The sequence below is a fragment of the Luteococcus sanguinis genome (assembly GCF_039527675.1).
Taxonomy (GTDB): domain Bacteria; phylum Actinomycetota; class Actinomycetes; order Propionibacteriales; family Propionibacteriaceae; genus Luteococcus; species Luteococcus sanguinis.
Map to the genome: position 1 here is coordinate 316878 of NZ_BAAAKI010000004.1, position 57241 is coordinate 374118.

Below are 57241 nucleotides of genomic sequence, written 5' to 3' on the forward strand. Positions count from 1 at the left end.
CGACCCACGCACCGCGGTGCGGTGGTCACACCCCCGGCGCCATCAGATGAAGGGTGGCGCCCACCCGAACGGCCCTCATATGACGGTGGGCCGAGAACAGGAATGAAACATGCTGATCGCACAGCGTCCGACCCTGTCGGAAGAGGTCGTGGGCGAGTACCGCTCCCGCTTCGTCATCGAGCCGCTGGAGCCCGGCTTCGGCTACACCCTCGGCAACTCCCTGCGCCGCACCCTGCTGTCGTCCATCCCGGGCGCGGCCGTGACGAGCATCAAGATCGAGGGCAACCAGCACGAGTTCTCGACCATCGAGGGCGTCGTGGAGGACGTCACCGAGGTCGTGTTGAACCTGAAGGGCCTGGTGCTGTCGTCCGAGGAGGACGAGCCCGTCACCATGTACCTGCGCAAGTCGGGTGCCGGCGCCGTGACCGCCGCTGACATTGCCCCGCCGGCCGGTGTGGAGATCCACAACCCGGAGCTGCACATCGCCACCCTGAACGACACCGGCAAGCTCGAGATGGAGCTCGTCGTGGAGCGTGGCCGTGGCTACGTGTCCAGCGTGCTGAACAAGAACCCGGACGCCGAGATCGGCCGCATCCCGGTCGACTCCATCTACAGCCCCGTGCTGAAGGTCACCTACAAGGTCGAGGCCACCCGTGTCGAGCAGCGCACCGACTTCGACAAGCTGATCATCGACGTCGAGACCAAGCCGGCCATCCGTCCCCGCGACGCCATCGCGTCGGCCGGACGCACCCTGGTCGAGCTCTTCGGCCTGGCCCGTGAACTGAACCTGGACGCCGAGGGCGTAGAGATCGGCCCGTCGCCGATCGACGAGCAGCTTGCTGCAGACCTGGCCCTTCCGGTGGAGGACCTCAACCTCACCGTCCGTTCGTACAACTGCCTCAAGCGCGAGGGCATCCACACGGTGGGCGAGCTCGTCTCGCGTTCCGAGCAGGACCTGCTCGACATCCGCAACTTCGGCTCCAAGTCCATCGACGAGGTCAAGCTGAAGCTGCACGAGATGGGCCTGGCGCTCAAGGACTCGGCTCCCGGTTTCGACCCGCTCAGCGCGGCCGAGCGCTACGACGAGGACGACGACGTTGAGGGCGACGAGGACTTCGCCGAGACCGAGCAGTACTGAGCCGCACCCGAACCTGAGAATCTGGAGAACTGAGAAATGCCTACACCTACCAAGGGTCCCCGTCTGGGCGGCACCCCCACCCACGAGCGGATCATCCTGGGCAACCTGGCCAGCCAGCTGTTCGAGCACGGCCGCATCACCACCACCGAGACGAAGGCCAAGCGCGTCCGTCCCCTGGCGGAGAAGCTCATCAGCAAGGCCAAGCGTGGCGACCTCCACGCCCGTCGCCTGGTGCTGAAGACGATCCACGACCAGTCGGTCGTCCACACCCTGTTCGCCGAGATCGCCCCGGCCATGGCCGAGCGCGAGGGCGGCTACACCCGCATCACCAAGCTGGCTCCCCGCAAGGGCGACAACGCCCCCATGGCCGTCATCGAGCTGGTGACCGAGGCCGTCGTCAAGAAGCCCGCGCGTTCCAAGGCAGGTGACGCCGCCGCGAGCGACGACATCAAGGCGCAGATCAACGAGGCCCCCGCGGCCGCGCCGGTCGACGCCGATGTTTCTGCGAATGATGCCCCCACGGCCGACGCTGCTGCCGAGGCCCCCACGGCCGACGCTGCTGCCGAGCCCGCTGGCTCCAGCGATGCCGCCAAGGCTGACGAGGCCTGAGTCTCCGCACGACCCGCGAAGGGCGTCCCACCGCTGGTGGGACGCCCTTCGCGCGTCCACGGGTAGGCTCGGGCCCATGACCCTGCGCATCGCCCAACTGGCCAACTTCGTCGGCCCGGTCTCAGGCGGTATGAGGGTCGCGATCGATGAGCTGGGCAAGGGCTACCTGGCGAGCGGCCACGAGCGGATCCTGGTGATCCCCGGGGAAAAGGACTCCACCGAGGAGACCGATGCCGGAATTGTCGTCCGGGTGAAGTCGCCCCGCATCACCCGCGACTACCGGATGGTCGCGCAGCCATGGCGGGCGCTGGACGTGCTGGACCGCTTCCGTCCCACCAGCATCGAGGTCTCCGACAAGTGGACGCTGTCCCCGGCGGCCAGTTGGGCACGTCGTCGCCAGATCGGTTCGGTGCTGTTCAGTCACGAGCGGCTGGACGACATGCTCTCGATGTGGCTGAAGCGCCAGTTCGGCGTCGAGACGGCTGTGGGCGCGTTGAACCGACGCCTGTCCAAGACCTTCGACGCCGTCGTCGTGACCAGCCAGTACGCCGCCGACGAGTTCGCCGGCACCGGTGCCGACCTGCGGCTGGTTCCCCTGGGCGTGGACCTGGCGACCTTCAACCCCGCCGTCGACACCCGTCCCGACGATGGTTTGCTACACATCTGCTACGTGGGACGCATGTCGCACGAGAAGAGCCCCCAACTGGGCGTTGCTGCGGCCGTCGAGCTGCACCGTCGAGGCGTCGACTTCCAGCTCGACATGTACGGCACCGGTCCAGACCTGGAGGCGATGAGGGAACAGGCGGGGGATGCCCCCGTGGTCTTCCACGGTTTCGTGAAGGGACGCGAGGAGGTGGCCCGGCGCTTCGCCCGCTCTGACATCTCGTTCTCCGTCTGCCCGGCCGAGACCTTCGGGTTGGCGGTGCTCGAGGCGCTGGCCTGCGGAACGCCTGTGGTCACCTCCAACCGGGGCGGCGCACACGAACTCGTCGACCCCAGCTGCGGCGAGTTCGGAACCCCCGACGCGGTGGGGATAGCGGACGCCACCCAACGCCTGATCGAGCGCCTCGGCCCGGATCTGCGCGTCGCCGCCAGAGCACGCGGCGAGCAGTACACGTGGCAGGCTTCGGTCGACAAGATGTTGGCCATTCACCATGAACTGGCAACCCAGGTCACATACCGTCCGAGCTGGCGTGACAGGATGCGCACCGTCCCCGGCGAACAGGAGCACACCAGATGAGCACATCCCGCAGCTGGAAGACGCGGGTCGCCACGACCGCGGCCGTTGCGGCCGGTGCGCTGCTCCCGGCGGCGTTGGCAGCGCCCCGCTCGAGCGGTGACGGACTCACCCTGGACGCGGCGGAACGGCTGTGCCGCGACAGCGGACTGGCTGGCTGGCAGCTGGTGGACTTCGCTGCCCAGCTGGTCAGCGAACAGTTCCAGGCGCACTCCCTGTGGCACCTGTGGGAGAACCCGGCGACCGCCATGCGCAACCGTCGCGGCTGGGCTGGGCAGTACAACCTTGCCCTTGACGCCCTCCTGCGCCGCCTTGGTTTCGACACCTTGCTGGTTCATGCATCACGGGTGCGGGGGCTGGGGGCCAATCCCTGGTGGCAGGCGGGGCACACGTGGGTGCGTGTCGCGATCGACGGCCGCATGCGTGATGTCACGGCGGCCCGCGGCAGAGACGGCGGCCTGGCCACCGTGACCGCGGTCACCGAGGTGCGCCCGGTCCACGTGTGGACGCTGCCCAGCGTCACTGCGATGCTGGCGCCGATCAGCGCCTACCAGGCGTGGAAGCACCTCGTCACGCGAGAACCCGTCCCGAACTGGATGTACCGCCGGCTGGACCTCACGGACGAGTGATCACCCTGGGGTCCCCCGGTCACGGGCGATCAGGCGGCGCCGGCGCAGCCCCACGGGCTCAACCCGCGGGAAGCGTAGAGCGCATTTGCAATGGTGATCTGTTGGGCGCGGCTCGCGAGGTCGGCACGTGCCGCGTACTTGCCGCCGCCGGCGGACAGCCAGGTGCCGCTGTCGAACTGCAGGCCGCCGTAGTAGCCGTTGCCCGTGTTGATCGACCAGTTGCCACCTGATTCGCACTGCGCGATCCGGTCCCACATCGCCGAGTTGGACAGGTTCAGGCCGCTGGCCGAGCCGGTGGAGCTGGAGCCGCTGGACGAGGTTGACGAGCTGGAGCTGCTCGATGAGCGGGACGACGAGGTGGAGGTGGTGGACTTCGACGAGTTGTCGGACGAGCTGTCGGACGAGCTGGAGGTCGACTCCTCGACCTTGGTGCCGACCGTGGTGACCTCGGTCACCGGCTGCGTGGTGACCTTGGTGGAGACCAGCTTCTTGCTGGTCTGCTTGCCGTCCACGAGGGTCACGGTGTAGGTCTTCGTCGTCGTCCCGTCGACGCCCTTGGTGGTCAGCTTCTCGGTGCCCTTGGCGAGGCTGGAGCTGGTGACCTCCTTCGACTCGTGCTCGATGGTGCTGGTCTCGGTGACCTTCTTGGTGGTGACGCGCTTGATGACGACCTTCAGCCCATCGGTCAGCTTGGTGCCCACCGCGGGGGTGATCGTGTCGGCGGCGCCGAGCTTGACCTGACGCTCGGCCAGCAACACCTTGACGGTGTCGCTGGTGGAGTCGCTGCTGGCGGTCTTGCCATCGGCAGTGATGGAGACGGTCTTGGGGGTGACGGCGCTGAAGGTCAGGCCCTCGCGGCCCAGGGCGGTCGAGCGGCTCACCGACAGACGGGTGCCGGCATCGCGGACGCCGATCTGCGCGAGCGCGTCGTCGACGGTGGTCGCGGTCGTCCAGAAGGTCTTCTTCGCACCGTCCACGGTCACCGTGAGCTGGCGGCCGTAACGGACGACGACCTGCTGGCCGTCGGAAAGGGTGGACTCGGTGGAGGGGACGACCTGGTCGTGCTCGCCAACCTCGATGCCGGCCTTGTCGAGCGCGTCCCCGACGGTGGAGCCGAAGGTGTGCACCGTCTGGTCCTGTCCCTCCACCTGGAGGTTCACGGACTTGTCGGCGTGCGCGACGCCGACTCCTCCGGCCATGACCAGCGCAAGGGCGCCGACGGCGGACGAGATGATGGCGGGCTTCTTCACGGGCTCTCCTCGGGTTCGAGCCCCAATTCTTGCGCGAACCCTGAGGAAAACCCAATCGAACATTGGGTCAACAAACTCATCCCCTCACGTCCCACCGGTGGCAAACCCAGCCCCACAAGCAAGAACGGGCCCCCGCGCGCGGGAGCCCGTTCCTTTGGTTGTTCTCAGGTTCAGATGAGGCCGTCGGTCTGGGCCTTGGCCTTGGTGAAGCGCTCGGCGACGTCGTTCCAGTTGACGACATTCCACCAGGCGTCCACGTAGTCGGCCTTGACGTTCTTGTACTGCAGGTAGAAGGCGTGCTCCCACATGTCGAGCTGCAGGACGGGCACCTGGCCCACCGGCAGGTTGCCCTGCTGGTCGAACAGCTGCATCACGTTGAGGCGCTTGCCCAAGATGTCCCAGACCAGCATCGACCAGCCGGAACCCTGGATGGCCTTGGCGTTCTCGTTGAAGTGCTTCTGGAAACCGTCGAATCCGCCGAAGAACTCGTCGATGGCGGCCGAGAGCTCGCCCTCGGGACGCTCGGGAGCGCTGCCCTTGGGTGCCATGTTCTTCCAGAAGACGGAGTGGTTGACGTGGCCGCCGAGGTTGAAGGCCAGGTCCTTCTCCAGCTTGTTGATGGCGGCGAAGTCACCCTTGTCGCGGGCCTCGGCCATCTTCTCCAGTGCGGTGTTCGCGCCGGCGACGTAGGCGGCATGGTGCTTGTCGTGGTGCAGCTGCATGATCTCGGCAGCCACGAAGGGCTCGAGCGCGCTGTAGTCGTAGGGCAGGTCGGGCAGGTTGTAGACAGCCATCTGTTCCTCTTTCGCTTGTCTGGCGGCGACCTCAGCGGTCGCCCGGACCGGCCGGGAAGGGCCGATCACCAACGCTTTTCATCCTAGGCAGCCGTTGTGGGTCAACCGAGGCGCGAACAGTCTTTCAGCCATCAGCCAAATGGCGCACCTGGAGCACGCGAAAACCCTTCGCCGAGGCGAGCCGCTCACAGGCCCAGCACTGCTCGCCCAGCCACCGCTGCAAGGAATCCGCGCCCAGGTTCTTGCTCACCACCATCACCGCGCGGCCCTCGGGCGCCAGCCGCGGGAGCCAGGTGAGCAAGAGCTCGTGCAGCGCCGATTTGCCGATGCGGATGGGAGGGTTGGACCAGATCTCGTCGTAGCGCACCGACTCGTCCACCTGCTCGGGCAGCAGGGCTCGCACCCTGTCTCCGACGCCGGCTGCGGCGGCGTTGTCGACGGTCAGCGCCAGGGCGCGCTCGTTCACGTCCACGGCGTCCACCACGGCGGACGGGCACTCGGTGGCCAACGCCGCGGCGATCGGACCGTAGCCGCAGCCAAGATCCAGCAGTCGTCCAGCCGTGACCGGCGGCCCCACCTCGCGCAGCAGGATCGCGGTCGCCGGGTCAAGTCGGGCGCCGGAGAACACGCCCGCCGCGGTGGTGAAGGTGTAGTCGCGTTCCCAGATGGACGCGGAGATGGTCCGGCGCTGCTCTGGGCCGGTCGGGGTCTCGAAGTAGTGGCTCATGTCTTCCTCGCATCATCCGAACTGGTCACATCACACCAGCTCTTCGGGGCTGCGCATGGTGCGTGCCAACTCAGCCCGGGCGGCCAGTTCGTCGTCGGCGGGGTAGCCGACCTCCTCGAGCGTGAGCCCGTGCGCGGGCAGCACGGTGACGCTGTTGGCGCGTCCAGGGCTCGCCATCACCTGCGCCAGCCACGCCAGGTCCCGCTGTCCGGTGCCCAGGGCGGTCATTGCGCCCGTCAGCGATCGCACCATCGAATGGCAGAAGGCGTCGGCCCGCACCTCCACCTCAACGGTGCCGGACGGGTCATCCAGCCGGACGGCGTGCAACCCGGTCAGCGTCCGGATGGTGGTGGCGCCGTCGCGGGCCTTGCAGAAGGGCGCGAAGTCGTGCAGGCCCAGCAACAGCTCCGCGCCCTGATTGATGCGGTCGAGGTCAACGACGCCGCGGATCCGGGTGACATGCCCACGCCGCAGCGGGTCGGGGGAGGAGCCGTCGTCCCACAGGCGGTAGCAGTAGCGCCGCCACAACGCAGAGAAGCGGGCGTCGAAGGCGTCCGGCACCGGTGTCACCGCACGAACCACGACGTCCTCGTCGAGTACTCGCGCCAAGCGGCGCAGCAGCAGCTGGGGATCGACATCTTCGGGCAGGTCGACGTGTGCCACCTGCCCACGGGCATGCACGCCGGCGTCCGTGCGGCCAGCAACCGTCAGCTGCGCATGACCGCCGAGGCGAAGCACCTGGCCGATCCACCCCTCCAGCAGCCCCTGCACCGTGCGCAGTCCCGGCTGGGTGGCCCAGCCGGAGAAACCGGAGCCGTCGTAGGAGATGTCCAGTCGGAACCTCATGGGAGGCGCCGATAGGTCAGGTCACGGATGGTGCGTCCGGCCCGCAGGCCCTTGGCCTCGAAGTTGGTGACCGGACGAGCATCCAGGCGCGGCGCCCAGCCACCGTCGGCGGCGTGCACGTTCTCCAGAGCGTCGGCGACGTCGAGCACCTCGCGCATCCATTCGGCGTAGTCGTCCCAATCGGTGGCCAGCCGCCACAGCCCGCCGGGGACCAGCCGCGAGGCCACCAGTTCGGCGAAGCCAGGGCTGACGAGCCGGCGCTTGTGGTGGCGGGTCTTGTGCCAGGGGTCAGGGAAGAAGGTGCACAGCTCGGTGATGGAGGAGGGCTCGAAGAGGTGGAGCAGCCCTTGGGCGGCGTCGGCCTGCACCAGCCGGACGTTGTCGACGCCCGCGCGGGCCAGCCGGGACAATGTCGAGGCCATCGCGGGTTCGAAGACCTCGAAGCCGATGATGTTGGCCTCGGGTCGTGCCACGGCCAGGGCGGCCAGCGTTTCGCCGGTTCCCGAGCCGATCTCCACGCACAGCTCCGCCTCGCGGCCGAAGACCGCCGTCCAGTCGACCGGGGGCTGGTCGGCAACCGAGGTGGTGGTCTCGCGACGCTCGACCTCCACGACCCTGCACCCCCGCCACGTGTCCCAGGCCTTGCGCTGGGAGGGGTTCATCCGGGCGCTGCGGCGCACGAAGCTGACGACCTCGCGATGGACGCGGGTCGCGTCCGGCCTGGCGGAGGCGACCTGCTCTGGTTCTGGCACCGGACAAGCGTAGTGGAGCCCCCCGTGCTGCCGAGGCGGAAGGGTGCCCCGCCCCCGAGCGGGGCGCGGGGCACTCGACGCATCGTGCTGGTCAGCCCTTGTGCGCGGCCAGCGTCGCCTCGGACAGCTGCTGGGGCATCAGCTGATAGCCGTGGAAGGTGCGGGTGAACGAGCCCGAGCCATGGGACAGACCGCGCAGGTCGATCGCGTAGCGGCTGAGCTCGGTGGCTGGAACCCTGGCGCGGACGATGGCGTGGTGCTCGCCGTCCGCATCGGTGCCGAGCAGCTGGCCGCGGCGGTTGGTCAGGTCGGTCATCACCGCGCCGAGGTACTCCTCGCCGATGGTCACCGTCACCTCGTCGACGGGCTCCAGCAGCGCGACATTGCCCGGTTGCGCCGCTGCTTCCTTCAAGGCGGCGGCGGCCGCCGACTGGAAGGCCATGTCGGAGGAGTCGACCGAGTGCGCCTTGCCGTCGTACAGCGTCACCCGGACGTCGACCATCGGGTGGCCGGACACGGCGCCGCGCTCCATCTGCGTCCGCACGCCCTTCTCAACCGAGGGGATGAACTGGCGGGGAACCGCGCCACCGACGACCTTGTCGACGAACTCGAAGCCCTGCCCGCGCTCCAGCGGGGTGATCTCCAGGTCGCAGACCGCGTACTGGCCATGGCCACCGGACTGCTTGACGTGGCGTCCGTGCACCGTGACGGGCTTCACGAAGGTCTCGCGCAGTGCTACCCGGACCGGCTCGGTCTGCACCTGCACGCCGTAGCGCTGGGTCAGGCGGGAGAGCAGCAGGTCGGAATGGGCCTGACCCATCGTCCACAGCACCAGTTGGTCGGAGTCGTGCGGGCGTTCCAGCCGGACGGTCGTGTCCTCGACCACGAGCCGCGCCAGGGCACCGGCCAGCTTGTCCTCGTCATTGCGGGTGGCGGCGCGCACCGCCACCGGCAGCAGCGGCTCGGGCATGTTCCAGGGCTCCACCAGCGCGGGGTGCTCCGTGGACGAGATGGTGTCGGAGGTCTCGGCACGACCCAGCTTGGCGACGAGCACGAGGTCGCCGGCGATGGCCTGCGGCTTCGGCTTGGGCTCGGTGCCGACCGGGAAGGTGAGCTGCCCGACCCGCTCCTCCTCGTCGTGGGAGGGATGGTGTTCGTCCTCGGCCCCGGTGAAGACCTCACGGTGGCCAGCGACGTGCACGGTGTCGTCGGTGCGCAGCGTGCCGGAGAAGACCTTCACCATCGACAGGCGTCCGGAATAGGGGTCGGAGGTGGTGCGGATGACCTCTGCCACCAGGGGCCCGGCCGGGTCGCACGACAGCTCGAGGAGGTCGCCGCCGTCCAGCGTGGTGACGGTTGGCATGGGGTGCAGCGCCGGGTGCGGCAGACCGTTCTCGATCAGGCTGAACAGTTCCTCGGCGCCGACGCCGGAGGAGGCCTGGACGGGGATGACGGGGAAGAAGTTTGCGTGGGCGGTGGCCTTCAGCAGGTCGCCGCGCACCTCCTGGACGGCGAGTTCCTCACCCTCGAGGTAGCGCTCCATCAGCGCCTCGTCGTCGGCCTCGGTCACGACGGCCTCGATGAAGGGGGCGCGGTACTCGTCCAGCGACAGCAGTTCCTCCTCGTCGGCCTCGCGCACGGTGGCGCTGCCGGACGAGTAGTCGTGCACGCTCTTGGTGATCAGGGAGATGTTCCCGGTGACGTCACCCTTGGCGTCGGTCAGCGGCAGGTAGGCAGGAACGACGCCCTCGCCGAAGACGCGGCGGCAGGTCTCGACGGCCGACTCGTAGTCGCCGCGCTCGGCGTCCAGCTTGGTGATGGCGATCGCACGGGGCATCCCGACGCGTCGGCACTCGTCCCACAAGGAGGCGGTGGCCGGGTCGATGCCGTCCGCGGCGCTCACCACGAAGATCGCTGCGTCGGCGGCGCGCAGGCCTGCGCGCAACTCTCCGACGAAGTCCGGGTGGCCCGGGGCATCCAGCAGGTTGATGACGACCTCACCGCTCGCGACCGACGCGAGGGCGAGGGAGGCGGCGCGCTCGGCGTCGTCCTTCTCACCGCGATAGCCCGCGAGACGGGCCTTCAGCAGGCTCTCGAACAAGGTGGTCTTTCCCGACCCGGCTGATCCGACCAGTACGACATTGCGGAGATCGGCCGGGTTGGAAACCTTGACGTTGGCATCGCTCATCTTTGAACTCATGGCCCAACATTGCTCCTGCCACAGGGGCGTGGCAAGGAGATCCGCGGTGGCTTTTGTCACTGTCCGTCCAGCTGGTCGACACCTTCAGTCGGCGTACACGCCCCGGGCCGGGTCGGCGAGTTGGAGGGCTGCTTCGGTGAGGACGTCGCGGTGGGTCGCGGCCAGTTCGTCGAAGGGCACCTCGTCGAGGTCGAACCAGCGCAGTTCGGACGACTCGTCCGAGGCAACCAGCACGTCACCGACGGGACGGGCGAAGAAGGCCGCGGCCGTGGAGCTGACCACCACGCCGTCGGGGTAGGCGAAGATTCGCCGTGGGCTCGAGAACAACCCGAACAGGCGCACGTCGGTGACCTCCAGGCCGGTCTCCTCACGGACCTCGCGCAGCAGACAGTCGCGCAGGGATTCCCCCTCGTCCAGACCGCCCCCCACCAGACCCCAGAGTCCGGAGTCGGAGCGCCGCTCCAGCAGTACCCGTCCGTCACCGTCCAGCAACACGGCCACGGCGCCGATCCGCCGCGGGCCGTTGGGGGTGGGTGCCGCGTCGTCGTCCACGTGGAAGGTCGTCACGGCGCAGAGATTATCGCGGGCCCCACTGGCAGGCGGCGGCCGTCGAGGGCCATCAGGAGTTCTGCCCACATGGCATTGGCCCAGGCGAAGTCGGCCCGGCTGAATCGGTGTGGGTGGTCGGCGTCGAAGGCCTCGTGGGCCAGGCCGGTGCCGGCGGTGGTGGCGGCCAACAGGTCCGCCATCTGCTGCGCCTCGGTGGGATCGGTCGCGGTGAGGCCCTGGACGGCCAACGCGATCGGCCAGACCCGACCGCGCGGCGTGTGCTCGGAGCCGATGCCAGCTGCGGCGCTCCCGGACGCGAACCAGGGGTTGGCCGGTGACAGGACGCGGGCCCGGGTCGCCAGGTAACCGGGGTCGTCGGCCCGGACGCCTGCCAGCAGCGGCAAGGACAACAAGGACGGCATGTTCGCGTCGTCGGCCAGTAGCTGGCGGCCCAGCCCGTCCACCTCATAGGCGCAGCTGCCGTCACGCAGCGTGCCGTGGCACAGCACGCCGTCGCGCAGTTCGGCGGCCAGCGCCCGGCAGTCCTGGGCCAGTGGGAGGTCCCGCCAGACCGCCTGGCACAGTTCTGCGGCCATCGCCAGCGAATGCGCCGCCATCAGGTTCCCCGGGATCGAGTAGCCGTGGCGGGCGCGATCGTCCGAGGGCCGAAAGCCCGACCAGGTCATGCCGGTCTGGCCCACCGATGAGCCCCGGCCACCGCGGGCCAGCGAACCGAAGGGACGACGGAAGCGGTACGCGGATCGGTCATGGCGTTGCTCGCTGCGCCACATGCCCAGCACCTCGGGGAGCCCCGCGTGCACCTCGTCCAGGGCAGCCGTCGAACCGGTGACCTTCCAGAGCTGCCAGGCAAGCTGGATCGGGAAGGCCAGCGAGTCCAGTTCGTACTTGCGCTCCCACACGCCCGGTGCTGGGCGGGGACGGTCCAGCCGGTGCCACCAGCGGCGCCCGGAGCCGAAGGCATTGGCTCGGGGATCGAGCGCGATCAATCGCCACTGCTGGCGCACCACACCCTCGATGGTGCGCCGGACCTCCTCGTCCTCGGCTGCCCACAGCACGAAGGGACGCATGGTCGCCGCCGAGTCGCGCAACCACATCGCGGGGATGTCGCCGGTGAGGAGCCAGGTCAGGTCACCGCGCCGTTCCACCGATCCCGTCCAGACGTGCTGCAGCAGGCGGTCGAGCCGTTCGCGGTCAGCAGGAGGTCTCATGGTCTGCGATCCAAGCACTGCGTGCCACCCATCGGGTACCGTCACCGGGTCACCCCGTACCCCACCGCAGGAGCATGTTGCGATGCCGCTGTCCTTCGACGTCTGGGCCCCATTGCCGGAGCGAGTCGACCTGATGGTCGACGGTGAACAGTTCGACATGGAGCGTTCCGAGGATGGCTGGTGGCGCCTTCCGGCCGAACGGGCCGCCGAGGTCGTCCGCCCCGGAGTGGACTACGGCTACCGGCTCGACGGCGAGCAGACCGTCCTGCCCGCGCCGCGTTCTCGCTGGCAGCCTTACGGCGTCCACGGCCCGTCTCGGTCCTATGACCCTGCGGCCTTCGAGTGGCACGACCAGGACTGGACCGGCCGCCAGCTCGCGGGCTCCATCATCTACGAGCTGCACCTTGGCACCTTCACCCCCGAGGGCACCCTTGACGCCGCCATTGGCAAGCTGGACCACCTCGTGGAGCTGGGCATCGACCTGGTCGAGCTGATGCCGGTCAACGCCTTCAACGGTGAGCACGGCTGGGGCTATGACGGGGTGTGCTGGTACGCAGTCCACGAGCCCTATGGCGGCCCGGCCGCCTACCAGCGCTTCGTCGATGCCTGCCACCAGCGCGGTCTGGGCGTCATTCAGGACGTCGTCTACAACCATTTCGGCCCCAGCGGGAACTACCTGCCCAGCTTCGCACCGATCCTGGACGACTCGATGTCGTCGCCGTGGGGGAGCGCGATCAACCTGGCCGGTGAGGGCTCCGACGAGGTGCGCCGCTTCATCATCGACAACGCCCTGATGTGGTTGCAGGACTACCACGTCGACGGTCTGCGGCTGGACGCCGTGCACGCGCTGGTGGACACCCGCGCGATCCATGTGCTCGAGGAGATGGCCGTCGAGGTGGACGCGTTGAGCACCTTCCTCAACCGTCCGATCTCGCTGATCGCCGAGAGTGACCTCAACGACCCCCGCCTGATCTCCCCGCGCGAGGCGGGTGGCTACGGCCTGGACGCGCAGTGGAGCGACGACTTCCACCACGCCCTGGTGGCAAACCTGACCGGAGACGACTCCGGTTACTACGCCGACTTCGCCAGCCTGGAGGCGCTGGGCAAGGTGCTGGAGACCGGCTTCTTCCACGACGGCACCAAGTCGACCTTCCGGGGACGACGACACGGACGACGCCTGGACACCCCGACGATGCCGACCTGGCGGCTGGTGGTCTGTTCCGACAACCACGACCAGATCGGCAACCGCGCCGACGGCGCCCGTCTGGCCACTCGTGAGACCCCGCGACAGCTGCAGCTCGCCGCCCTGGTCACCCTGCTTTCGCCCTACACGCCGATGGTCTTCATGGGCGAGGAGTGGGGAGCCACCACACCCTTCATGTTCTTCTCCTCCCATCCCGAGCCTGAGCTGGCGGAGGCCGTCTCCAAGGGGCGGGTGGAGGAGTTCGCCAAGATGGACTGGGACCCCGACACGATCGTCGACCCCCAGAGCGAGTACGCCTTCGCCGGGTCGAAGCTCGTCTGGGATGAGCGCTTCGGTGAGGTGCACTCCGAGATCTGGCAGACCTACCGGGACGCCATCACGCTGCGCCGCAGCTACCCCGACCTGACCGACCCCCGTTTCGAGTGGATCTCGTGCCGTTTCGATCCCGACTCCCAGTGGTTCGTGATGGAGCGTGGCGAATCGATCTCGGTCGCGATGAACTTTGCCCTGGAACCCGTCGTCATCGAACTGGACGATGCGTGTGAGGTGCTGCTGCGCGTCGGGGAGTCCACCATCGTCGAGGCCGAGGGACGCTACGAGCTGCACCTGGGACCGCAGTCGGCGGCGGTGCTGCACCTGCCCACCGAAGCGCTCCCGGGTCGCAGCTGAGGCTCATTTTGACCGCACCCATGGCACCGGGGTAGTGTGAACCGCTGTTGCGCACTGGCGTGCCCGCGCGGATCATCCGCGACGCCGCCCCCGCGCTTCACCATCTTGAAGAAGAGCCTCCTACCGGAAGAATGGTCTGCGAACCGTGTCTACGTACAGCCCGAAGCCTGGTGACATCACCAGGAATTGGCACGTCATCGATGCCGAGAACGTCGTCCTCGGTCGCCTCGCGGTGACCGCCGCCACGCTGTTGCGCGGCAAGCACAAGGCGACCTTCGCGCCGCACATGGACGGCGGCGACTTCGTCGTCATCGTCAACGCGTCGAAGATCGCCCTCACCGGCAAGAAGTCGACCGACTCGATGCGCTACCGCCACTCCGGTCGTCCCGGCGGCCTGACCAAGACGCCGATCGGCGAGCTGCTGGCCAAGGACCCGCGCAAGGCCGTCGAGCTGGCCGTGTGGGGCATGCTGCCCAAGAACAAGCTGAGCCGTCAGCTGATGTCCAAGCTCAAGGTCTACGCAGGCCCGGAGCACCCGCACGCCGCGCAGAAGCCGCAGGCGTACGAGATCACCCAGATCGCCCAGTGACGATCGATACCGTGAGCCAAGGAACAACTGTGTCTGAGACCGTAGAGCTTGACGAGACCATCGAGAACGAGGCCCCCGCTGGCGCCTCGTTCACCGACGAGAACGATCGTGAGATCGCCTACCGCAGCGACTCGAACCCGGCCACCGCGTCGGCGCAGTCGTCCGGCCGTCCCGCTGTGATCGCCGCCGGGAACGCGACCGGCCGTCGCAAGGAGGCCGTCGCCCGCGTCCGCCTCGTGCCCGGCACCGGCCAGTTCAGCATCAACGGTGGCCGTTCGCTGGAGGACTACTTCCCGAACAAGGTGCACCAGCAGATCGTCAACGAGCCCTTCGTCACCGCTGGCGTCGCTGACTCCTACGACGTGATCGTCCGCATCAACGGCGGTGGCATCACCGGTCAGGCCGGCGCCCTTCGCCTGGGCATCGCCCGTGCGCTGAACGCCGTCGATGCCGAGGCCTCGCGCCCCGCGCTGAAGAAGGCCGGCATGCTGACCCGCGACGCCCGGATCAAGGAGCGCAAGAAGGCTGGTCTCAAGAAGGCCCGCAAGGCGCCTCAGTACAGCAAGCGCTGATCGCCGCAGGCGCCTGCCTGCTGCTCGGTGTCGAGGCCGTCGTCCCCTTGGGGACGGCGGCTTTCGCCGTGTTTGGAGCGTCGACCCGAACACCTGTGTCGGCATCGAAGCCGAGCCGCGCAGGGAGTACGCTCAGTCCCCATGGCTCGACTTTTTGGCACCGACGGCGTGCGCGGTGTGGCGAACAAGGACCTGACCGCGGAGCTCGCGCTCCAGCTCTCCGTGGGTGCCGCCCACGTGCTGGGGGAGGCGGGTGCCTTCGAGGGAGGCCGTCCCACAGCCCTGGTCGGTCGCGACACCCGCGCCAGCGGTGAGTTCCTGGAGGCCGCGGTCGTCGCCGGCCTGGCCAGCGCTGGCGTGGACGTCAAGCGCGTCGGTGTGGTGCCCACCCCGGGCGTCGCCTTCCTGGTCAGCGAGCACGAGGCCGACCTGGGCGTCATGCTCTCGGCCTCCCACAACCCCATGCCCGACAACGGCATCAAGTTCTTCCAGCGCGGTGGTGTGAAGCTCGACGACACCCTGGAGGATGCGATCGAGGAGCGGATGGGCCAGATTGAGAGCTGGGCCCGACCGATTGGTGACAAGGTCGGACGCGTCAACGACGACCTCGGTGCGATCGACGCCTATGTCGCGCATTTGGTCGGCAGCCTGGGTGCGGACTCCTCCCTCGAGGGCATCAAGGTCGTGCTCGACTGCGCGAACGGCGCTTCCTCGATGACCGCACTGAATGCCTTCCAGGCCCAGGGCGCCGAGGTCGTCCCGATCCACAACAACCCGGACGGGCTCAACATCAACGAGAACTGCGGATCGACCCACATGGGCGACCTGCAGGCCAAGGTCGTGGAGGCGGGCGCCGACCTCGGCCTCGCCTTCGACGGTGACGCCGACCGCTGCCTCGCCTGCGACGCGCAGGGCAACCTCGTCGACGGTGACCAGATCATCGCCATCCTGGCGCTGGCCCTGCAGTCCGAGCGCAAGCTGCACAGCGACACCGTCGTCGCCACCATCATGAGCAACCTCGGCTTCGTGAACGCGATGAAGGCCAACGGCATCAAGGTCGACCAGACCAAGGTGGGCGACCGCTATGTGCTGGAGAGCATGAACGCCAATGGCTTCACCCTCGGCGGGGAGCAGTCCGGCCACGTCATCATGAGCGAGTTCGCCACCACCGGCGACGGCGTCCTCACCGGCCTGCACCTGGCCGCCCGGATGGCCCGTACCGGCAAGTCGCTGGCCGAGCTCGCGTCGGTCATGACCCGCCTGCCGCAGACCATGATCAACGTCAAGGGCGTCGACAAGCTGCGCGCCGGCATCGACCCGCACATCCAGCAGGCAGTCTCCCGGGCCAACAAGGAACTCGGGGACGCGGGACGGGTGGTGCTGCGTCCCTCTGGCACCGAGCCGGTCGTCCGCGTGATGGTTGAGGCCGAGACGATGGAGCGGGCCGAACAGGTGTGCCAGGAACTCGCCGCGATCGTCCAGGAGCGCGTCAGCCTGTGACCGGCGCCACCGGCGCCTCCTGGGGGCAGGGCGCTGAGCGGATGCGCACGCGGGTACCGCGAGCCCCAGAGCCCGCGGCGGTGACCGTGCACGTCCCCGACGTTGCAGAGACGCTGATGACGGTGGGGCTGGGGCTGCTGCTCGCCTTGTTGGCGCTGATCATGTGGGTGATGTTGAGGTTCCGGTCTCTGTTCCCCACTCCGATCAGCATTGGCACCAGTGTGCTGGCGATGTTCGTGGTGCTGATGGTGTGCGGCGTCGTCGCCCACGAGGCCTTGGTGGCGCTGGTGATGCGGGCAGCCGGCGGCCGACCTCGGACCCGCTTCGGGCACGTGTACGGGATCCCCTTGCCCTACACCACCAGCCCGGGGCACCTGTTCAGCCGCAGCCAGTACATCGCGATCACGCTCGTGCCCAACCTGGTCATCGTCCCGTTCGTACTCGCGATGGCGACCTGGGGCCCGGGCGGCGGCAACTGGATCCTGCCGGGGCTGGTGATGCTCGGCGCGAGCGTTGCCGACCTGTGGATGCTCGGCCACGCGGCCGCGGCACCGGGACAGGTGCAGGTGGAGGTGCTGCGCGACGGGATCGCCCTGCACCATCAATTCTGACCCAGGCAGTTGCGATGCAGGCAGTTCTGATCAGATCTTGCGGATTCGCACGTGGTCGACCGAGTGGTCGCTGCCCTTGTGCAGGATCACGTTCGCGCGTCCCATCGTCGGACGGACGTTGAGCGCCAGGTTGGGCCCGTTGACCTCGTCCCAGACCTGGTTGGCGAAGGCGCTGGCCTGGGCCTCGTCCATCGTCGCGAAGCGGGTGAAGAAGCTGCGCGGGTCGGTGAAGGCCGTACGGCGAAGTTCCAGGAAGCGGTTCAGGTACCAGCTGCGGATGTCCGAGGTCTCCGCGTCGACGTAGACGGAGAAGTCGAAGAAGTCGCTGACCGCCAGGCCCTGGGTGCCGTCCGCGCGGCGCCGTGCAGGCTGCAGCACGTTGAGGCCCTCGATGATCAAGATGTCGGGGCGCTTGACCGTGATCACCTCGTCGGTGACGTCGTAGACCATGTGGCTGTAGACCGGGGCGTTGACGCTCTTCAGGCCCGACTTCACGTCGACGACGAACTGTTGCAGGGCGCGCCGGTCATAACTCTCGGGGAAGCCCTTTCGATCGAGGATGCCGCGGCGCTCCAGCTCGGCATTGGAGAACAGGAATCCGTCGGTGGTGATGAGTGAGACCTTCGGACGGCCGGGGGATCGTGACAACAGCTCGCGCAGCAGGCGCGCCGTGGTCGACTTTCCCACCGCAACCGACCCGGCGACGCCGATCACGAAGGGGGTGCGGCGCACGTCCAGACCGAGGAAGGCATTGGACGCTCGGTACAGGTGCCCGGTGTGGCGCATGTGCAGGTGGATCAGCTGCGTCAGGGGGACATAGACCTGCTCGACCTCGGCCTGACTGGTCGGGTCGCCCAGACCGCGCAGGCGGGTCAGCGTCTCCTCGTCCAGGTCGATGTCGGTGTTGTCGGCGAGGTCGGCCCAGTCCTGGCGGGCCATGCACACGTAGGGGCCGACCGGGTCGTCGTCCTCGTGCACGGGTGGCTCTGCTGACGTCATCGTGTGTCGCACCGAATGGCCTGCTCCGGCGCCTCCTCCTCGGCTAGATTCACAGATGCACGATGACGTGTCCACCGCGACAGGGCTGGCGAGAGGTCCGCGCGCGTATTGAGAACACCCAATCTCCGTTTGGCAAGTCTGAGTCGTGAATCGCTCACTGCTTATGTACACTTTTGGGCATGTGTGGAATCGTGGGATACATCGGGCCTCGTAGCGCCCAAACCGTCGTGATCGAAGGCCTTCGTCGCCTTGAGTACCGCGGATACGACTCGGCCGGCGTGGCCGTCGAAGCCGACAACAAGATCGAGTTCCGCAAGAAGTCGGGCAAGATCACCAACCTGGACGCCGAGATCGAGGCGCACCCGCTGCCCGAGAGCCACCACGGCATCGGTCACACCCGGTGGGCCACCCACGGCGGACCCACCGACCAGAACGCCCACCCGCACGTCAGCCAGTCGGGCCGCGTCGCGCTCGTCCACAACGGCATCATCGAGAACTTCGCCGAGCTCCGCGCCGAGCTGGAGGCCACCGGCGTCCAGTTCACGTCCGAGACCGACACAGAGGCCGCGGCGCAGCTGCTCGGCAAGCTCGTCGACGACGGCGCCGACATCGTCTCCGCCATGCACCAAGTCGCCAACCGTCTCGAGGGCGCCTTCACCCTGGTCGCCATCGACGCCCAGGACTCCGAGCGCGTCGTGGCGGCCCGCCGCAACTCCCCGCTGGTCGTGGGCGTGGGCGAGGGTGAGAACTTCCTCGGCTCCGATGTCGCCGCCTTCCTCGAGTTCACCCGCGAGGCGATCGAGCTCGGCCAGGACCAGGTCGTCGTGATCACCCGTGACGACGTCTGTGTCACCAACTTCGACGGCACGCAGGCGACCGCGATCACCCCCTTCCACATCGACTGGGACATCACCGCCGCCGAGAAGGGTGGCTTCGACTGGTTCATGCGCAAGGAGATCTACGAGCAGCCGAAGGCGGTCGCAGACACCCTGCTGGGCCGCTACGACGCCGACGGCCAGTTGACCTTGGACGAGGTGCGCATCAGCCCCGAGGAGCTGCGCCGCGTCAACAAGATCGTCATCGTGGCCTGTGGCACTGCCTACCACGCGGGCCTGGTCGCCAAGTACGCCATCGAGCACTGGACCCGCATCCCCTGCGAGGTCGACATTGCCTCCGAGTTCCGTTATCGCGACCCGATCATCGATCCCAACACGCTGGTCGTTACCATCTCCCAGTCCGGCGAGACCGCCGACACCCTGATGGCCATTCGCCACGCCCGCGAGCAGCACGCCAAGGTCATCGCCATCTGCAATGTCAACGGCGCCACCATCCCGCGCGAGTCGGATGCTGTGATCTACACCCACGCTGGCCCCGAGCGCGGGGTCGCCTCGACCAAGGGCTACCTGACCCAGGTCGTGGCCTGCTATCTGCTTGGTCTGTACCTGGCACAGGTGCGGGGTATGAAGTACGGCGACGAGATCAAGGCCGTCACCGACGAGCTGGCGGAGATGCCCGAGGCGATCCAGTCGATGCTGGACAACGACCAGCAGATCTTGGATCTCTCCAAGGCCCTGATGGACGACCGTTCCTTCTTCTTCCTGGGCCGCCACGTCGGCTACCCGTCCGCGCTGGAGGGTGCGCTCAAGCTGAAGGAGATCGCCTACAAGCACGCCGAGGGCTTCCCGGCCGGCGAGCTGAAGCACGGCTCCATTGCGCTGATCGAGCAGGACATCCCGGTCTTCGTGATGGTGCCGCCGCAGGGCCGCGACCAGCTGCACGACAAGGTCGTCTCCAACATCCAAGAGGTGCGCGCCCGCGGCGCGAAGACCATCGTGCTGGTGGAGGAGGGTGACGACTCGGTCAACCCCTACGCGGACGTGATCATCCGCCACCCGAAGGCCTCGACGCTGCTCCAGCCGCTGCTGGCGATCGTCCCGTTGCAGCTGTTCGCCTGCGAGGTCGCCACGCTGCTCGGCCACGACGTCGACCAGCCGCGCAACCTGGCCAAGTCCGTCACCGTCGAGTGATCGGGGGCCATCGCCTCAGTTGACGACAGTGCCCCGGATCCTCGTGGATCCGGGGCACTGGTGCGTCCGGACGCTTCGGGTCGGCGCCGTGGGCGAACACGCGTGACCTGGCGCTGGTGAGGGGCAATGATGGACCGATGGACCACGACGGCATCACCCGCGAGTTGGACGAGAAGCAGGCCGCGCTGCAGCGGCAGTTGGGCGGTCTGGTGCGTCCGGTCGACCCGGATGCCACGATCGGCTTCGGCAAGCGGATCGGTGAGGGAACCAGTGAGGCGATCACGCGGATGGAGGACGCCTCCAGCGCGCAGGCGCTGCAGGCCGCCCTCGACCAGGTTCGGCGCGCCAGGCAGAAGCTGGACGAGGGCAGCTACGGCTCCTGTGATGTCTGCGGCGCCCCGATCGGTGAGCTCCGGCTGGAGTTCCGGCCGTGGTCGACGACCTGCGTGGAACACGCCGGACAATCTGTCGCTGGCGGTCAGTAGGCTCCCGGCATGGCGATCGTCGGCATCGGTTTGGACGTGTGTGAGGTGTCCCGTTGGGGCCAGATGGTCCAGCGGCGGCCAGGCGTCGTCCAGCGAGTGTTGAACCCGGGGGAGGCGGACGTGTCGTTGGCCTCCCAGGCGGCTCGATGGGCCGCCAAGGAGGCCCTTGCGAAGGCGCTCGGCGCACCGGTCGGCATGTCATGGCTCGACTGCGAGGTGGTGCGGGCCGCAACCGGGGCACCCTCTTTCAGCTTGCGGGGCACCGTCGCGGCGCGGGTCGAGCAGCTGGGCATCGACACCATCCACCTGTCCATCTCCCACGACGGTGGGCTGGCCAGCGCCTTCGTCATCTGCGAGCGGTCATGATCGGCGTCCAGACTGCCGACGCGATCCGCGTCGCGGAACAGGTCTGGTTCGAGGCCCATCGGGGCGAAGGCCTGATGGGGCGTGCCGCCGCAGCGGTGGCCGCCCACGCGCTGGAGATGGCGGGCACGCACGGCCGGGTGCTGGTGGTGGTCGGGCGCGGCAACAACGGCGGCGACGGATTGTTCGCGGCCGCTGAGCTGGCGCGTCACGGACTCCCGGTGGCGATCTGGCCGGTCGCCGAGACGATGCACGAGCAGGGCCGGGTGGCCGCGACCGGGGCCGGGTGCCGCTTCGTCGGTGTGGTGGAGGCCACTGAGCAGGTCGCCGAGGTCGACCTGGTGGTCGACGCCGTGCTGGGCATCGGGGGACGTCCGGGGCTACGGCCCGATGTCTTGGCGCTGGCGCAGGAGGCCGAAGCGCTCGGGGTGCCGGTTCTGGCTGTCGACCTCCCGTCCGGTCTGGACACCGACTCGCACCAGCTGCAGGACAGCTTCCACGCCACTCGGACGATCACCTTCGCGGCCAGGAAGGCCTGTCACGTCCTGCAGCCAGCCGCGTCACGGTGCGGGGAGGTGGTGTGCGTCGACATCGGCATCGAGCTGGGCAATTCGGTTCTGGAGGTCGCCGAAGCCGGTGACGTCGCGGTGCGTTGGCCCGTCCCTGGCCCGACCAGTGACAAGTACTCCCGGGGCGTCGTGGGCATCGACAGCGGATCGGCGCAGTACCCAGGAGCTGCGGTGCTCGGCGTGACGGGTGCGCTGTACGCCGGCGCCGGGATGATCCGCTTCGTGGGGCCGGAACCGGCCGACGCCATCATCCGCGCCTCGTTGCCCTCGGTCACCCATGGGGAGGGCCGCGTGCAGGCCTGGCTCTGCGGCTCGGGCTGGGGGAGTGCGGACGACAACCGAGCCCGGCTGGAACGCCGTCTGGCCGACGGCGTCCCTGCGGTCATCGATGCGGACGCGCTGTCCGTGCTGCCGGAACACCTACCGTACGGTTGCCTGCTGACCCCGCACGCCGGGGAACTCGCGCGGCTGCTCGGCGCCGAACGCGCCGAGGTCGAGGCCGACCCGATCGGCTCGGCGCACCGGGCGGCCGAGCGCACCGGCGCGGTGGTGCTGTTGAAGGGTGCGAGCCAGTACATCGTCCAACCTGACGGGCGGGTGCGGGTTGCGGTGCCGGGGCCGTCGTGGACGGCGCAGGCCGGTTCCGGTGACGTCCTGGCTGGCATCTGCGCGACCCTGCTGGCAGCGGGGCTGCCCGCGGCGGACGCCGGCCTGGTCGGTGCCTCGGTGCAGGCGATGGCGGCGGCTCGTCGTCCCGGACCCTGGCCCCCGGACGACATCGCGCACGAGGTCGCCGCGCTGGTTGGCAATTGGGGTGAGCTGTCGTGCCGATGAACGCTGCGATGCGCCTGGTCTCGGCATCCGCCCTGATCTGTTTGGCCGCCTGTTCCGGGGGAATGGACTTTCCGCCAGAGGCGCCGGTGCCGGATGGCGCCACGGTGTTGGTGACCGATGACGGTGCCGATGATGACGACGGATCGATTCGGGTCCGCGTCCAGGTCGTCGAGGCACCGCGCGTCGGCCGGGACGCTCTGTACGGCCACTACCGGTCGGCGTATCCGGGGTGGATCACCGTGACGGACGGCTTGGCGGGGCTTTGCCTCACCAAGGACGAGGGTCCCGACCAGGTGTCGGTCGTCGAGGTATCGCCCTATCAGGGGAGTCGTGTCCCTGCCGGGCCAGGACGCTGGCTGGTGGCAAACACTCGGATGGAGATGGCCGACGAGCCCTGCGGGATGGCGGACGGCTTCATCGCCATGGATCTGCTTCCACCCGGGCTGCCCATGTGTGAGCCTGCCTCGGGTGAGTGTTGACGACGGACTTGATTCAGGGGAGCAGCAGCGAGGGATTGCGACGTGGCGCCTGAGAGCCCATCTTGATGGCCTCCGTGTAGTGGCCGACGAGCTCATCGCAGATCCACGGCCAAGTGCGGTGCTCGACCGACATCCGCGCGGCGCGACCCATCGCCATCCGCTTGGCGTCGTCACCCACCAGGTCCTGCACACTCTCGCGCAGGCCCAGAAGGTCGCCGGGCTGGTACAGCCAGCCCGTCCGGGAGGGATTGACCAGGTCGATGGGACCGCCGCGGCGGGGTGCGACGACCGGCAGACCGGACGCCTCGGCCTCCTGGATCGACTGGCAGAAGGTCTCCAGCTCACCGGTGTGCACGAACAGGTCGAAGCTCGCCAGGCAGCGCGCCAGTTCCTCTCCCTGCTTGAGCCCCAGGAAGAGGGCATTGGGCAGCTTGCGCTGCAGCGCCTCGCGATCGGGGCCGTCGCCGACGATCACCAGCCGCGTGTTGGGAAGGTCGGCGACCGCGACCAGGTTCCCCACGCTCTTCTCCGCGGCCAGCCGGCCCATGTAGCCGATGATCCGTTCGCCATTCGGAGCCCAGCTGCGGCGCAGCGTCTCGTCCCGCTTGCCGGGGTGGAAGCGCGTCGAGTCCACGCCACGCGCCCAGATGCCGACGCGCGGAATGCCCTGCTCCTCCAGCTGGGCCTGGGCGAAGGTGGAGGGGGCGAAGTTCAAGGTGGCGAGCTGGTGGGCCTGGCGCAGGCGGTGCCACAGCACCGGTTCGAACTGCGCGAAGCCGTACTGCGCGGCGTAGGTGGCGACCTCGGTCTGGTAGATCGCGACGGTGGGGACGTTCAACTTGGCCGCCGACAGCGCCGCCTTGTAGCCGATCGCGAAGGGGGCCGCCAGGTGCACGACGTCCGGGCGGAAGTCGGCCAGCGCCCGTTCGATCACGAAGCGGGGCGCCGTCGAGACGCGGACGTCGGGGTAGAAGGGGAGCCCGACGGAGGCCAGCGGAATCACCGGGTAACCCTCGTAGTGCTTGGGTACCTTCCGCGCGTCCTGGGGAGCGAGCACCATCGCCTCGTGTCCCTCCCGACGCAGGTGCTCCAGCATTCGGAGCACGGAATTGGTGACGCCATTGACCTGGGGGAGGAAGGACTCCGCCGCAAAAGCAACTCGCACGAATCCACCATAACGGCGCCGGAATGGCCCTCCTCGCACATCAGGCGGGGCCGGGTTGAACGTCAGGTGACGCTTTGCGCCCCGGCAGGGGGCCATGCGGTGACAGTTGCGTCGAATCCGTCCCGTCTCCAAGGGCCCGGCTGAGAGCGTTCACAAGGTCACGATTCGGCAAAGCCCCTTGACGGCTGGTAACGTGGTCCGCTGTTGGTCTCGCCGGTTCGCCGGTCGGGATCGGGTCGCCGGGGCCCGCCACATGAGGCGGTCCGGACCGGAGACCCCGAGGGGCTCAGCTGCCCCACGAAGTGCGAAAGTTGCGGACAGGTTGATGCGACATTTCGCTCCCTGATGCGACGCCGCCATCCCCTAGGGGACAGTTGGCGCGCGCTTCCGTGCACATGCTGGACGACAGTCCGGCCCCCGGGAAACCCCGGTGACAGGACGCACAGCGTCCGGAAACGAGCAGTCATGCCCCGCCCCACCCCGAAGGGCCGCAAGCCCTACACCTCGTCCACCTCGAAGCCCGCCAAGAAGGGCCCCAAGTCCTTCAAGGCCGACGGCACCCCCAAGCAGCGCTGGACCAGCGACAAGCGCGCCACCGAGGGCCACACCCCTCGCCGCGGTGGCACCAGCCGTCCGTGGGAGCGCGACGAGCGTCCCCGCAGCTTCGACCGCGACGACCGTGGCCCCCGTGAGGACCGTGCCCCCCGTGAGGACCGTGCCCCCCGTGAGGACCGGGGCCCCCGCGGCTTCGACCGCGACGACCGTGGTTCGCGCACCTTTGACGGCCCCCGTCGCAGCGATGGACAGGGCCGCAACTTCCAGACCTGGAAGTCCAACGACGAGCGTCCCCGTTCCTTCCGCGACGACCGTGGATCGCGCGACGACCGTGGATCCCGCGACGACCGTGGCCCGCGCGGCTATGGCCGTGATGATCGTCGCGGCTACTCCCGCGACGACCGCGCCCCCCGCAGCTTCGATCGCGACGAGCGTCCGCGCTCGTTCGACCGTGACGACCGTGGCCCGCGCAAGTTCGAGCGCGACGACCGCGCCCCGCGCAGCTTCGACCGTGACGACCGCGGCCCCCGCAACTTCGACCGGGACGATCGTCCCCGTCGTGACCAGCGCCCCGACTACCGTCCGGCCCGCCCCTACAAGGCCGACCACACCAAGGTCGAGCCCCGCTACGACCGCAAGCCGTGGGAGAAGGGCGAGCGCCCCAACCGTCGCGACGACCGTCGTGACGACCGTGGCCAGGGCGGTTCGTGGAACCGCGACGAGCGTCCGCGCAATGAGGACTTCACCGAGAACGCCGACCAGATGAGCTGGCAGGGCACCGACCTGGGCGAGATCGACGCGAGCCACGTCGACCAGACCGAGGGCTTCGCCGCGCTTGGTGTTCCCGCCATCCTGGTCGCCGCCCTCGACAAGCAGGGCATCACCAGCCCCTTCCCGATCCAGGCTGCGACCATCCCGGACGCGATCGCCGGGCGCGACGTCCTGGGCCGCGGCCAGACCGGTTCGGGCAAGACGCTGGGCTTCGGCCTGCCGATGCTCACCCGCATCGCCGCCAACCGCGGTGAGGGCAAGTCCCCGCTGGCGCTGGTGCTCGTCCCCACCCGTGAGCTCGCGCTCCAGTGTGCCGACGTCATCTCCCCGCTCGCCAAGGCCCTCAAGCTGGAGACCACCCTGGTCGCCGGCGGCATGAGCTATGTCCCGCAGCTGCGCGCCTTCCAGCGTGGCGTCGACATCGTCGTCGCCACCCCCGGCCGCCTGATCGACCTGCTCGAGCAGGGCGCGGTCGACCTCTCCCAGGTGCAGGTCACCGTGCTCGACGAGGCCGACCACATGGCCGACCTCGGCTTCATGCCCGCCGTCACCACGCTGCTGGACGCGGTTCCCGCCGACGGCCAGCGCCTGCTGTTCTCCGCGACGCTCGACGGCGCGGTCGACAAGCTGGTCAAGCGCTACCTGCACGACCCGATCACCCACGAGGTCGACGGTGCCAAGGCGAGCGTCACCACCATGGAGCACGTCTTCCTGCAGGTGCTGCCGCACGAGAAGAACGCCACCACCGCTGCCATCGCGAACCGCGAGGGACGTTCGGTGTTGTTCGCCCGCACCCAGATGGGGGCATCCCGCGTGGCCGAGCAGCTGCGCGAGGCCGGCGTCATGGCCGGTGCGCTGCACGGCGGCCTGACCCAGGGCGCCCGTACCCGCATCCTGGCGGCCTTCAAGGACGGCACCGTGCCCGTCCTGGTCGCCACCGACGTCGCGGCCCGCGGCATCCACGTCGACGACGTCACCCTGGTGCTCGAGATCGACCCGCCGATGAACTCCAAGGACTACCTGCACCGCGCTGGTCGTACCGCCCGCGCCGGCACCAAGGGCGTCGTGGCATCCATCGTCCTGCCCCACCAGCGCCGCACCATGCAGCGCATCGCCGACGGCGCCGGGGTCAAGGCCGAGATGCTGACCGCGCGTCCCGCCGACGAGGCGCTGGCCGACAAGACCGGCGCCCGCGTCCCCGACGCGATGCCCATCGAGGAGCGCGACTACGAGAAGCTGATCGCTCCCCGCAAGCAGGCCCCGCGTGGCAATGGCGGTTTCCAGCGTGGTGGCGGCGGTTACCGCGGTCAGGGCGGAGGCGATCGCCGTGGCGGTGGCTACCGTGGTCAGGGTGGTGACCGCCGCGGCGGTGGCTACCGCGGCCAGGGTGGTGGCCGTGAGCAGGGCTGGCGCCGCGAGAGCTGAGCCCTAGAGTTGGGCGCTGTGAACGAACCAGACGAGACAGTCGAGCTCGCCGTCGCATCGGTTGACGATGCGGCGGCGATGCTTGCCGTCATCCACCAGGCCTTTGCGGCCCGCCCGGCCGTCGAGCCGCCAGCGGCCGCGCTGTCCGACACCGTTGACGACATCATCGCCAGCCTGGAGCGCGCTCCCGGAGTGCTCGCGTGTATCGACGGTGAGATCGTCGGCTGCCTGCTGCTGAGCCTGGATGGCCGTGTTGCTGGCCTGCACCGGGTCAGCGTCCGCCCCGACGTCCGCCAGCACGGCGTCGCTGCGGTACTGGTCCGTGGTGCTGCCGAACTGGCCGTCGATCTCGGGGCGACTCGGCTGGAACTGCTGTGTCGCAAGGAGTTCCCCGCGACAAGACAGTGGTGGGAACACCACGGCTTCGAGGTCTGCGGCACCCAGGAGCTCGGCTGGACCATGGGCCGCGACCTGCCCGCCCGCATCGAGGTGCCCACTGGTGGCTCGATGCAGGCGCTGGGGGAGCGGCTCGCCGGTCTGCTGCAGGCCGGTGACGTCGTCGTTGCCTCCGGTGACCTGGGCGCCGGCAAGACCACCTTGGCCCAGGGCATCGGCCGGGGGATGGACGTCGACGGTCCGGTCATCTCGCCCACCTTCGTGATCAGCCGCGTGCACCACTCCCGCTCGGGTGGCCCCGCGCTCGTGCACGTGGACGCCTACCGGCTGGGTTCCGAGGCCGAACTGTTCGACCTGGACCTGGACGACACCCTGGAGAGCTCGGTCACGCTGGTCGAGTGGGGAGCCGGGCTTGCCGAGGGCCTGGGCAGCTCCGTGCTCGACATCGACATTCGCCGCAGCGCCGACCCGGACGACGAGACCCGCGTGGTCTACCTGACCGGCTTCGGCGAGCGCTGGAAGGGCGTTGACCTGCACGCCCTGGAGGAGGACGCATGACGACCACCCTTGCCATCGACACCTCGACCGACATCTGTGCCGGCCTCGCGCGCGACGGCGAGGTGCTCGCCACCACGACGATCGAGGACCGCCGCGGTCACGCCGAGAAGCTGATGCCCGCCATCGTCGCCCTCTGTGAGCAGGCCGGGATCAGCCTCGACCAGGTCGACGAGGTCACCGTCGGCCTCGGCCCCGGACCCTTCACCGGCCTGCGCGTCGGCATCGTCACCGCGCACACCATCGCCTCCTTGGCGCACACCGAGCTGCACGGCGTCTGCTCGCTGGATGTCGTCGCCTGGCAGTGGGCGCACGGCGACCAGGCCCCCACCGGGGACTTCGTCGTCGTCTCGGACGCGCGCCGCAAGGAGCTGTACTGGGCGCGTTATGACGCGACCGGCGCCCGCACCGACGGCCCGCACGTCACCGCCCCCGACGAGCTGCCCGAGCTGCCCGTCGCCGGCCCCGGACGCAGCGCCTACCCGGACCTGTTCTCAGACGTCGTCGGCCCTGAACGGCTGGACGCCGGCGTGCTGGCCGCCCACTGGGCCGAGCTGGCCGATGCCGGCAACGACGCGCTCTACCTGCGCAAGCCCGACGCGGCCGTCCCGACCACGCGCAAGTCGACGCTGGTGACCAACAGGCTGCGGCTGCCGAAGGCACCGCGATGATCTTCGGGCCTGCGGATGAGCGCGACCTCGACCAGATCATGGCCGTCGAGGCCGACAGCTTCGCCCCTGCGGAACGCTGGGGCGAGCAGGGCTGGCGCGACGAACTGCGGGCGGACGACCGGTTGGTCGTGGTCGGCCGCGATGCCCACGGACGGGTGGCCGCAGCCGCCACCTTCCAGCAGGTCGCCGAGACCGCGGACCTGCACCGGATCATGGTCGCCCCCGACCGCCGCGGCGAGGGCGTGGCCGGACGACTGATGGGCGCGGGCCTGGAATGGGCCGCCGCGACCGGCGCCGAGCGGATGCTGCTCGAGGTGCGCCACGACAACCAGGGCGCCATCGCCCTGTACGAGAAGTTCGGATTCACCGCGATCTCCCACCGCCGGGACTACTACGGCGCGGGAGCGGACGCGGTCGTGATGCAGGCGTCCCTGACGCCCGATGTGCTGGAGGTGTGAGCAATGGGTGAACCGCTGATCCTGGGGATCGAGAGCTCCTGCGACGAGACCGGTGTCGGCATCGTGCGCGGCAACGAGTTGCTGGCCAATGAGGTCGCCAGCTCGGTCGAACAGCACGTCCGCTTCGGCGGCGTCGTTCCCGAGGTTGCCTCGCGGGCGCACCTGGAGGCGATGGTGCCCGCGCTGGAGCGCGCCGTGGCCGCCGCCGACATTGACCTTTCCGAGCTGGACGGCATCGCCGTCACCGCCGGTCCGGGCCTGATGGGCGCGCTGGTCGTCGGACTCTCCTCCGCCAAGGCCCTGGCCACCTACCTGAACAAGCCGCTCTACGGCGTCAACCACCTCGCCGGGCACGTCGCGGTCGACCTGCTGGACCACGGCCCGCTGCCCACCCCGGCCGGCGCGCTGCTGGTCTCCGGCGGACACACCGAGCTCCTGGTGGTCAACGACATCGCCACCGACATCGTCCAGGTGGGCTCCACCATCGACGACGCAGCCGGCGAGGCCTACGACAAGGTCGCGCGCGTGCTCGGCCTGCCCTACCCGGGCGGACCCGTGATCGACAAGGCCGCCCAGCAGGGCGACCCGACCGCGATCCGCTTCCCGCGCGGCCTGACGGCCAGGCACGATCTGGACAAGCACCGCTTCGACTACTCCTTCTCGGGCCTCAAGACCGCCGTCTCCCGCTGGGTCGAGACCCGCGAGCGCGACGGGCTCGACGTCCCGATCAACGACGTCGCCGCCAGCTTCCAGGAGGCGGTTTGTGACGTGCTGACCGCCAAGGCCGTCGACATGGCGACTGAGTACGGGCTCGAGCACTTCCTGATCGGCGGTGGCGTGGCGGCGAACTCCCGCCTGCGCGGCTTGCTGGAGGAGCGAATGGCCGCCGCTGGTGTCGAGCTGCGTCGCCCGCGCCCGGGCCTGTGCACCGACAATGGCGCGATGATCGCCGTGCTGGCCAGCGAGGTCGTCAAGGCCGGCGGCAGGCCCTCCAGCCTCGACATCGGTGCCAACTCCGGGCTTCCGGTCTCCACCATCCTCGTCTGAACACAGCCCGTCCGCCCAAGGGCTGCCTGACCGAAGCCCGCCCGAATCCCCGTCGAAAGGTCGCCATGACCATCCGCACCACCCACGTCGGATCCCTGCCGCGCACCCAGGCCCTGCTGGAAGCCAATGCGATGCGGACGAGTGATCCCGCCGCCTTTGCGCAGCGGCTGACCGACGCGGTGGACGAGGTGGTCGCCAAGCAGCGCGGGATCGGCATCGACGTCGTCAACGACGGCGAGTACGGCCACGCCACCACCCAGAGCCAGGACTTCGGCAGCTGGTGGACCTACAGCTTCGACCGCACCAGCGGCCTGGAACTGCGCCCTGACAACGTCTGGGACACCCGCGTCGCCAAGTCCGAGCCGGGCAACATCGTGCTCACCGGCATGAACGACCGGCGCGATCGCCAGCTCTTCCGCGCGGTCTACGACGACGCGTCCGCCGTACACCCCACCACCCGGCAGCGCCCGCAGGCGGTCTCCGAGATCGGTTACATCGGCCAGGAGGCCGTGGCTGCCGACATCGCCAACCTCCGCCACGCGATGAGCGTTGCAGGCGCCGAGGAGGGCTTCATCTGCGCCATCGCGCCGGGTTCGGCCAGCCGCGTGGGTTCGGCCCACCACGGCTCGGACGAGGAGTTCATGGACGCCTGGGCCGGGGTGTTGCACCAGGAGTACCAGGCCATCACCGACGCCGGTCTGATCGTGCAGGTGGATGATCCCGCGATCGCCGAGAACTTCGACCAGATCGATCCCGAGCCGAGCACCGCCGACTACCTGGCCTTCACCCAGAAGCGCGTCGACGCCCTGAACAAGGCGCTGGCGGGGATTCCCGCCGAGCAGGTGCGCTTCCACCTGTGCTGGGGTTCGTGGAATGGCCCGCACACCACCGACTTCCCGATGGCCGAGATGGCCGAGCTGATGCTCACCATCAACGCGAAGTACTACACCTTCGAGGCCGCCGGGTCGCGCCATGAGCACGAATGGGCAGTGTGGAAGGACGTGCAGCTGCCCGCCGGCAAGGTACTGCTGCCCGGTGTGGTGACCCACCACACCAACATCGTCGAGCACCCCCAGTTGGTCGCCCAGCGGATCCGTCGCTTCGCCGACCTGGTCGGGGACGAGAATGTGATCGCCTCCACCGACTGCGGCCTGGGCGGACGGATCCACCCCGAGATCGCCTGGGCCAAGCTGGACGCGCTCGTCGAGGGCGCCCGGATCGCCAGCCAGGGCTGAGGTCGTGCGATGGCGCTGACCCCGATCATGACCACGCTCGCCTTCGTCCGGCACCCGGACGGGGAGCGGGTGCTGATGGTGCACCGGGTCGCGCGATCCACCGACGACCAGCTCGGCAAGTACAACGGCCTGGGCGGCAAGCTCGAAGCCGACGAGGACGTCGTCGCCTGCATCCGCCGCGAGCTGCGCGAAGAGGCCTCGATCGAAGCCGTCTGCCTGCGGTTGCGGGGGACCGTCAGCTGGCCCGGATTCGGCCGCAACGGTGAGGACCATTTCGGCTTCGTCTTCGTGGTGGACGAGTTCACCGGCGAAGTGCCCCAGGCCAACGACGAGGGTCCCTTGGCCTGGGAGCGCATCGACGCCCTGAGCCGACTGCCCATGTGGGAGGGCGACCGGCACTTCCTGCCGCTGGTCTTCGACGAGTCCATCGCCCAGTTCCATGGCGTGCTGCCCTATCGGGACGGGGTGCCGCAGGGCTGGTCGGTGAGCACCCTGTGAGCCTGCACACCGAGCGGGGACGGGCTGCGCTGGCCGCTGCGATGGCCGAGCCGGACCCATCGTCACTGGCTGCGGCGACCCGCTTGCGCAAGCATTTCGACGCCGACCTGGCCGCGGAGGCCCTGGGACAGGCGGTGCTGCGACGCAAGGCACGCGCCAAGTTCGGTGAGGCAGCGGACGAGCTCTTCTTCACTCCATACGGGCTGGAACAGGCCACCCGTCCCGAGGTGGCCGACTGGCGGGCGCGACGACTGGTCGCCGCCGGGACCACCCGGGTCGTCGACCTCGGCTGCGGCATCGGCGCCGACTCGATGGCATGCCTCGATGTCGGGCTCGAGGTCGTCGCCGTCGAACTGGACCAGACCACCGCCGAACACGCTCGCGCCAACCTGCCCGGTGCCACGGTGCTGCACGGAGATGCCGTCGAACTGGCCCCCGGGCTGTTGGCCGGGGCAGGGCCGGCTACCTGCGTCTTCATCGACCCTGCGCGCCGCACCGGTGCCGGTCGCACCTGGCGGGTCGACCAGTTCACCCCGCCGTGGGACTTCGTGCTCGACCTGCTGGCCGGCCGTCACTCGACGGTCGGCAAGCTCGGCCCCGGCGTTCCGCGCGAGATCCTGCCCCAGGGCGTCTGCTGCGACTTCGTCAGCCACGCCGGGGACGTCGTCGAGGCATCCCTGTGGCGGCTCCCCGGATCCCCCACCGGACACCGCGCCGTGCTGCTGCCTGGGGAACACGTCATCGCCTCCACCGGCGAAGTGCTCCCGGTCGGTCCAGCGGGAGCCTGGCTGCACGAACCCGACGGGGCGGTGATCCGCGCCCGCGCGCTCGACGCGATCGACCCCAGGATGCGCCTGCTGGACCCGGAGACCGCCTACCTGACCTCTGACGAGGCCATCACGTCCCCCTTTCTCACCAGCTTCCGCATCATCGACGAGATGGACGCGGGGGAGAAGACCCTGCGCGCCTGGGTGCGCGCCCACGACATCGGCACGCTGGAGATCAAGAAGCGAGGAGTCGACCTCGACCCGGCCGAACTGCGCCGCCGTCTCAAGCCCAAGGGCCGGGGTGCTGCCACGCTCGTCATCGGACGCACCCCGGGCGGAGCCCGTGCCTGGCACGTCGAGCGGGTCTGACTGGCGGGACGAACCCACTGGTTGGCACTCGGGTTGAACGAGTGCCAGCCCGGGGATATCTTGGGTTCTGGCACTCGACATGGTTGAGTGCCAACGGCCCGGACGGCACCCGCGACGACGTCCGAACCGATTCCTGAACGTTGAAACCCGACCGGCGCCTCGTGCGCCGTGAACCTAGAAAGGGGTTTGTCGTGGCAGCCACGATCAAGCCGCTCGAGGACCGCGTCCTCGTCAAGCCGCTCGAGGCCGAGCAGACCACCGCGTCTGGTCTGGTGATCCCGGACACCGCCAAGGAGAAGCCGCAGGAGGGCCAGGTCATCGCAACCGGTCCCGGCCGCTTCGACGACAAGGGCGCTCGTGTCCCGCTGGACGTCGCCGAGGGCGACGTCGTCATCTTCAGCAAGTACGGCGGCACCGAGGTCAAGTACGACGGCCAGGAGTTGCTGCTCCTGAACGCTCGCGACATCCTCGCCATCGTCCAGAAGTGATCGCGAGGGGGACGACCCCCTGAGCGACTCTGGAGCGAACTCCAGATCGCACCCCCGCGCTCTGCGTGCGTTCACCGCTCGCTCGTGCCTCGCTCACGGGCACGCAGAGTTCGGAAGGATTCCCGCGCGCGGCCGGCCACCGTGCTGGCCGCGCGCGAACCACATCCACATCTCTTACTCCACAGGAGTTCTGAATGCCCAAGATCCTGCAGTTCGACGAGGAGGCCCGCCGCTCGCTCGAGCGTGGTGTCGACACCCTCGCCAACACCGTCAAGGTGACCCTCGGCCCGAAGGGCCGCTATGTCGTCCTGGACAAGAAGTGGGGCGCTCCCACCATCACCAATGACGGCGTGACCGTCGCCCGTGAGGTCGAGCTCTCCGACCCCTACGAGAACCTTGGCGCGCAGCTCGCCAAGGAGGTCGCCACCAAGACCAACGACGTCGCCGGTGACGGAACCACCACCGCGACCGTGCTGGCCCAGGCGCTCGTGCACGAGGGCCTGCGCGCCGTCGCCTCCGGCTCCAACCCCGTCGGCCTGAAGCGCGGCATCGACCAGGCCGTCGCGGCCGTCGAGGCCGAGCTGAAGAGCGTCGCCAAGCAGATCGAGACCACCTCCGACATGGCGTCGGTTGCCACGATCAGCTCCCGCGACGAGGAGATCGGCGCCCTGATCGCCGACGCCTTCGACAAGGTCGGCAAGGACGGCGTCATCACCGTCGACGAGTCCAACACCTTCGGCACCGAGCTCGACTTCACCGAGGGCATGCAGTTCGACAAGGGTTACCTGTCGCCCTACATGGTCACCGACTCCGAGCGGATGGAGGCCGTCCTCGACGACCCCTACATCCTCATCAACTCGGGCAAGATCAGCTCGATGAACGACCTGCTGCCCCTGCTGGAGAAGGTCATCGCCGCCAAGGGCACCTTGTTCATCGTGGCCGAGGATGTCGACGGCGAGGCGCTGTCGACCCTGGTCGTGAACAAGATCCGTGGCACCTTCACCTCGGTCGCCGTCAAGGCCCCGGCCTTCGGTGACCGCCGCAAGGCCATGCTGGAGGACATCGCGATCCTCACCGGTGGCCAGGTCGTCGCCCCCGAGGTCGGGCTCAAGCTCGACCAGGTCGGCCTCGAGGTGCTGGGCCGTGCCCGCCGCGTCGTCGTCACCAAGGACAACACGACGATCGTCGACGGCGCCGGTGAGGCGGACGAGGTGGCCGGCCGCGTGCAGCAGCTCTCCGCCGAGATCGCCCGCTCCGACTCCGACTGGGACCGCGAGAAGCTGCAGGAGCGCGTTGCCAAGCTGGCCGGCGGCGTCTGCGTGATCAAGGTCGGCGCCGCCACCGAGGTGGAGCTGAAGGAGAAGAAGCACCGCATCGAGGACGCCGTCTCGGCAACCCGCGCGGCCATCGAGGAGGGCATCGTCGCCGGTGGCGGCACCGCCCTCGTCCACGCCGCGAAGGTTCTGGAGGGTGGCCTTGGCCTGGAGGGCGACGAGAAGGTCGGCGTCCAGATCGTCAAGAACGCCGTCGTCGAGCCGCTGCGCTGGATCGCGGAGAACGGTGGCGAGCAGGGCTACGTCATCGTCTCCAAGGTGCAGGAGCTCGAGCCGGGCAATGGCTTCAACGCCAAGACCGGTGAATACCAGAACCTGATCGAGAACGGCGTCATCGACCCGGTCAAGGTCACGCGTTCCGCGCTCGCCAATGCGGCTTCGATCGCCTCGCTGCTGCTCACGACCGAGACCCTGGTCGTCGACAAGCCCGAGGACGACGACGAGGCTGGCCACCAGCACTGAGTCGTTCCGCCACGGCGCACCACAGCACGACAGCCTTACCCGAGGACCCCGTCCGGCAACAGCCGGGCGGGGTCCTCGCCGTCACCATCAAGGCCTGCCACAACGAAAGGGCAACGATGGGGATCCTTTACGATTCGCGAGTGCCTGCATGCCCTAGGCTTCGCAACGGATTGCTCGTGCCTGCCCCCACTGGATAGAACGCGCAAACCGCGATCTCGGCGCCCAGCGCCCGATGAAGGAGATTTCATGTCCACAACGCAGGCCCCATCGGCGGCCAAGCAGGCCCAGGCGCAGGTCCAGCGCTTCGGAACCTTCCTCTCGGGCATGATCATGCCCAACATCGGCGCGCTCATCGCCTGGGGCCTGATCACCGCCCTGTTCATCCAGGTCGGCTGGCTGCCCATCCTCTTTCGCCACATCGGTGACGGAACGGTCCCGAACTGGATCGGCGCCATCGGTGGCTTCGGCTCGCACGACGTCTGGGACCCGGCCACCAAGCAGATGGTCGACACCCCGTGGACCGGCTTGGTCGGCCCCGCCATCAACTATCTGCTGCCGCTCCTGATCGGCTACCAGGGCGGCCGGATGGTCTACGAGAAGAACCCGACCCGCGGCGGCGTCATCGGCGCCATCGCCACCCTCGGTGTCATCGTGGGCGTCCCCTCCAGCCCGATGTTCCTGGGCGCCATGATCATGGGTCCGCTGGGTGGCTGGACGATGAAGAAGCTTGACGAGCTGTGGGACGGCAAGATCAAGGCCGGCTTCGAGATGCTCGTGAACAACTTCTCCGCCGGCATCTGGGGCATGATCATCGCGATCTTCGGCTTCTTCGCCGTCAGCCCCATCGTGCACTGGGTCATCCGCATGCTCGGCAAGGGCGTGGACTTCCTTGTCAGCAACAATGCCCTGCCCGTCGCGTCTGTCATCATCGAGCCCGCCAAGGTGCTCTTCCTGAACAACGCCATCAACCACGGCGTGCTCACCCCGCTCGGCGCCGACATGGTCAAGCAGACCGGCAAGTCCATCCTGCTGATGCTGGAGTCGAACCCCGGCCCCGGCCTGGGCATCCTGCTGGCCTACATGCTGTTCGGCCGGGGCATGAGCAAGGCGTCGGCCCCCGGTGCGGCGATCATCCACTTCCTCGGCGGCATCCACGAGATCTACTTCCCCTACATCCTGATGAAGCCGATCCTGCTGCTCGCCACCATCGCTGGCGGCGCCTCGGGCGTGGCCGTCAACCAGATGTTCCACACCGGTCTGGTCGGCCCCGCCGCCCCCGGCTCGATCTTCGCGTACATGATGATGGCCGCCCCCGGCGACCTGTTCAAGATCCTGCTGGCCATCCTCGTCTCCACCGCGGTCACCTTCGCCATCGCGGCACCCCTGATCAAGATGGACAAGGGCGACGACGGCGACCTCAGCAAGGCCACGGCCGACATGGAGGCGATGAAGGGCAAGAAGTCTGCCGTCGCCTCGAACCTGGTCACCGCCGCTCCCAAGGGCGAGATCAAGAACATCGTCTTCGCCTGCGACGCTGGCATGGGCTCGTCCGCGATGGGCGCCACCGTGCTGCGCAACAAGGTCAAGGAGGCCGGTTTCGGCGACGTGAAGGTGACCAACGAGGCCATCGCCAACCTGAAGGACAACTACGACATCGTGGTGACCCAGGAGACGCTGGCCACCCGCGCCATCCCGAAGGTCCCCTCGGCGACCGTCCTGACCGTCGACAACTTCATGAACTCGCCGCGGTATGACGAGGTCGTCGAGATGATCCGCGCCCAGCGCTCCGGCGCCACGGCGCCAGCCGCCGCCGACAGTTCTTCGGTCGCCCCGGTCACGACCGCCACCGCGGTTCCGGCCGCTTCGGCGGGTGCCGGAGCAGCGTCCAGCATCGACGAGCCCAAGGCCGAGATCCTCGCCCTCGACTCGATCAAGCTGGGTGCCGTGGCCGCCGACAAGGGCGACGCCATCACCCAAGCGGGCAACCTGCTCGTGAGCCGCGGTGCGGTCGAAGCCGGGTACGTCGATGCCATGCATGCCCGTGAGGCCACCGTCAGCACCTACATGGGCAACCTGCTCGCGATCCCGCACGGTACGAACGAGGCGAAGGAGCTGATCTCCAGCTCGGCCATGAGTTTCATCCGCTTCGACCAGCCCATCGACTGGAATGGCAACCCGGTGAAGTTCGTCGTCGGCATCGCCGGCAAGAACAAGGAACACCTGCAGATCCTGGGCAAGCTCGCGAAGATCTTCTCGAACAACGACTCCGTGGCTGCTCTGGAGAACGCCTCGACGGCCCAGGAGGTCGCCGACATCCTCGGAAAGGTCAATTCATGACAAACGAGACTGCTCCCCAGTCGCGTCTGAAGGCTGTCCATTTCGGAGCAGGCAACATCGGCCGCGGGTTCGTCGGCCTGTTGCTGCACCAGGCGGGTTACGAGATCGTCTTCGCCGACGTCTCCGACGCGCTGATCGACCTGCTCAAGGCTGCCGACAGCTATGTCGTCCACGAGGTCGGTGAGGGCGGCCAGGCGCACACGGTCGACAACTTCCGTGCGCTCAACTCGTCCTCGGAGCTCGACGCCGTGGTGGCGGAGATCGCCACCGCGGACGTCGTCACCTGCGCGGTCGGGCCGAACATCCTCAAGTTCATCGCCCCCGCCATCCGCCAGGGCATCGACGCCCGTCCTGCCGATGCGCCCAAGCTGGTCGTGATGGCCTGCGAGAACGCGATCAACGCCACCGACAACCTCGCCGTGTTCGTGCGCGGCGACAGCCCTGGTGACGTGGACGCGAAGGCCATGTTCGCCAACACGGCCGTCGACCGGATCGTCCCGAACCAGCCCGCGGGCATGGGCCTGGACGTCAACGTCGAGCCCTACTTCGAGTGGGCCGTGGAGACCCCGGCTTTCGAGGGCAACCCGCCAGTGATCCCCGGAGCCAGCTTCGTCGACTCGCTCGCGCCCTACATCGAGCGCAAGCTGTTCACGGTCAACACCGGCCACGCCGCGACCGCCTACTTCGGCTACCAGGCGGGGATCGACAAGATCTCGGACGTGCTGGCCGACGCGGCCCTCAAGGCCAAGATCTACGCGGTGCTGACCGAGACGAAGAAGCTGCTGGTCGCCAAGTACGGGTTCGCGGACGAGGTCCAGGAGGCCTACATCCAGAAGATCCTGAAGCGGTTCGCCAACCCGGAACTGCCCGACACGGTCACCCGGGTCGGCCGTTCCCCGATGCGCAAGCTGTCACGCCACGAGCGCTTCGTGGGCCCGGCCGCCGAGCTGGCCGAGAAGGGGGAGTCGTCCGACGCCCTGCAGTCGGCCATGTTGGGCGCGATGCTGTTCGACGTTGCGGACGATGCGGAGGCCGTGCAGGTCGGCAAGGTGCTCGCGACGCAGGACGCCGAGCAGGCAGCAACCACCTTCACCGGGCTCGACGCCGGCCACCCGCTCTTCGCGGGTGTCGTCGAGCAGGTCAAGCAGGCACAGGCCACCCGGTCATTCGACCCGGCGGTCACCGACGCCGAATGAACTGACTGCTGATGGACGAGAGGTCCCCCGTTCCCTGACGGAGCGGGGGACCAGTCGTTCCTGGTCGGTGAGCCTCAGCCACGGACGATGAGTTGGATCGCGACCAGCATCATCACGATGCCGATCCCAACGTCCACGACGCGCCACACCGAGGGTCGTCCCAGGGGTCCGGACAGGGCGCGGGCGCCGAAGCCCAGCGAGCCGAACCACAGCAGCGAGGCGCTCATCGCACCCGCGCTGAACCACCAGCGCAGGTCACCGTGGCTGGCGGCCACCGAACCGAGCATCACCACGGTGTCCAGGTAGACGTGCGGGTTGAGCCAGGTCACGCCCAGCACCGTCCGCAGCACAGCGTCGCGGCTCGGTGGTTCACCCGCCTTCAGCGCGGACGCTCGGGCCGCGGACTGGAAGGACTTCACCGCCTGCCACAACAGGTAGCCGGCGCCGAGCCATGACATCGCCCGAAGGATGGCCGGGTGCGCCTGGGCGATGGCGCCCATGCCGGCGGTGCCAGCGGCAATCAGTACCAGGTCACCCAGCGCGCACACCGCGACCACGAGCCACACGTGCTCCCGACGCAGCCCCTGGCGTAGCACCAGCCCGTTCTGCACCCCGATCACCACGATCAGGGACAGCCCGGTCAACAGACCGGTGATCCAGGCGGAAAGCATGGCGACCACCGTAGTGGGGTTGGGACTGGACGGGGGCACTGGCCCGAGTCGATAGACTCGACCCATTCCCGAGCGCGATTGAAGGTGTGCCACGTGACCCTGCCCGACCAGTACAGCGAATTGACCGGCGCGGGGGTGCCCGACAAGTTCGCACCCCTTGGCCTGACCTATGACGACGTGCTGCTACTGCCGGGCGAGACGGATGTCATCCCGTCCGAGGTGGACACCACCAGCCGCCTCACGCGCGAGATCAGCCTGCGCGTGCCGCTGGTCTCTGCCGCGATGGACACCGTCACGGAATCCCGGATGGCCATCGCGATGGCCCGCCAGGGCGGCCTGGGCGTGCTGCACCGCAACCTCTCGATCGAGGACCAGGCCTACCAGGTCGACCTCGTCAAGCGCACCCAGACCGGACGCATCACCAACCCCGTCACCATCGGGCCGGACGCGACCCTGGCGGACCTCGACAACCTCTGCGGCCAGTACCGCGTCTCCGGCCTGCCCGTCGTCGACGCCGACGACACGCTGCTTGGCATCTGCACCAACCGGGACCTGCGTTTCACCCCGGTCGCCGAGTGGGGCACGACCTTGGTGCGCGACGTGATGACCCCGATGCCGCTGTTCACCGCGCCGGAGAACATCTCCAGCGAGGACGCGACGGCGCTGCTGCGTCAGAACAAGCGCGAACGTCTGCCGCTGGTCGACGACCAGGGACGCCTGCGCGGCCTGATCACGGTCAAGGACTTCGTGAAGTCCGAGCAGTTCCCCGATGCCACCAAGGACGCCCAGGGACGCCTGATGGTCGGTGCGGCCGTCGGCTACTTCGGCGAGGCCTGGGAGCGCGCCACCACCTTGATCGAGGCAGGCGTCGACGTACTGGTGGTCGACACCGCCCACGGCCACGCCCGTCTGCTGCTTGACATGATCCGCAAGCTGAAGGGCGATCCAGCCACCCAGCACGTCCAGATCATCGGCGGCAATGTCGCTACCCGCACCGGGTCGCGCGCCCTGGTCGAGGCCGGGGTGGACGCCGTCAAGGTCGGCGTCGGTCCCGGTTCGATCTGTACCACCCGTATCGTCGCCGGCGTCGGCGTTCCCCAGTTGACGGCCGTCTACGAGGCCGCTGCGGCAGCGACCGAGGCGGGCGTCCCCGTGATCGCCGACGGTGGTCTCAAATACTCCGGCGACATCGCCAAGGCGCTCGTCGCCGGTGCGTCCACCGTCATGGTCGGTTCGCTGCTGGCCGGGTGCGAGGAGAGCCCCGGCGAGACCGTCTTCATCGCCGGCAAGCAGTACAAGCAGTACCGTGGCATGGGCTCGCTGGGTGCGATGAGCAGCCGGGGCAAGAAGTCCTACTCCAAGGACCGCTATTTCCAGGCGGACGTCACCAGCGACGACCAGCTGATCCCCGAGGGCATCGAGGGCCAGGTGCTCTACCGCGGTCCGGTCTCCTCGGTCATCCACCAGCTGGTCGGCGGCCTGCACCAGTCGATGTTCTACGTCGGTTCGCGCACCATCCCGGAGCTGCAGGACCGGGGACGTTTCGTGCGGATCACCTCCGCGGGCCTGACCGAGAGCCACCCGCACGACGTCCAGAACATCGCAGACGCCCCCAACTACTCGCGCTGACGCGAGCAACAACCAAGGACGGCAACATGTACGACATCGGACGCTCCAAGCGCGCCACCAAGGCCTTCAGCTTCGACGACATCGCCATCGTCCCCTCGCGCCGCACGCGGGGGATCGACCAGGTGAACCTGGGCTGGAAGATCGACGCGGTGACCTTCGACTTCCCGATCATCGCGGCGCCGATGGACTCGGTGATGAGCCCTGCGACCGCGATCGAGATGGGACGTCTGGGCGGCCTCGGTGTGCTCAACCTCGAGGGCCTGTGGACTCGCTACGAGGACCCGAGCTCCATCTTCGAGGAGCTCGCCAGTATCAGCGACCCCTTCGAGGCGACCGGGCGCATGCAGGAGGTCTACGCCGAGCCGATCAAGGGTGAGCTGATCACCGAGCGGATGAACCAGATCCGCGCGGCTGGCGTGCCGGTGGCGGGCTCGCTGAGCCCGCAGAACACCAAGGAGTTCGCCGACGTGGTGGAGAAGTCCGGGATGGACTTCTTCGTGGTGCGCGGGACGACCGTCTCGGCCGAGCATGTGAGCGATGCGGCCGAGCCGCTGAACCTCAAGAAGTTCATCTACGACCTCGAGGTGCCGGTCATCGTCGGTGGCTGTGCCACCTACCAGACCTCCCTGCACCTGATGCGGGCCGGCGCTGCTGGTGTGCTCGTCGGCTTCGGCGGTGGCGCCAGCCACGCCACCCGCGACGTGCTCGGCATCGAGGTCCCGATGGCGTCCGCGCTGGCGGACGTGGCGGAGGCGCGGCGCGACTACATGGACGAGTCCGGTGGCCGCTACGTGCATGTCATCGCGGACGGTTCGGTGGGACGTTCCGGTGACATTGCCAAGGCAATTGCCTGCGGCGCTGATGCCGTGATGGTCGGCTCCCCGCTGGCGCGGGCGACCGAGGCCCCAGGCCAGGGCTGGCACTGGGGCGCCGAGGCGTGGCACGAGACCCTGCCGCGCGGCGAGCGGGTCAGGTTCGCCCCGATCGGGACGCTGGAGGAGGTCATGCTCGGCCCCTCGCGGATCGCGGACGGCACCATGAACCTGGTCGGCGCCCTGCGTCGCGCGATGGCCTCGACTGGCTACACCGAGGTCAAGGAGTTCCAGCGGATCGACGTGGTCATCAGCTGATGTCCGAGTCGACGAACCCCGTTCACACGGATCCCGAGCGCGCGAATCCGGAGCAGGCGCACCCGGAGCTGGTGCGGTTGCGCGGCTCGATCGACAACCTCGACTCCGCCCTGGTCCACCTGCTGGCCGAGCGCTTCAAGGTGACGCAGCGGGTGGGGCAGCTGAAGGCGACCCAGGGCCTGCCCCCGGCCGACCCGGAGCGCGAGAAGAGGCAGATCGAGCGGCTGCGCGCGCTCGCCATGGACGCGCAGCTGGACCCCGAGTTCGCGGAGAAGTTCCTCAACTTCATCGTCACCGAGGTTGTCCGCCACCACGAGCAGATCGCCCGCGGCCAGCAGTCCTGACACCGGTACGCAGACGAGCCCCGAGCCCTCCCGTGGGGAGGTTCGGGGCTCGTCTGCTGCTGGGCTTCGCTCGTGCAGCTCAGGCGATGACGTCGCCCGCGCGGACGTCCGAGGGGATACCCACCACGACTGCACCGGGCTCGACGTCCTTGACGACCAAGGCATTGGAGCCGATCTTCACGTCGTCCCCGATGGTGATGTCGCCGATCACCTTGGCGCCGGCACCGATCAGCACGCGATTTCCGATCGTGGGGTGGCGCTTGAAGCGTCCCCGCGCGCGGCCGCCGAGGGTCACCTGGTGGTACATCAGCACGTCGTCCCCGATGATCGCCGTTTCACCGATGACCACGCCATTGCCGTGATCGATGAAGAAGCGACGCCCGATCGTGGCACCGGGATGGATCTCGATGCCGGTCAGGAAACGCGCCGCCTGGCTGATCGCCCGCGCAAGCGGACGGTAGGCGATGTGCGTGTTCCACAGGCGGTGTGCGACCCGGTGGGCCCACACGGCGTGCACGCCCGAGTACAGCAGGGCCACCTCGAGGCGGTTGGTCGCTGCCGGATCCTCGCGCATCGCGGCGCCGAGGTCCTCGGAGACTCGCTGCCGTGCGGCCCCCACCAGGTCGCGGGCGCTCATCAGCGGAGCAGGTCCGCGTACAGGATCGTCGACAGGTAACGCTCGCCGAGGTCGGGGAGCACGACGACGATCTTCTTGCCGGCATTCTCGGGACGGTTGGCGACCTGCTCGGCGGCGGCCAGGGCGGCGCCGGCGGAGATGCCGACCATCAGGCCCTCCTCACGGGCGGCTCGACGGGAGAAGTCCATCGCCTGCTCGCCGGGGATGTCGATGACCTCGTCCATGACCTCACGGTTCAGGATGCCGGGCACGAAGTTGGCGCCCAGGCCCTGGATCTTGTGCGGTCCGGCGGTGCCCTCGGTCAGCAGCGGCGACTCGGCCGGCTCGACGCCGATCACGGTGATGCCAGGGTTCTGCTCCTTGAGGTAACCGCCCGCGCCGGTGACGGTGCCACCGGTGCCGATGCCGACGACGAAGATGTCGACCTGGCCCTCGGTGTCCTTCCAGATCTCCGGGCCGGTGGTCTCGTAGTGCACCGTGCGGTTGGCGTCGTTGTCGAACTGGCGGGCCAGCACGCCGTCACGCTCGGCGGCGATCTCATGGGCCTTGGCGACGGCACCCTTCATGCCCTCGGCGCCCGGCGTCAGCACCAGCTCGGCGCCATAGGCGCGCAGCAGGGCGCGACGCTCGAGGCTCATGGTCTCGGGCATGCAGATGACCACCTGGTAGCCGCGGGCAGCACCCACCATGGCCAGGGCGATGCCGGTGTTGCCCGACGTGCCCTCGACGATGGTGCCGCCGGGCTTCAGCGCACCGGAGGCCTCGGCAGCGTCGATGATGGCGACACCGATCCGGTCCTTCACCGAGTTCGCGGGATTGTAGTACTCCAGCTTGGCGAACACCTCGGCGTTCGTGCCCGTCACGCGGTTCACGCGGACGAGGGGAGTGCGGCCCACAGCCGCCGTTACGTTGTCGAAGATCTGCATGACACCTCAAGTCGTCGTCTGGGCTATTTGTTCCCGGAACCAAGCAGATCATCTCGCAGAACGCAACATGTGTGGCAGGCCATCCACGAGCTGAGCGGTCGAGCCGGTCAAGGGCAGGCCGGTGAAGCCATAGAATCACCCCCATGGCATCATCCCAGGACCTTGTCGTCGTCATCGACTTCGGCGCCCAGTACGCACAGCTCATCGCCCGACGCGTCCGTGAGGCGAATGTCTATTCCGAGATCATGCCGCACACAGCGACTGCCGCGCAGGTGCTCGAGCGCCAGCCGAAGGCGATCATCCTGTCCGGCGGTCCGCAATCGGTCTACGCCGATCACGCGCCGCAGGTCGAGGCCGCGCTGTTCGAGGCGGGCGTGCCCGTCTTCGGCATCTGCTACGGCTTCCAGGCGATGACCGCAGCGCTCGGCGGCACCGTCGAGAAGACCGGCCTGTCGGAGTTCGGCCGCACCCCGGTGAGCATCACCGAGCATGGCACCCTGCTCGCCGGGATGCCTGATGCCCTCAACATCTGGATGAGCCACGGCGACTCCGTCACCGAAGCGCCCAAGGGCTTCACCGCCTTGGCACACACGGCTGGCGCCCCCGTCGCGGCCTTCGAGTGCTGCTCGCGCCAACTGGCCGGCGTCCAATGGCACCCAGAGGTGCTGCACTCCGAGCAGGGCCAGGCCGTCCTTGAGCACTTCCTGCGCGACATCGCCGGATGTGATGCCTCCTGGACCAGCCAGAACATCGTCGAGGAGCAGATCGAGCGGATCCGCGCCGAGGTCGGTGACAAACAGGTGTTGTGCGCCTTGTCCGGTGGTGTCGATTCAGCCGTCGCAGGTGCGCTCGTCCAGCGCGCCATCGGTGACCAGCTCACCTGCGTGTTCGTCGACCACGGACTGCTCCGCGAGGGGGAGGCCGACCAGGTCAAGAAGGATTTCGTCGAGGTGACTGGCGTAGAACTTGTTGTCGCCGACGAGCGCGAGCGTTTCCTGGGCGCCCTGGCCGGGGTCACCGACCCCGAGACCAAACGCAAGATCATCGGACGTGAGTTCATTCGAACCTTCGAGGACGTCGCCCGCCAGCTCAACGACAGCAAGGACATCGAGTTCCTGGTGCAGGGCACGCTCTACCCTGACGTCGTCGAGTCGGGCGGCGGCGAGGGCGCGGCCAACATCAAGAGCCACCACAACGTCGGCGGCCTGCCCGACGACCTCCAGTTCAGCCTGATCGAGCCGCTGCGCACCCTGTTCAAGGACGAGGTGCGCGCCGTCGGCACCGAGCTCGGCCTGCCCGAGACGATGGTGTGGCGCCAACCCTTCCCGGGCCCCGGCCTCGGCATCCGGATCATCGGCGAGGTCACGGCGGAACGCTTGGAGATCCTGCGCCAGGCCGACGCGATCGCCCGCGAGGAACTCACTCGCGCCGGTCTGGACCGCGAGATCTGGCAGTTCCCGGTGGTGCTGCTGGCCGACGTCCGCTCGGTCGGCGTGCAGGGCGACGGACGCACCTACGGCCACCCGATCGTGCTGCGCCCGGTCACCAGCGAGGACGCCATGACCGCCGACTGGGGACGCCTTCCCTACGACGTCATAGAGCGCATGAGCACCCGCATCACCAACGAGGTGCGCGAGGTGAACCGCGTCGTGGTGGACGTGACATCGAAGCCGCCGGGCACCATCGAGTGGGAGTGACCCGGCAACTGACCTGACGACAACGCCGGACAACGAAGGAATCGTCGCCAAATCCTTGCTGGCAGGCCCCCTGAGGGGCGCGGCCGGGTGATCTGGGCGACGATTCCTGTGGTTGGCGGGTTGCCGCCGAGTGGGCGGCGAGCCGGCGAGGCGATGCGTCAGTTGCGGGGTTCTTCGTAGGGGTTGAAGGTGGGCACATCGGTGCGCTGCTGGTCAGTGGGGGGCTGGGCCAGGTTGCGCTGGGAGTTCCAGTCCTTCGCCTGGCGGAAGAGGTCTTCGATGGGCGCCTTGGCGGCGCCCTCGTCGGGCATGAGGGCCCAGGCCAGCGGGTAGATCCAGAGGCTGGCCCCGCCAAGGATCACCGCCGCTACTGCCACGAGGCGGACGATGTTGGCGTCGACGCCGGTCTGCCGGGCGATTCCGGCGCACACACCAGCGATGACTCGTCCTTGAGTGGGGCGGACGAGACCGGGAATGAAAGCCATGACAAGTGCTCCTGTGTTGGTGGACGGGTAACTATGCGACGCACCCACCTCCATTGTGGTTCCACTACCGACAAAAGGACAGGCACCGACAAAAGGACAGGCTCGCAACGACATGGGCACGCAAAGACATGGGCACGCAACGACATATGGGAACGCAACAACAGGGCCCAGCTTTCGCCGGACCCTGTTGTGGATAGTGGGGCGTGGACAGTGGGGAAGGACGCAGAGCGTCAGCGACGGGCGCGGCCCGTGACGAAGCCCCAGATGACGAGGACGATCAACGAACCGATGATGGCCATCAGCCAGGTGTAGGGGGAGAAGAAACCGGACAGCGGCTTGTCGAACAGCGCACCGCCCAGCCAGCCACCCAGGATCGAGCCGATGACACCCAGAATCATGGTGACGAGCCAGCCGCCGCCCTGCGTACCGGGGAGGATCGCCTTGGCAATGGCGCCTGCGATGAGGCCCAGGATGATGAATGCAATGAAACCCATGCCTGAACAGTAGATCTGCCCAGTGAGCCCTGTCACGCGCTTCGCCTACTGGCGAAAAATGCCCACCCCGTAGGGTGCCCCATGCAGGTGATGGGCTCAGAAGAAGGGGCGCCACGGGGCGAGCAACCCTTCGGTTGCCTTGGCCACGAGGGAACGGCCATTCCACTCCTCGCGGGTCAACTCGACGCAATTGCCCTCGTCCAACCGCCAGATCTCCTCCATCCGTGCGGCCACCTCGGCGCTCAGGAATTCCGCGTTCACCTCGTAGTTCCCGGCCAGGCTCAGCCGGTCGAGGTTCGCCGTTCCGATCGTGGACCAGACGCCGTCGATCGTCCCGGTCTTCGCATGCACCATGGCGCGCTGGTAGAGGAACAGTCGTACGCGGTACTTGAGCAGGTCGTCGTAGAAGCCGCGGGACAACCAGTCGGCTATGACGTGGTTGGACTCTGCCGGGACGATGATCCGCACGTCCACGCCGCGTCGCGCCGCGGCGAACAGGGCGGCGGTGAGGTCGTCGTCAGGGATCAGGTAGGCCTGGGTGAGCCAGATGTGGGAGCTGGCCCGGTCGATCGCCTCCAGGTACATGTTCCGGATCGGGTAGACGGCCAGCCGCGGGGTGTTCCGGTGCACGCGCACCGTGCCTTCCCACGGACGAGGTGCCGAGACGGTCAATTGGGGCACCTCGCCACGGCGCTTGCGCAGCCTGCTGGTGTGGTGCAGGTTCCAGTAGTCGACGAAGGCCGTCTCCACCTCGACCACGCCGGGGCCCACGAGCCGGGCATGGGTGTCACGCCACCGTGTCGCATAGGTGTCGCCGATGTTGTAGCCGCCGATGTAGGCGATCGCAGTGTCCACCACCAGCAGCTTGCGGTGGTCCAGCCCCGTGTTGCGCGGGTTCAGGAAGGCAGGACCGCCGACGATGGGATGGGACTGAACGTGGACGGATGCGGGGAAGTCGAAGAAGGATCGCGGGACGACGAGGTTGGCGAACTCGTCGTACACGACGCAAACCCTGACTCCCCGCTCGGCAGCGGCAACCAGCGCGTCCTTGAACCTGTGGCCGTAGCCGTCGGCCTTCCAGATGTAGGTCTCGAAGTAGACCGAGCTGGTGGCGGCCTCGATGTCGGCGAGCATCGCCGCGTACAGATCGGTGCCGAAGGTGTGGATCGTCACCTGGTCGTCCCCGGCACTCACCGGGCGCGGGTCGGCGACGGGGAAGCGGTAGGGGCGGCGACCTCGGCGACGAATGGCTTCGGCGGCGGTGAGGCCCGCCATCGTGGCGACTTGTGCTCCCAGCACGCCGGCCATCACCCGGTGGGCGACCTGACGGGCGCGGGAATAGGACGACATGGCCCAAATCTAGCGGCCACACCAGCCGTGCCACGATGACGCGGGGGAGGCGATGTCAGGGCCGCCAACTAGAATCGTCCGCGACATGTCTGAACTCCACTTTCCCGACCTCTTCAGCGCCTTCGAGCCCGAGCCAGCGCCCGTGCGTCCACCGCGTCCGGAGGCGCAGCTGGCGGCCGCGGCGAAGCGGCCCGCGGCGGACGAACTGCTGGAGGGCTTGAACGAACCCCAGCGCGAAGCCGTGCTGCACGCCGGGGGGCCCGTGCTGGTGGTGGCCGGCGCCGGTTCGGGCAAGACCAGGGTGTTGACCCGGCGGATCGCCTACCTGGTGGCCGAGCGCAATGTGCACCCCGGCTCCATTCTGGCGATCACCTTCACCAACAAGGCCGCCGCCGAGATGCGTGGGCGCGTGATCGAGCTGGTCGGCAACCGCGCCAAGCTGATGTGGGTCTCCACCTTTCACTCGGCCTGCGTGCGCATCCTGCGCGCGGACATCGACCGCTTCGGGATGAACAAGAACTTCTCGATCTACGACGACACCGACCAGAAGCGCCTGATGACGCTGGTGACGCGCGAGCTGCAGCTCGACCCCAAGCGCTACCCGGTGCGCGCGGTGATGAACTGGGTGAGCAACTGCAAGAACGAGCTGATCGACCATGAGAGCGCGGCGCAGCAGGCCGGCGACGGCAATGAGAAGGTCTATGCCCAGGCCTACTCGGAGTACCAGCGCCGCCTGGTCGCCGCCAATGCCCTCGACTTCGACGACCTGATCATGACGACCGTCCACCTGATGCAGGCCTTCCCCGACCTGCGCGAGGCCTACCGGCGTCGCTTCCGGCAGGTGCTGGTGGACGAGTACCAGGACACGAACCACGCCCAGTACCAGCTGATCCGTCAGCTCTGTGGCGACCTGGGCGCCGACGACGGCCTGGACGCCGACGCCCCGCGCACCGAACCGCCGGAGCTGATGGTGGTTGGTGACTCCGACCAGTCCATCTACGCCTTCCGGGGCGCGACGATCCGCAACATCCTCGACTTCGAGAGCGACTTCCCAGGCGCCCGCACCATCCTGCTGGAGCAGAACTACCGGTCCACCCAGACGATCCTGACCGCGGCGAACCAGGTGATCACGCGCAACCCCAACCGGCCCAAGAAGCGGTTGTGGAGCGATCAGGGCGACGGCGACAAGATCACGGCCTATGTCGCCGACACCGAGCACGACGAGGCCCAGTTCGTCGCCACCGAGATCGACGACCTGTCGGACAAGGGCACCAGCCGCCACGGCGACACTGCGGTCTTCTACCGCACCAACGCCCAGTCCCGCGCCTTCGAGGAGGTCTTCATCCGGGTCGGCCTGCCCTACAAGGTGGTCGGCGGAGTCCGCTTCTACGAGCGCCGTGAGGTGCGCGACGCGATCGCCTATCTGCGCGCCATCGCCAACCCCGCCGACGACGTATCGGTGCGGCGCATCCTCAACGTCCCCAAGCGCGGTATCGGTGACCGGGCCGAGGCGGCCATCGAGGCGCTGGCCAGCAGTGAGCGAATCACCTTCTCCGAGGCCTTGGACCGTGCCGATGAAGCGCCCGGCATCGCGACCAGGTCGCTGAACCAGATTCGTGGCTTCGCCGACCTGATGCGCCGCCACCGGCAGATGGTCACCGAGGGGCTGCCGGCCGACGAGGTGCTCAACTCGATCCTCAAGGACTCCGGCATGGTCGCTGAGTTCGAGGCATCCACCGACCCACAGGACGAGACCCGGCTGGAGAACCTCGTGGAGCTGGCCTCGGTGGCGGGTGAGTTCGTCGCCGCTGCGCACGCCGTCGACCTACCTGAGGACGCGGAACTGCTCGGGGATGGCAGCGGTGAGGAGGCGGCCGAGATGGGCGCCGGCCTGGTGGCAGGCATGCCGGAACCGGACGACTCGCTGCCCGCCTTCCTGGAGCGGATCGCCCTGGTGGCCGACTCCGACCAGATCCCCGACGACGCCGAAGGGACCGGGGTTGTGACCCTGATGACGCTGCACACCGCCAAGGGCCTGGAGTTCGACACCGTCTTCCTGACCGGTTTCGAGGACGGCATCTTCCCCCACATGCGTGCCCTGACCGACCGGCAGGAGCTGGAGGAGGAGCGTCGCCTCGCCTATGTCGGCATCACCCGTGCCCGCAAGCGGCTCTACCTTTCCCGCGCTGCCGTGCGCACGGCCTATGGAGCCCCGCAATACAACCCGCCGAGCCGGTTCCTGGACGAGGTGCCCGAGCACCTGGTCGACTGGCGCCGTACCGGCGCCGCGCTGACCAGCTGGGCGTCCACCTCGGCCACCCGCCATGCCCAGTCACGCCGCGAGGTCTCCTCCGGCTTCTCTCCGGCCTTCGGCTCCGGACGGGCGCCCGCCGTGAAGACGGTCGGCTCGGTCGACCCGGGCGACCGGGTGCTGCACACCACCTTCGGCATGGGGACGGTCGTCGCGACCTCCGGGGTGGGCGACGCGGCCAAGGCGGACGTCGACTTCGGCTCGCACGGGCTCAAGCGGCTGTCTCTCAAGCACGCCCCGATGGAGAAGCTCTAGCGGCCATCGGCTGCTGTTCCCAACCCGACGGACGACAAAGGGCTCCAACCGCCAGGTTGGAGCCCTCCATCAGTCGCGTGAGCGGGTCTGCCCTAGACGTGCACGCCGATCGAGAGCAGGAAGGCGACGGGGTTGCTGGTGGAGTACACGTCGCCCGGGGTGGTACCGGCGGGGTAGTACTCGAAGTGCAGGTGGGGGCCGAAGGTGCGGCCCTTCATGCCCACATAGCCGATGATCTGGCCGGCCTTGACGACCTGGCCCGCCGAGACGGTCTTGCTGCCCATGTGCGCGTACAGCGTGGTGCCGCCGTTGGCGTGGTGCACCATCACGACGTCCGACCCGGCCCAACCCTGGCAGCCACCACAGTTGGTCGAGACGACGCCGTCGGCGACCGCGCGAATGGGCGTGCCGACCGGGGCCGGGAAGTCCTGGCCGGTGTGCCAGCGCGACCAGGAGCCGTACTGACCCCAGGAGGCGCCGACGGAGTAGCTGCCCGACGCCATCGGGGTGGTGCCGCCACCGCTGGAGATGATCGCGGAGGAGTCGACGGCCGCGCTCGTGGGAGCCGCGTTGCCGCTCTTCGCCGCCTCGGTGGCCTGCTTCTTCAGCAGCGCCTCGGCTTTCTTCTTCTCGGCGGCGATGCGCTTGGCCTCGGCCTTCACCTTCTCCAGGTCGACACCCAGCTGGTCGCCGCGGGCGGTGGCCCCGGCGTCCGTCGCGGTCTGGACGATGATCTTGTTCACGTCGTCCATCGTGGTCTCACGCTGCGACGCGACCTGGGCCGTGATCGCCTTGGCGAGCTCGGTACGGGCTGCGCTGCGGGAGGTGGTGCTGCGGCCGTTGAAGGCGGTCAGTCCGCCGGAGCCCTGCTTCACCGTCTTCGTGGAGTTGGCGCGGGCCTGGGCCTGCTCGTCCAGGGTGAGGGCCTGCGGGGCCGGGATGGCCTTGGTGATGTCGGAGTGGTTCCGGTCGGTGGAGATGGACGCGGTGTCGACCTTGTCCGAACTCGGGCCTGCCGCCATCACAACGCCGCCGACGACCGCCAGGCCGAGGGCGCTGACTGCGAGAGCCGCGATGCCGCTGCGCACCACGCTGCTGGGACGATCGTCTGCCTCTGCAGTGTCCTCGACACTGTCGAAATCCAGGTCGTCCTCGGCTGGCGTGACCTCCAGGGCGCGACGAGCGCGCGTCCTGCGGAATGGCGTGAGGGCCACGGTTCTCCTGTCAGTGAAGATGCTCTTCCAAGGGTAGCCCGTCCGGCTTGCCTTCACGGTTTCGTCACCGGAGCCAGCGAGCTGTTCACAACCTTAGCATTTCTCAGGAATGTCACCAAAATGCGGCGGGGTCTTGCTGAGAAGACTGCCAGACGGGGTGCAGCGCGGCCCTGATCAGCGGGCCTGGGAGGCTCGCTGCGCGGCCCTGATCATCAGGCTCGAGAAGTTCCGCTGGCCCAGGTCATAGGACTTCGAGGGGTTGTTGAGCAGGTAAACGACCCGGTTTCCCACGCTGGCCACGCCGACCCGGAACAAGGTGGTCTGGGAGTTGCCCATGTCGAGGCTGACCAGGATGGTCGAGCCGGCAATCGTCTCCGACGCCACCGTGCCGTTGACCGCCGCGCTCTGGGACACCTTGGCGGTGGTGACGCGCTTGGGGCAGGAGGTGAGGTTGTCGGACAACTTCTTGGCGAAGGCGGTCGCGTCGGCGGGCTTGGCGAAGGTGAACACGACCTCGTCCACCCCATAGTTCTGCGGGGCAGCGGTGTCGTCGGCCATGAGGTAGGTGCGTTGCTCGCGTCCTTGTGGACCGGTGACGGTGGCCAGGGTGACGCCTTCGCACAGGCTGCCCTTCGAGCTGACGGCTGCGGGGTCGGTGGCCTGCCATGTGCCGGCACCGGGCGTGACGCGGGGCAGGTCGGGCAGGATCAGCCAGCCGACGGTCCCAGCTGGCGGCGGGGTCTGCGGGGCGCTGACCGGCTTCGCGTCACAGCTGCCCTTGGCCCGAGTGCACTGGCGCGACACCGGGCCAGCCGCGACCTCGGCGAGGCGTCCCGGAGCGACGAGGGTCCCGTTCTTTACCGCGTCGAAGACGTGGACCGTAGTGCCCGTGCGCACCAGCAGCATCGTGTCGTAGCGGGTGACCGGGTCCTGGAAGGCGACGGTGATCGACATCGCCTCGTCACCCAGGCCCGCAACGCTGTCGGCGCGAACCAGATAGGTGGGGGACTCGTAGCAATTCGCGAGATTGCCCGAGCGCAGCTGGAAGACCTTCTGGGCGTCGGTGGAGCTGGCATAGGCGTCGACCTGGTGCAGCACCTGGAGGCCGTCCTTGCCGTTGGTCGCCATGGTGCGCAGCCCGCTGAGGGTGGGGTTGGGCTGCCCCGGATTCTGCAACAGACAGACCGGCTTGGGCGAGGTGGCGCTCAACTTCTGCTCGGTGAGCGTGGTCTTCCAGGGGGCCTTTGGATCGATCGCCTTCACGTCCGATGCCGACACCAGATCGGTGGTGGTGACAACCGGGGTGACCGACCTCGACGGCGTGGGGCTCTGGGTCACCACGACCGGCGACTTGTTGGTCTGGGAGAAGATCACCCCGAAGGCAATGAGGCCCAGTGCCACGGCTGCGGCCAGCCAGGGCCAGACCCGCTGCAGCCTCCCCGGACGGGCGTCGTCAACGGCGGTCTGGGGCTGCACGGGGGCCTGGTCCAGGCTGACGCCGGGTTCGGCGTCGTGGGCGTCCGCGGCGCGCGCGCCGACCAGGGCGGCCTCGGCGTGCTCGGGGAGCAGCGGTTCGGGCGACTCGCCTTCGTGCACGATCACGTCGACCGGAGCGGGGCCGTGTGGCTCCTCGGCCGCGGGGGGAGTCTCGTCGTAGGGGACCGGTTCCGGCTCGCGGACGCGCTCGTGCTCGACGCCGCCAGCGGGACGCATCCACATGGAGTGCTCGTCCGAATAGCCCGGGACCGTGCCGGGTACGCCTGTCTCGTCCGTGATGCCGAGGGAACGATCGGTCTCCACGTCTGATTCGCTGGAGTCCTCGTCCAAGGCCCTGCCTCGTCCCACCAGCCCGTCAGCGACCTCGTCCGCGTCTGTGCCTACCGGGTTGGCCGCACGTGCTGGGGTAGGGTCGGGGCCATTCTCGACGCCAGCAACTTCGTCCCCGGGGAAGTCCGGGGTACCCGGCTGGGGCTGCATGTCGTTGGTCACTCGTTCCTCCGGGGCAGGGGTTCTGCGCATCTCCCCGTAGGGGTGGTGCGATGGGTGGAAGTTTAACCGGACGTGGTCGACGCCGCCGGGTGTGGTGCGGCATGCAAGGGGTGTGGACATGGCAGGGCAGGCCTGGTGGCGGCGTGGGGGAGACGACGGAGATGGCCGCGCCGAACACGCACACACCCTCGCCTGGCACCTCACCACCGCGCTCGCCGCGCTCGCCAGCGCGGTGACCGGGATGGCCCTCACCATCGGCCTGACGACGGTCGGCTGGGTGCAGGTGCCCGACGTGAGCTTCTGGGGCAACATCTCCACCGGCCTGCGGCTGTGGCTGCTGGGCCACGGTGCCGGCGCACAGTTGGGTTCGGTGACCGTGACCGTCATCCCGCTGGGTCTCACCCTGCTGCTCGCGCTGGCCGCTTCCGGGGCAGCAGGCGTCGCCGCCCGACACGTGCTGGGCGGTCTGTCCGCGCGGGCTGGCCAGGCAGAACGTCGCGCACTGACGCTGCGGGTGGCCGGGGTGTTCACCGCCGTGTACCTCGCCTGCGTGATGTTCCCCTCCTTCCTCGTCAACACTCCCTCCCAGAGCGGGCACGCCCTGCTCGGCGGCCTGGCCGTGGGGCTTGGATCCTCGCTGGTGGCAGTCGGACGAACCCTGGACTGGAACCCCGTCGGCGCCTGGCCCGCATGGGCGCGGGCCATTCCGAGGGCGGTGGCTGCGGGCTGCCTGCTGCTCGTCGTCACCGGCGCGGTCGTCCTGGCCACGGCGCTACTGATGCACCAGAGCCGGGTGATGAGCCTGCACGATGCGCTCGCCCCTGGCCGGGCAGGCGGCGTGGTCCTGGTGCTGGCCCAGCTCCTCTGGGTGCCCAACATGGTCTTGTGGTGCGCCTCTTGGGCCTTGGGCGCGGGGTTCTCGATCGGCACGGACACCGTCATCTCGCCCGCGCAGAACCTCACCGGTCTGCTGCCGTCGCTACCAGCCTTCGGCGCGGTGCCGGCCAACGGACCGGTCCCGAAGGTCGCCTTGCTGTGGTTGCTCAGTGGCGTGGTCGCCGGCGTGGTTGCCGCCCTCGTCATCGGGCGCTCCCGGCGACTGGCTCGGGCCGACGAGACCAGCCTGGTAGGCGGACTGTCCGGTGTGCTGACCGGGTTGGTCGTCTGGCTGTTGTGTGCGCTCAGCAATGGCGACCTGGGAACCGCGCGGCTGATCGCCGTGGGCGCCAGGCTGCCCGAACTGGCCGTGATGGCCCCCACCGTGATGGGGCTGTCCGGGATGGCCGCCGGCCTGGTACTCGGCTTGTTGAACCCGCCGCCGGTGAACGAGGAGTCCGCGTCATCGTCCGAGGACGTGGAGGTCGACTGGCCCGACGTCGCGCCGACCCCAGACGAGTGACGCCGGCTTGGGCACGGTCCGCCACGAGCCGGCGTGGGCCGAGCGCAGCTGCCGGGCCGATAGGGTTGGCCGGTGACCTATCGTGTCGTCGTACTCGTGTCCGGTAGCGGGACCCTCCTGCAGTCCTTGGTGGATGCTCGAGACGACGGACGGCTGCACGCCGAGTTGGTGGCCGTGGGTGCGGACGTCGAGTGCGAGGGCATCGCCCGCGCCCGGCGCGCAGGCATTCCCACCTTCGTCCAGCCGATGGGCAAGCTCGCCCGCCGTGGCACCCCCGAGCGCGTCTCCTGGGACGCTGCCCTGGCTGACGAGGTCGCCGCCCACCAGCCCGACCTGATCGTCTCGGCCGGTTTCATGAAGCTCTTCGACGCGCCCTTCATGGAGCGCTTCCAGGGACGGATCATCAACACCCACCCCGCCCTGTTGCCCGCCTTCCCGGGTGCACACGCCGTCCGCGATTCTCTGGCCGCGGGAGCCACCGAGACCGGTGCCTCCATCTTCTGGGTCAACGACGGTGTCGACACCGGCGAGCTGATCGCCCAGTGTCCCGTTCCGGTCGAACCGGACGACGACGAGGCCACCCTGCACGAACGGATCAAGGTCGTCGAGCGTGCCCTGCTCGTCGACGTCATCAACCAATTGGCTGAGGAGAACGACCGATGAATGCCGACCGTATCGAGATCAAGCGCGCGCTGGTGAGCGTGTACGACAAGACCGGGCTGGTGGAGTTGGGCCAGGCCCTGGCCGCCGCCGGGGTGGAACTGGTGTCCACCGGCGGCTCGTACAAGGCGCTGACCGATGCTGGGCTGCAGGTCACCGAGGTCAGCGAGCTGACCGGCTTCCCCGAGTGCCTGGACGGCCGCGTGAAGACCCTGCACCCCAAGGTGCACGCCGGCATCCTCGCCGACCGCCGCCTCGAGTCCCACGTCAACCAGCTGGACGAACTGGGCGTGGCCCCCTTCGACCTGGTCGTGTCGAACCTCTACCCCTTCACCCAGACGGTCGCCTCCGGCGCCAGCGCAGACGAGTGCGTGGAGCAGATCGACATCGGTGGCCCGTCCATGGTGCGCGCCGCCGCCAAGAACCACCCCAGCGTCGCGATCATCACCTCACCCGACCAGTACGGCCTGCTGACCGAGGCCCTCGCTGCCGGTGGCTTCACCTACGACCAGCGCAAGCAGCTGGCTGCGGCGGCCTTCGTGCACACCGCGAGCTACGACGTCGCCGTCGCCAGCTGGATGGGCAATGTGCTCACCGACACCAGCGAGGGTTCGGGCTTCCCGGGCTGGGTCGGTGCGACCTGGTCCAAGCAGGCCTCCCTGCGCTATGGCGAGAACTCCCACCAGTCCGCCGCCCTGTACCGCAATGGTCACGGCGATGCCGGCCTGGCCGGTGCCGAGCAGTTCGGCGGCAAGGAGATGAGCTACAACAACTACGTCGACACCGACGCCGCCCGTCGTGCCGCCTTCGACTTCGACGAGCCCGCCGTCGCGATCATCAAGCACGCCAATCCCTGCGGCATTGCCGTGGGAGCCGACATCGCCGAGGCCCACCGCCGCGCGCACGACTGCGACCCGCTGAGCGCCTTCGGTGGCGTGATCGCCACCAACCGTCCCGTCTCGGTGGCGCTGGCCGAGCAGGTCAAGCCGATCTTCACCGAGGTGATCGTCGCCCCCGACTACGAGCCCGGTGCGCTGGAGGTACTGCAGACCAAGAAGAACCTGCGCATCCTCAAGGCCGAGGCGCCCAGCGCTGGTGGCGTCGAGACCCGCAACATCGACGGCGGCATGCTGATGCAGCACACCGACGCCTTCCAGGGCGAGGGCGACGACCCCACCAACTGGACGCTGGCCGCTGGTCCGGCCGCCGACGAGCAGACGCTGGCCGACCTGGCCTTCGCCTGGAAGGCCTGCCGTTCGGTCAAGTCCAATGCGATCCTGCTTGCCAGCGACGGCGCGTCCGTCGGTGTCGGCATGGGCCAGGTGAACCGTGTCGACTCCTGCAAGCTGGCCGTCGAGCGCGCCGGGGAACGCGCTGCCGGTTCGGTCGCCGCGTCCGATGCCTTCTTCCCCTTCAGCGATGGTCCCGCGATCCTCATCGACGGGGGAGTGAAGGCCATC

The 57241-nt window shown here is 68.6% G+C and carries 52 protein-coding genes (1 of these 52 running past the window's edge); 34 read left to right on the forward strand and 18 right to left on the reverse strand.

All coding sequences use genetic code 11. The features are described from left to right. The first annotated feature begins 109 nt into the window (after positions 1-109). From ABD089_RS05245 to ABD089_RS05260, 4 genes are all read left to right on the forward strand, one after another. On the forward strand, positions 110-1138 hold the full coding sequence (locus ABD089_RS05245) for a DNA-directed RNA polymerase subunit alpha (protein ID WP_343885172.1): 1029 nt from the start codon (positions 110-112) through the stop codon (positions 1136-1138). Between the two features lie 36 nt (positions 1139-1174). Then, complete coding sequence (gene rplQ / locus ABD089_RS05250; RefSeq protein ID WP_343885174.1) at positions 1175-1747, forward strand: 50S ribosomal protein L17; 573 nt, start codon at positions 1175-1177, stop codon at positions 1745-1747. Positions 1748-1823: 76 nt separating this feature from the next. Beyond that, the gene (locus tag ABD089_RS05255) at positions 1824-2987 is read left to right on the forward strand and encodes a glycosyltransferase (RefSeq protein WP_343885176.1); all 1164 of its coding nucleotides are present in this window, start codon (positions 1824-1826) and stop codon (positions 2985-2987) included. Further along, positions 2984-3613 (forward strand): hypothetical protein, encoded by a 630-nt coding sequence (locus ABD089_RS05260; protein WP_343885177.1) that lies wholly within the window; start codon positions 2984-2986, stop codon positions 3611-3613. Before ABD089_RS05255 ends, ABD089_RS05260 begins: the two co-directional genes overlap by 4 nt. Positions 3614-3642: 29 nt before the next feature. Here the strand turns inward: ABD089_RS05260 and ABD089_RS05265 are convergent, their stop codons facing one another. The 8 genes from ABD089_RS05265 to ABD089_RS05300 form a co-directional block, all read right to left on the reverse strand. Next, positions 3643-4863, reverse strand: coding sequence for a resuscitation-promoting factor (locus ABD089_RS05265; protein WP_343885178.1), 1221 nt, complete (start codon positions 4861-4863; stop codon positions 3643-3645). Positions 4864-5033: 170 nt separating this feature from the next. Continuing rightward, positions 5034-5657 (reverse strand): superoxide dismutase, encoded by a 624-nt coding sequence (locus ABD089_RS05270; RefSeq protein WP_343885179.1) that lies wholly within the window; start codon positions 5655-5657, stop codon positions 5034-5036. Positions 5658-5781: 124 nt separating this feature from the next. Next, positions 5782-6384, reverse strand: a complete 603-nt coding sequence (locus ABD089_RS05275) for a class I SAM-dependent methyltransferase (protein WP_343885180.1) — start codon at positions 6382-6384, stop codon at positions 5782-5784. 30 nt (positions 6385-6414) lie between these two features. Then, positions 6415-7230: a tRNA pseudouridine(38-40) synthase TruA gene (gene truA, locus ABD089_RS05280; protein WP_343885182.1), complete on the reverse strand. Its 816-nt coding sequence runs from the start codon at positions 7228-7230 to the stop codon at positions 6415-6417. Further along, positions 7227-7982 (reverse strand): tRNA (guanosine(46)-N7)-methyltransferase TrmB, encoded by a 756-nt coding sequence (gene trmB, locus ABD089_RS05285; protein ID WP_343885185.1) that lies wholly within the window; start codon positions 7980-7982, stop codon positions 7227-7229. Before trmB ends, truA begins: the two co-directional genes overlap by 4 nt. A gap of 91 nt (positions 7983-8073) precedes the next feature. After that, positions 8074-10170, reverse strand: a complete 2097-nt coding sequence (locus ABD089_RS05290; RefSeq protein WP_343885186.1) for an elongation factor G-like protein EF-G2 — start codon at positions 10168-10170, stop codon at positions 8074-8076. Between the two features lie 96 nt (positions 10171-10266). After that, on the reverse strand, positions 10267-10749 hold the full coding sequence (locus ABD089_RS05295; RefSeq protein WP_343885187.1) for an NUDIX domain-containing protein: 483 nt from the start codon (positions 10747-10749) through the stop codon (positions 10267-10269). Then, the gene (locus tag ABD089_RS05300; RefSeq protein WP_343885188.1) at positions 10746-11960 is read right to left on the reverse strand and encodes a glycoside hydrolase family 125 protein; all 1215 of its coding nucleotides are present in this window, start codon (positions 11958-11960) and stop codon (positions 10746-10748) included. The genes ABD089_RS05295 and ABD089_RS05300 overlap by 4 nt, the downstream gene beginning before the upstream one ends. 82 nt (positions 11961-12042) lie before the next feature. Between ABD089_RS05300 and treZ the strand changes: the two genes are divergently transcribed. The 5 genes from treZ to ABD089_RS05325 all read left to right on the forward strand — a co-directional run bounded on the left by treZ (position 12043) and on the right by ABD089_RS05325 (position 17105). After that, positions 12043-13833: a malto-oligosyltrehalose trehalohydrolase gene (treZ, locus tag ABD089_RS05305; RefSeq protein WP_343885189.1), complete on the forward strand. Its 1791-nt coding sequence runs from the start codon at positions 12043-12045 to the stop codon at positions 13831-13833. A 145-nt stretch (positions 13834-13978) separates the two neighbouring features. After that, a complete protein-coding gene (gene rplM / locus ABD089_RS05310; RefSeq protein WP_343885190.1) occupies positions 13979-14422 on the forward strand; it encodes a 50S ribosomal protein L13 in 444 nt (147 codons plus the stop codon). Between the two features lie 59 nt (positions 14423-14481). Further along, entirely contained in the window at positions 14482-14994 is a 513-nt protein-coding gene (gene rpsI / locus ABD089_RS05315; protein WP_343885391.1) for a 30S ribosomal protein S9, read from the forward strand. A 141-nt stretch (positions 14995-15135) separates the two neighbouring features. Beyond that, on the forward strand, positions 15136-16494 hold the full coding sequence (gene glmM, locus ABD089_RS05320) for a phosphoglucosamine mutase (RefSeq protein WP_343885191.1): 1359 nt from the start codon (positions 15136-15138) through the stop codon (positions 16492-16494). Next, positions 16491-17105 (forward strand): DUF3267 domain-containing protein, encoded by a 615-nt coding sequence (locus ABD089_RS05325; protein ID WP_343885192.1) that lies wholly within the window; start codon positions 16491-16493, stop codon positions 17103-17105. Before glmM ends, ABD089_RS05325 begins: the two co-directional genes overlap by 4 nt. A gap of 30 nt (positions 17106-17135) precedes the next feature. Here the strand turns inward: ABD089_RS05325 and coaA are convergent, their stop codons facing one another. Next, positions 17136-18104, reverse strand: a complete 969-nt coding sequence (gene coaA, locus ABD089_RS05330; protein ID WP_343885194.1) for a type I pantothenate kinase — start codon at positions 18102-18104, stop codon at positions 17136-17138. A gap of 179 nt (positions 18105-18283) precedes the next feature. Between coaA and glmS the strand changes: the two genes are divergently transcribed. The 5 genes from glmS (at position 18284) to ABD089_RS05355 (ending at position 22861) form a co-directional block, all read left to right on the forward strand. Beyond that, positions 18284-20131: a glutamine--fructose-6-phosphate transaminase (isomerizing) gene (gene glmS, locus ABD089_RS05335; protein WP_343885195.1), complete on the forward strand. Its 1848-nt coding sequence runs from the start codon at positions 18284-18286 to the stop codon at positions 20129-20131. A gap of 137 nt (positions 20132-20268) precedes the next feature. Continuing rightward, positions 20269-20616 (forward strand): TraR/DksA family transcriptional regulator, encoded by a 348-nt coding sequence (locus ABD089_RS05340; RefSeq protein ID WP_343885196.1) that lies wholly within the window; start codon positions 20269-20271, stop codon positions 20614-20616. A gap of 9 nt (positions 20617-20625) precedes the next feature. After that, complete coding sequence (locus tag ABD089_RS05345; RefSeq protein WP_343885197.1) at positions 20626-20982, forward strand: holo-ACP synthase; 357 nt, start codon at positions 20626-20628, stop codon at positions 20980-20982. Then, positions 20979-22382: an NAD(P)H-hydrate epimerase gene (locus ABD089_RS05350; RefSeq protein WP_343885198.1), complete on the forward strand. Its 1404-nt coding sequence runs from the start codon at positions 20979-20981 to the stop codon at positions 22380-22382. Before ABD089_RS05345 ends, ABD089_RS05350 begins: the two co-directional genes overlap by 4 nt. Then, complete coding sequence (locus tag ABD089_RS05355) at positions 22373-22861, forward strand: hypothetical protein (RefSeq protein WP_343885199.1); 489 nt, start codon at positions 22373-22375, stop codon at positions 22859-22861. The genes ABD089_RS05350 and ABD089_RS05355 overlap by 10 nt, the downstream gene beginning before the upstream one ends. 13 nt (positions 22862-22874) lie before the next feature. On the opposite strand, the gene ABD089_RS05360 is transcribed toward ABD089_RS05355, so the two are convergent. Then, a complete protein-coding gene (locus tag ABD089_RS05360; protein WP_343885200.1) occupies positions 22875-24026 on the reverse strand; it encodes a glycosyltransferase family 4 protein in 1152 nt (383 codons plus the stop codon). A 465-nt stretch (positions 24027-24491) separates the two neighbouring features. Here ABD089_RS05360 and ABD089_RS05365 point away from each other — a divergent pair, with 465 nt between their 5' ends. The 12 genes from ABD089_RS05365 (at position 24492) to ABD089_RS05420 (ending at position 38590) form a co-directional block, all read left to right on the forward strand. After that, complete coding sequence (locus tag ABD089_RS05365) at positions 24492-26777, forward strand: DEAD/DEAH box helicase (protein ID WP_343885201.1); 2286 nt, start codon at positions 24492-24494, stop codon at positions 26775-26777. Positions 26778-26795: 18 nt separating this feature from the next. Next, positions 26796-27731, forward strand: a complete 936-nt coding sequence (tsaE, locus tag ABD089_RS05370; protein ID WP_343885202.1) for a tRNA (adenosine(37)-N6)-threonylcarbamoyltransferase complex ATPase subunit type 1 TsaE — start codon at positions 26796-26798, stop codon at positions 27729-27731. Then, complete coding sequence (gene tsaB, locus ABD089_RS05375; protein ID WP_343885203.1) at positions 27728-28399, forward strand: tRNA (adenosine(37)-N6)-threonylcarbamoyltransferase complex dimerization subunit type 1 TsaB; 672 nt, start codon at positions 27728-27730, stop codon at positions 28397-28399. Before tsaE ends, tsaB begins: the two co-directional genes overlap by 4 nt. Next, on the forward strand, positions 28396-28857 hold the full coding sequence (locus ABD089_RS05380) for a GNAT family N-acetyltransferase (protein ID WP_343885204.1): 462 nt from the start codon (positions 28396-28398) through the stop codon (positions 28855-28857). The genes tsaB and ABD089_RS05380 overlap by 4 nt, the downstream gene beginning before the upstream one ends. 3 nt (positions 28858-28860) lie before the next feature. Next, the gene (gene tsaD, locus ABD089_RS05385; RefSeq protein WP_343885205.1) at positions 28861-29904 is read left to right on the forward strand and encodes a tRNA (adenosine(37)-N6)-threonylcarbamoyltransferase complex transferase subunit TsaD; all 1044 of its coding nucleotides are present in this window, start codon (positions 28861-28863) and stop codon (positions 29902-29904) included. A gap of 65 nt (positions 29905-29969) precedes the next feature. Continuing rightward, positions 29970-31139: a cobalamin-independent methionine synthase II family protein gene (locus tag ABD089_RS05390; protein WP_343885206.1), complete on the forward strand. Its 1170-nt coding sequence runs from the start codon at positions 29970-29972 to the stop codon at positions 31137-31139. A gap of 9 nt (positions 31140-31148) precedes the next feature. Continuing rightward, positions 31149-31637 (forward strand): NUDIX hydrolase, encoded by a 489-nt coding sequence (locus ABD089_RS05395; RefSeq protein ID WP_343885207.1) that lies wholly within the window; start codon positions 31149-31151, stop codon positions 31635-31637. Further along, positions 31634-32773, forward strand: coding sequence for a THUMP-like domain-containing protein (locus ABD089_RS05400; RefSeq protein ID WP_343885208.1), 1140 nt, complete (start codon positions 31634-31636; stop codon positions 32771-32773). Before ABD089_RS05395 ends, ABD089_RS05400 begins: the two co-directional genes overlap by 4 nt. A gap of 191 nt (positions 32774-32964) precedes the next feature. After that, positions 32965-33261, forward strand: a complete 297-nt coding sequence (gene groES, locus ABD089_RS05405; protein ID WP_343885209.1) for a co-chaperone GroES — start codon at positions 32965-32967, stop codon at positions 33259-33261. Positions 33262-33455: 194 nt separating this feature from the next. Continuing rightward, the gene (gene groL / locus ABD089_RS05410) at positions 33456-35057 is read left to right on the forward strand and encodes a chaperonin GroEL (RefSeq protein ID WP_343885210.1); all 1602 of its coding nucleotides are present in this window, start codon (positions 33456-33458) and stop codon (positions 35055-35057) included. A gap of 246 nt (positions 35058-35303) precedes the next feature. Then, positions 35304-37394 (forward strand): PTS mannitol transporter subunit IICBA, encoded by a 2091-nt coding sequence (locus ABD089_RS05415; protein ID WP_343885211.1) that lies wholly within the window; start codon positions 35304-35306, stop codon positions 37392-37394. Then, complete coding sequence (locus tag ABD089_RS05420) at positions 37391-38590, forward strand: mannitol-1-phosphate 5-dehydrogenase (RefSeq protein ID WP_343885212.1); 1200 nt, start codon at positions 37391-37393, stop codon at positions 38588-38590. Before ABD089_RS05415 ends, ABD089_RS05420 begins: the two co-directional genes overlap by 4 nt. A gap of 74 nt (positions 38591-38664) precedes the next feature. Here the strand turns inward: ABD089_RS05420 and ABD089_RS05425 are convergent, their stop codons facing one another. Continuing rightward, the gene (locus ABD089_RS05425; protein WP_343885213.1) at positions 38665-39261 is read right to left on the reverse strand and encodes a LysE/ArgO family amino acid transporter; all 597 of its coding nucleotides are present in this window, start codon (positions 39259-39261) and stop codon (positions 38665-38667) included. Between the two features lie 93 nt (positions 39262-39354). Here ABD089_RS05425 and guaB point away from each other — a divergent pair, with 93 nt between their 5' ends. The 3 genes from guaB to ABD089_RS05440 are packed head-to-tail and all read left to right on the forward strand — an operon-like array spanning position 39355 to position 42364. Next, entirely contained in the window at positions 39355-40890 is a 1536-nt protein-coding gene (gene guaB / locus ABD089_RS05430; RefSeq protein ID WP_343885214.1) for an IMP dehydrogenase, read from the forward strand. A gap of 26 nt (positions 40891-40916) precedes the next feature. After that, positions 40917-42020 carry a GuaB3 family IMP dehydrogenase-related protein gene (locus tag ABD089_RS05435; RefSeq protein ID WP_343885215.1) on the forward strand — a complete coding sequence of 368 codons (1104 nt, stop codon included), beginning with the start codon at positions 40917-40919 and terminating at the stop codon, positions 42018-42020. Next, positions 42020-42364 (forward strand): chorismate mutase, encoded by a 345-nt coding sequence (locus ABD089_RS05440; RefSeq protein ID WP_343885216.1) that lies wholly within the window; start codon positions 42020-42022, stop codon positions 42362-42364. The genes ABD089_RS05435 and ABD089_RS05440 overlap by 1 nt, the downstream gene beginning before the upstream one ends. A gap of 79 nt (positions 42365-42443) precedes the next feature. Here ABD089_RS05440 and cysE read toward each other — a convergent pair whose 3' ends face one another. After that, positions 42444-43001: a serine O-acetyltransferase gene (cysE, locus tag ABD089_RS05445; protein ID WP_343885217.1), complete on the reverse strand. Its 558-nt coding sequence runs from the start codon at positions 42999-43001 to the stop codon at positions 42444-42446. Continuing rightward, positions 43001-43927 (reverse strand): cysteine synthase A, encoded by a 927-nt coding sequence (gene cysK, locus ABD089_RS05450; RefSeq protein WP_343885218.1) that lies wholly within the window; start codon positions 43925-43927, stop codon positions 43001-43003. Before cysK ends, cysE begins: the two co-directional genes overlap by 1 nt. 143 nt (positions 43928-44070) lie before the next feature. Between cysK and guaA the strand changes: the two genes are divergently transcribed. After that, entirely contained in the window at positions 44071-45624 is a 1554-nt protein-coding gene (gene guaA, locus ABD089_RS05455) for a glutamine-hydrolyzing GMP synthase (protein ID WP_343885219.1), read from the forward strand. Between the two features lie 158 nt (positions 45625-45782). On the opposite strand, the gene ABD089_RS05460 is transcribed toward guaA, so the two are convergent. From ABD089_RS05460 to ABD089_RS05470, 3 genes are all read right to left on the reverse strand, one after another. Beyond that, positions 45783-46109, reverse strand: coding sequence for a PspC domain-containing protein (locus tag ABD089_RS05460; RefSeq protein WP_343885220.1), 327 nt, complete (start codon positions 46107-46109; stop codon positions 45783-45785). Positions 46110-46339: 230 nt separating this feature from the next. After that, positions 46340-46603: a GlsB/YeaQ/YmgE family stress response membrane protein gene (locus ABD089_RS05465; RefSeq protein WP_343885221.1), complete on the reverse strand. Its 264-nt coding sequence runs from the start codon at positions 46601-46603 to the stop codon at positions 46340-46342. A 96-nt stretch (positions 46604-46699) separates the two neighbouring features. Continuing rightward, positions 46700-47953, reverse strand: coding sequence for a phospholipase D-like domain-containing protein (locus ABD089_RS05470; RefSeq protein ID WP_343885222.1), 1254 nt, complete (start codon positions 47951-47953; stop codon positions 46700-46702). An 85-nt stretch (positions 47954-48038) separates the two neighbouring features. Between ABD089_RS05470 and ABD089_RS05475 the strand changes: the two genes are divergently transcribed. Further along, the gene (locus tag ABD089_RS05475; protein ID WP_343885223.1) at positions 48039-50519 is read left to right on the forward strand and encodes a UvrD-helicase domain-containing protein; all 2481 of its coding nucleotides are present in this window, start codon (positions 48039-48041) and stop codon (positions 50517-50519) included. Positions 50520-50611: 92 nt separating this feature from the next. Here the strand turns inward: ABD089_RS05475 and ABD089_RS05480 are convergent, their stop codons facing one another. Then, complete coding sequence (locus ABD089_RS05480; RefSeq protein ID WP_343885224.1) at positions 50612-51733, reverse strand: M23 family metallopeptidase; 1122 nt, start codon at positions 51731-51733, stop codon at positions 50612-50614. A 174-nt stretch (positions 51734-51907) separates the two neighbouring features. After that, complete coding sequence (locus tag ABD089_RS05485; protein WP_343885225.1) at positions 51908-53722, reverse strand: hypothetical protein; 1815 nt, start codon at positions 53720-53722, stop codon at positions 51908-51910. A gap of 118 nt (positions 53723-53840) precedes the next feature. Between ABD089_RS05485 and ABD089_RS05490 the strand changes: the two genes are divergently transcribed. From ABD089_RS05490 to purH, 3 genes are all read left to right on the forward strand, one after another. After that, positions 53841-55121, forward strand: a complete 1281-nt coding sequence (locus tag ABD089_RS05490; protein ID WP_343885226.1) for a cell division protein PerM — start codon at positions 53841-53843, stop codon at positions 55119-55121. Between the two features lie 72 nt (positions 55122-55193). After that, positions 55194-55784, forward strand: a complete 591-nt coding sequence (purN, locus tag ABD089_RS05495) for a phosphoribosylglycinamide formyltransferase (protein WP_343885227.1) — start codon at positions 55194-55196, stop codon at positions 55782-55784. Further along, positions 55781-57241, forward strand: partial view of a bifunctional phosphoribosylaminoimidazolecarboxamide formyltransferase/IMP cyclohydrolase gene (gene purH, locus ABD089_RS05500; RefSeq protein WP_343885228.1) — the 5' portion only. Its footprint extends 102 nt past the window's final position; only the first 1461 of its 1563 coding nucleotides appear in the window; its start codon is at positions 55781-55783; the stop codon falls past the right edge of the window. The genes purN and purH overlap by 4 nt, the downstream gene beginning before the upstream one ends.

What these genes read in the sequence shown, in the direction of transcription:
- ABD089_RS05245 (WP_343885172.1), top strand. Translation starts at nt 110, where the DNA reads ATGCTGATCGCACAGCGTCCGACCCTGTCGGAAGAGGTCGTGGGCGAG.
- rplQ (WP_343885174.1), top strand. Translation starts at nt 1,175, where the DNA reads ATGCCTACACCTACCAAGGGTCCCCGTCTGGGCGGCACCCCCACCCAC.
- ABD089_RS05255 (WP_343885176.1), top strand. Translation starts at nt 1,824, where the DNA reads ATGACCCTGCGCATCGCCCAACTGGCCAACTTCGTCGGCCCGGTCTCA.
- ABD089_RS05260 (WP_343885177.1), top strand. Translation starts at nt 2,984, where the DNA reads ATGAGCACATCCCGCAGCTGGAAGACGCGGGTCGCCACGACCGCGGCC.
- ABD089_RS05270 (WP_343885179.1), bottom strand. Translation starts at nt 5,657, where the DNA reads ATGGCTGTCTACAACCTGCCCGACCTGCCCTACGACTACAGCGCGCTC.
- ABD089_RS05275 (WP_343885180.1), bottom strand. Translation starts at nt 6,384, where the DNA reads ATGAGCCACTACTTCGAGACCCCGACCGGCCCAGAGCAGCGCCGGACC.
- truA (WP_343885182.1), bottom strand. Translation starts at nt 7,230, where the DNA reads ATGAGGTTCCGACTGGACATCTCCTACGACGGCTCCGGTTTCTCCGGC.
- ABD089_RS05290 (WP_343885186.1), bottom strand. Translation starts at nt 10,170, where the DNA reads ATGAGCGATGCCAACGTCAAGGTTTCCAACCCGGCCGATCTCCGCAAT.
- ABD089_RS05300 (WP_343885188.1), bottom strand. Translation starts at nt 11,960, where the DNA reads ATGAGACCTCCTGCTGACCGCGAACGGCTCGACCGCCTGCTGCAGCAC.
- treZ (WP_343885189.1), top strand. Translation starts at nt 12,043, where the DNA reads ATGCCGCTGTCCTTCGACGTCTGGGCCCCATTGCCGGAGCGAGTCGAC.
- glmM (WP_343885191.1), top strand. Translation starts at nt 15,136, where the DNA reads ATGGCTCGACTTTTTGGCACCGACGGCGTGCGCGGTGTGGCGAACAAG.
- coaA (WP_343885194.1), bottom strand. Translation starts at nt 18,104, where the DNA reads ATGACGTCAGCAGAGCCACCCGTGCACGAGGACGACGACCCGGTCGGC.
- glmS (WP_343885195.1), top strand. Translation starts at nt 18,284, where the DNA reads ATGTGTGGAATCGTGGGATACATCGGGCCTCGTAGCGCCCAAACCGTC.
- ABD089_RS05340 (WP_343885196.1), top strand. Translation starts at nt 20,269, where the DNA reads ATGGACCACGACGGCATCACCCGCGAGTTGGACGAGAAGCAGGCCGCG.
- ABD089_RS05345 (WP_343885197.1), top strand. Translation starts at nt 20,626, where the DNA reads ATGGCGATCGTCGGCATCGGTTTGGACGTGTGTGAGGTGTCCCGTTGG.
- ABD089_RS05350 (WP_343885198.1), top strand. Translation starts at nt 20,979, where the DNA reads ATGATCGGCGTCCAGACTGCCGACGCGATCCGCGTCGCGGAACAGGTC.
- ABD089_RS05365 (WP_343885201.1), top strand. Translation starts at nt 24,492, where the DNA reads ATGCCCCGCCCCACCCCGAAGGGCCGCAAGCCCTACACCTCGTCCACC.
- tsaB (WP_343885203.1), top strand. Translation starts at nt 27,728, where the DNA reads ATGACGACCACCCTTGCCATCGACACCTCGACCGACATCTGTGCCGGC.
- ABD089_RS05380 (WP_343885204.1), top strand. Translation starts at nt 28,396, where the DNA reads ATGATCTTCGGGCCTGCGGATGAGCGCGACCTCGACCAGATCATGGCC.
- tsaD (WP_343885205.1), top strand. Translation starts at nt 28,861, where the DNA reads ATGGGTGAACCGCTGATCCTGGGGATCGAGAGCTCCTGCGACGAGACC.
- ABD089_RS05390 (WP_343885206.1), top strand. Translation starts at nt 29,970, where the DNA reads ATGACCATCCGCACCACCCACGTCGGATCCCTGCCGCGCACCCAGGCC.
- ABD089_RS05395 (WP_343885207.1), top strand. Translation starts at nt 31,149, where the DNA reads ATGGCGCTGACCCCGATCATGACCACGCTCGCCTTCGTCCGGCACCCG.
- groL (WP_343885210.1), top strand. Translation starts at nt 33,456, where the DNA reads ATGCCCAAGATCCTGCAGTTCGACGAGGAGGCCCGCCGCTCGCTCGAG.
- ABD089_RS05415 (WP_343885211.1), top strand. Translation starts at nt 35,304, where the DNA reads ATGTCCACAACGCAGGCCCCATCGGCGGCCAAGCAGGCCCAGGCGCAG.
- ABD089_RS05420 (WP_343885212.1), top strand. Translation starts at nt 37,391, where the DNA reads ATGACAAACGAGACTGCTCCCCAGTCGCGTCTGAAGGCTGTCCATTTC.
- ABD089_RS05425 (WP_343885213.1), bottom strand. Translation starts at nt 39,261, where the DNA reads ATGCTTTCCGCCTGGATCACCGGTCTGTTGACCGGGCTGTCCCTGATC.
- ABD089_RS05435 (WP_343885215.1), top strand. Translation starts at nt 40,917, where the DNA reads ATGTACGACATCGGACGCTCCAAGCGCGCCACCAAGGCCTTCAGCTTC.
- ABD089_RS05440 (WP_343885216.1), top strand. Translation starts at nt 42,020, where the DNA reads ATGTCCGAGTCGACGAACCCCGTTCACACGGATCCCGAGCGCGCGAAT.
- cysE (WP_343885217.1), bottom strand. Translation starts at nt 43,001, where the DNA reads ATGAGCGCCCGCGACCTGGTGGGGGCCGCACGGCAGCGAGTCTCCGAG.
- cysK (WP_343885218.1), bottom strand. Translation starts at nt 43,927, where the DNA reads ATGCAGATCTTCGACAACGTAACGGCGGCTGTGGGCCGCACTCCCCTC.
- guaA (WP_343885219.1), top strand. Translation starts at nt 44,071, where the DNA reads ATGGCATCATCCCAGGACCTTGTCGTCGTCATCGACTTCGGCGCCCAG.
- ABD089_RS05460 (WP_343885220.1), bottom strand. Translation starts at nt 46,109, where the DNA reads ATGGCTTTCATTCCCGGTCTCGTCCGCCCCACTCAAGGACGAGTCATC.
- ABD089_RS05465 (WP_343885221.1), bottom strand. Translation starts at nt 46,603, where the DNA reads ATGGGTTTCATTGCATTCATCATCCTGGGCCTCATCGCAGGCGCCATT.
- ABD089_RS05470 (WP_343885222.1), bottom strand. Translation starts at nt 47,953, where the DNA reads ATGTCGTCCTATTCCCGCGCCCGTCAGGTCGCCCACCGGGTGATGGCC.
- ABD089_RS05475 (WP_343885223.1), top strand. Translation starts at nt 48,039, where the DNA reads ATGTCTGAACTCCACTTTCCCGACCTCTTCAGCGCCTTCGAGCCCGAG.
- ABD089_RS05490 (WP_343885226.1), top strand. Translation starts at nt 53,841, where the DNA reads ATGGCAGGGCAGGCCTGGTGGCGGCGTGGGGGAGACGACGGAGATGGC.